Source organism: Variovorax sp. P5_A3, assembly GCF_056400665.1.
Genome location: NZ_JBFUKW010000028.1, coordinates 1 through 55885, shown reverse-complemented (window position 1 = coordinate 55885; position 55885 = coordinate 1). Strand labels below are relative to the sequence as shown.

The 55885-nt window shown below is 65.6% G+C and carries 52 protein-coding genes (1 of these 52 cut by a window edge); 26 read left to right on the top strand and 26 right to left on the bottom strand.

What is annotated here, in order from left to right; all coding sequences use genetic code 11:
• Window positions 1-230, bottom strand: partial view of a LysR family transcriptional regulator gene (locus AC1D3B_RS30500; protein ID WP_478194418.1) — the 5' end (the start) only. It extends 685 nt beyond the left edge of the window; the window shows 230 of its 915 coding nt (coding positions 1-230); it begins with the start codon at window positions 228-230; its stop codon lies beyond the left edge, outside the window.
• Between the two features lie 129 nt (window positions 231-359).
• Here AC1D3B_RS30500 and AC1D3B_RS30495 point away from each other — a divergent pair, with 129 nt between their 5' ends.
• From AC1D3B_RS30495 to AC1D3B_RS30470, 6 genes are all read left to right on the top strand, one after another.
• Window positions 360-1625, top strand: coding sequence for an aromatic ring-hydroxylating dioxygenase subunit alpha (locus AC1D3B_RS30495; RefSeq protein ID WP_478194417.1), 1266 nt, complete (start codon window positions 360-362; stop codon window positions 1623-1625).
• A gap of 1 nt (window position 1626) precedes the next feature.
• Window positions 1627-2097 carry an aromatic-ring-hydroxylating dioxygenase subunit beta gene (locus AC1D3B_RS30490; protein WP_478194416.1) on the top strand — a complete coding sequence of 157 codons (471 nt, stop codon included), beginning with the start codon at window positions 1627-1629 and terminating at the stop codon, window positions 2095-2097.
• Window positions 2098-2105: 8 nt separating this feature from the next.
• On the top strand, window positions 2106-2423 hold the full coding sequence (locus AC1D3B_RS30485; protein WP_478194415.1) for a non-heme iron oxygenase ferredoxin subunit: 318 nt from the start codon (window positions 2106-2108) through the stop codon (window positions 2421-2423).
• Window positions 2424-2547: 124 nt separating this feature from the next.
• Window positions 2548-3906, top strand: coding sequence for an MFS transporter (locus AC1D3B_RS30480; protein ID WP_478194414.1), 1359 nt, complete (start codon window positions 2548-2550; stop codon window positions 3904-3906).
• Window positions 3903-5120 (top strand): NAD(P)/FAD-dependent oxidoreductase, encoded by a 1218-nt coding sequence (locus AC1D3B_RS30475; RefSeq protein WP_478194413.1) that lies wholly within the window; start codon window positions 3903-3905, stop codon window positions 5118-5120. The genes AC1D3B_RS30480 and AC1D3B_RS30475 overlap by 4 nt, the downstream gene beginning before the upstream one ends.
• Before the next feature lie 46 nt (window positions 5121-5166).
• Window positions 5167-5868, top strand: coding sequence for a fumarylacetoacetate hydrolase family protein (locus AC1D3B_RS30470; protein WP_478194412.1), 702 nt, complete (start codon window positions 5167-5169; stop codon window positions 5866-5868).
• Between the two features lie 160 nt (window positions 5869-6028).
• On the opposite strand, the gene AC1D3B_RS30465 is transcribed toward AC1D3B_RS30470, so the two are convergent.
• From AC1D3B_RS30465 to AC1D3B_RS30420, 10 genes are read right to left on the bottom strand one after another with little or no spacing between them, the layout of a single operon-like run.
• On the bottom strand, window positions 6029-7174 hold the full coding sequence (locus AC1D3B_RS30465) for an acyl-CoA dehydrogenase family protein (RefSeq protein ID WP_478194431.1): 1146 nt from the start codon (window positions 7172-7174) through the stop codon (window positions 6029-6031).
• Window positions 7171-7716: a nuclear transport factor 2 family protein gene (locus tag AC1D3B_RS30460; protein ID WP_478194411.1), complete on the bottom strand. Its 546-nt coding sequence runs from the start codon at window positions 7714-7716 to the stop codon at window positions 7171-7173. The genes AC1D3B_RS30465 and AC1D3B_RS30460 overlap by 4 nt, the downstream gene beginning before the upstream one ends.
• Complete coding sequence (locus tag AC1D3B_RS30455) at window positions 7713-8093, bottom strand: VOC family protein (protein WP_478194410.1); 381 nt, start codon at window positions 8091-8093, stop codon at window positions 7713-7715. Before AC1D3B_RS30455 ends, AC1D3B_RS30460 begins: the two co-directional genes overlap by 4 nt.
• Window positions 8090-8848: an SDR family NAD(P)-dependent oxidoreductase gene (locus AC1D3B_RS30450; protein ID WP_478194409.1), complete on the bottom strand. Its 759-nt coding sequence runs from the start codon at window positions 8846-8848 to the stop codon at window positions 8090-8092. Before AC1D3B_RS30450 ends, AC1D3B_RS30455 begins: the two co-directional genes overlap by 4 nt.
• Window positions 8845-10974, bottom strand: coding sequence for an acetate--CoA ligase family protein (locus AC1D3B_RS30445; protein ID WP_478194408.1), 2130 nt, complete (start codon window positions 10972-10974; stop codon window positions 8845-8847). The genes AC1D3B_RS30450 and AC1D3B_RS30445 overlap by 4 nt, the downstream gene beginning before the upstream one ends.
• A 28-nt stretch (window positions 10975-11002) precedes the next feature.
• The gene (locus AC1D3B_RS30440) at window positions 11003-11764 is read right to left on the bottom strand and encodes an enoyl-CoA hydratase/isomerase family protein (protein WP_478194407.1); all 762 of its coding nucleotides are present in this window, start codon (window positions 11762-11764) and stop codon (window positions 11003-11005) included.
• The gene (locus AC1D3B_RS30435; protein WP_478194406.1) at window positions 11761-12870 is read right to left on the bottom strand and encodes an acyl-CoA dehydrogenase family protein; all 1110 of its coding nucleotides are present in this window, start codon (window positions 12868-12870) and stop codon (window positions 11761-11763) included. The genes AC1D3B_RS30440 and AC1D3B_RS30435 overlap by 4 nt, the downstream gene beginning before the upstream one ends.
• Window positions 12871-12875: 5 nt before the next feature.
• The gene (locus AC1D3B_RS30430) at window positions 12876-14036 is read right to left on the bottom strand and encodes an acyl-CoA dehydrogenase family protein (protein WP_478194405.1); all 1161 of its coding nucleotides are present in this window, start codon (window positions 14034-14036) and stop codon (window positions 12876-12878) included.
• 28 nt (window positions 14037-14064) lie between these two features.
• The gene (locus tag AC1D3B_RS30425) at window positions 14065-15000 is read right to left on the bottom strand and encodes a flavin reductase (protein ID WP_478194404.1); all 936 of its coding nucleotides are present in this window, start codon (window positions 14998-15000) and stop codon (window positions 14065-14067) included.
• A gap of 33 nt (window positions 15001-15033) precedes the next feature.
• Window positions 15034-16125, bottom strand: a complete 1092-nt coding sequence (locus tag AC1D3B_RS30420) for an LLM class flavin-dependent oxidoreductase (protein ID WP_478194403.1) — start codon at window positions 16123-16125, stop codon at window positions 15034-15036.
• Window positions 16126-16227: 102 nt separating this feature from the next.
• On the opposite strand from AC1D3B_RS30420, the gene AC1D3B_RS30415 reads away from it, so the two are divergent.
• Entirely contained in the window at window positions 16228-17139 is a 912-nt protein-coding gene (locus AC1D3B_RS30415) for a LysR family transcriptional regulator (protein ID WP_478194402.1), read from the top strand.
• Here the strand turns inward: AC1D3B_RS30415 and AC1D3B_RS30410 are convergent.
• Complete coding sequence (locus AC1D3B_RS30410; RefSeq protein ID WP_478194401.1) at window positions 17136-18017, bottom strand: SMP-30/gluconolactonase/LRE family protein; 882 nt, start codon at window positions 18015-18017, stop codon at window positions 17136-17138. The two genes, AC1D3B_RS30415 and AC1D3B_RS30410, sit on opposite strands and share 4 nt — an antisense overlap.
• Before the next feature lie 210 nt (window positions 18018-18227).
• Between AC1D3B_RS30410 and AC1D3B_RS30405 the strand changes: the two genes are divergently transcribed.
• Together AC1D3B_RS30405 and AC1D3B_RS30400 are read left to right on the top strand one after the other, a co-directional pair.
• Window positions 18228-19430: a CaiB/BaiF CoA transferase family protein gene (locus AC1D3B_RS30405; protein WP_478194400.1), complete on the top strand. Its 1203-nt coding sequence runs from the start codon at window positions 18228-18230 to the stop codon at window positions 19428-19430.
• A 130-nt stretch (window positions 19431-19560) separates the two neighbouring features.
• Window positions 19561-20520: a Bug family tripartite tricarboxylate transporter substrate binding protein gene (locus AC1D3B_RS30400; RefSeq protein ID WP_478194399.1), complete on the top strand. Its 960-nt coding sequence runs from the start codon at window positions 19561-19563 to the stop codon at window positions 20518-20520.
• Window positions 20521-20580: 60 nt separating this feature from the next.
• Here the strand turns inward: AC1D3B_RS30400 and AC1D3B_RS30395 are convergent, their stop codons facing one another.
• Entirely contained in the window at window positions 20581-21576 is a 996-nt protein-coding gene (locus AC1D3B_RS30395; protein ID WP_478194398.1) for an AraC family transcriptional regulator ligand-binding domain-containing protein, read from the bottom strand.
• A 130-nt stretch (window positions 21577-21706) separates the two neighbouring features.
• On the opposite strand from AC1D3B_RS30395, the gene AC1D3B_RS30390 reads away from it, so the two are divergent.
• The 8 genes from AC1D3B_RS30390 to AC1D3B_RS30355 all read left to right on the top strand — a co-directional run bounded on the left by AC1D3B_RS30390 (window position 21707) and on the right by AC1D3B_RS30355 (window position 30023).
• Window positions 21707-22762 (top strand): beta-keto acid cleavage family enzyme, encoded by a 1056-nt coding sequence (locus AC1D3B_RS30390; protein WP_478194397.1) that lies wholly within the window; start codon window positions 21707-21709, stop codon window positions 22760-22762.
• Window positions 22763-22777: 15 nt separating this feature from the next.
• Window positions 22778-23614 carry an SDR family NAD(P)-dependent oxidoreductase gene (locus AC1D3B_RS30385; protein ID WP_478194396.1) on the top strand — a complete coding sequence of 279 codons (837 nt, stop codon included), beginning with the start codon at window positions 22778-22780 and terminating at the stop codon, window positions 23612-23614.
• Window positions 23615-23640: 26 nt separating this feature from the next.
• Window positions 23641-24084 carry an aconitase X swivel domain-containing protein gene (locus tag AC1D3B_RS30380; protein ID WP_478194395.1) on the top strand — a complete coding sequence of 148 codons (444 nt, stop codon included), beginning with the start codon at window positions 23641-23643 and terminating at the stop codon, window positions 24082-24084.
• 39 nt (window positions 24085-24123) lie between these two features.
• Complete coding sequence (locus AC1D3B_RS30375) at window positions 24124-25467, top strand: aconitase X (RefSeq protein ID WP_478194394.1); 1344 nt, start codon at window positions 24124-24126, stop codon at window positions 25465-25467.
• A 12-nt stretch (window positions 25468-25479) separates the two neighbouring features.
• Entirely contained in the window at window positions 25480-27108 is a 1629-nt protein-coding gene (locus AC1D3B_RS30370) for a 3-(methylthio)propionyl-CoA ligase (protein ID WP_478194393.1), read from the top strand.
• A 14-nt stretch (window positions 27109-27122) separates the two neighbouring features.
• Window positions 27123-28136: a YeiH family protein gene (locus AC1D3B_RS30365; RefSeq protein ID WP_478194392.1), complete on the top strand. Its 1014-nt coding sequence runs from the start codon at window positions 27123-27125 to the stop codon at window positions 28134-28136.
• Window positions 28137-28176: 40 nt separating this feature from the next.
• Entirely contained in the window at window positions 28177-29520 is a 1344-nt protein-coding gene (locus AC1D3B_RS30360; RefSeq protein WP_478194391.1) for an MFS transporter, read from the top strand.
• 170 nt (window positions 29521-29690) lie between these two features.
• Window positions 29691-30023: a Rieske (2Fe-2S) protein gene (locus tag AC1D3B_RS30355; RefSeq protein ID WP_478194390.1), complete on the top strand. Its 333-nt coding sequence runs from the start codon at window positions 29691-29693 to the stop codon at window positions 30021-30023.
• A 107-nt stretch (window positions 30024-30130) separates the two neighbouring features.
• Here the strand turns inward: AC1D3B_RS30355 and AC1D3B_RS30350 are convergent, their stop codons facing one another.
• Together AC1D3B_RS30350 and AC1D3B_RS30345 are read right to left on the bottom strand one after the other, a co-directional pair.
• Window positions 30131-30484: a cupredoxin domain-containing protein gene (locus tag AC1D3B_RS30350; RefSeq protein ID WP_478194389.1), complete on the bottom strand. Its 354-nt coding sequence runs from the start codon at window positions 30482-30484 to the stop codon at window positions 30131-30133.
• 43 nt (window positions 30485-30527) lie between these two features.
• On the bottom strand, window positions 30528-31469 hold the full coding sequence (locus tag AC1D3B_RS30345; RefSeq protein ID WP_478194388.1) for a metallophosphoesterase family protein: 942 nt from the start codon (window positions 31467-31469) through the stop codon (window positions 30528-30530).
• 182 nt (window positions 31470-31651) lie between these two features.
• On the opposite strand from AC1D3B_RS30345, the gene AC1D3B_RS30340 reads away from it, so the two are divergent.
• Window positions 31652-32386 carry a hypothetical protein gene (locus AC1D3B_RS30340; protein WP_478194387.1) on the top strand — a complete coding sequence of 245 codons (735 nt, stop codon included), beginning with the start codon at window positions 31652-31654 and terminating at the stop codon, window positions 32384-32386.
• 73 nt (window positions 32387-32459) lie between these two features.
• On the opposite strand, the gene AC1D3B_RS30335 is transcribed toward AC1D3B_RS30340, so the two are convergent.
• On the bottom strand, window positions 32460-32717 hold the full coding sequence (locus tag AC1D3B_RS30335; protein WP_478194386.1) for a hypothetical protein: 258 nt from the start codon (window positions 32715-32717) through the stop codon (window positions 32460-32462).
• 166 nt (window positions 32718-32883) lie between these two features.
• Here AC1D3B_RS30335 and AC1D3B_RS30330 point away from each other — a divergent pair, with 166 nt between their 5' ends.
• Both AC1D3B_RS30330 and AC1D3B_RS30325 read left to right on the top strand, forming a co-directional pair.
• Window positions 32884-33483 (top strand): DUF4148 domain-containing protein, encoded by a 600-nt coding sequence (locus tag AC1D3B_RS30330; RefSeq protein ID WP_478194385.1) that lies wholly within the window; start codon window positions 32884-32886, stop codon window positions 33481-33483.
• 337 nt (window positions 33484-33820) lie between these two features.
• Window positions 33821-34099 (top strand): hypothetical protein, encoded by a 279-nt coding sequence (locus AC1D3B_RS30325; RefSeq protein WP_478194384.1) that lies wholly within the window; start codon window positions 33821-33823, stop codon window positions 34097-34099.
• Window positions 34100-34259: 160 nt separating this feature from the next.
• On the opposite strand, the gene AC1D3B_RS30320 is transcribed toward AC1D3B_RS30325, so the two are convergent.
• From AC1D3B_RS30320 to AC1D3B_RS30305, 4 genes are all read right to left on the bottom strand, one after another.
• Entirely contained in the window at window positions 34260-37355 is a 3096-nt protein-coding gene (locus tag AC1D3B_RS30320) for an efflux RND transporter permease subunit (protein ID WP_478194383.1), read from the bottom strand.
• A complete protein-coding gene (locus tag AC1D3B_RS30315) occupies window positions 37352-38485 on the bottom strand; it encodes an efflux RND transporter periplasmic adaptor subunit (protein WP_478194382.1) in 1134 nt (377 codons plus the stop codon). Before AC1D3B_RS30315 ends, AC1D3B_RS30320 begins: the two co-directional genes overlap by 4 nt.
• Window positions 38486-38513: 28 nt before the next feature.
• Window positions 38514-40034 (bottom strand): efflux transporter outer membrane subunit, encoded by a 1521-nt coding sequence (locus tag AC1D3B_RS30310; RefSeq protein WP_478194381.1) that lies wholly within the window; start codon window positions 40032-40034, stop codon window positions 38514-38516.
• A gap of 107 nt (window positions 40035-40141) precedes the next feature.
• Window positions 40142-40357, bottom strand: a complete 216-nt coding sequence (locus tag AC1D3B_RS30305) for a hypothetical protein (RefSeq protein WP_478194380.1) — start codon at window positions 40355-40357, stop codon at window positions 40142-40144.
• 207 nt (window positions 40358-40564) lie between these two features.
• Here AC1D3B_RS30305 and AC1D3B_RS30300 point away from each other — a divergent pair, with 207 nt between their 5' ends.
• Window positions 40565-41605, top strand: coding sequence for an AI-2E family transporter (locus tag AC1D3B_RS30300; RefSeq protein ID WP_478194379.1), 1041 nt, complete (start codon window positions 40565-40567; stop codon window positions 41603-41605).
• 30 nt (window positions 41606-41635) lie between these two features.
• Here the strand turns inward: AC1D3B_RS30300 and AC1D3B_RS30295 are convergent, their stop codons facing one another.
• Window positions 41636-44584 (bottom strand): ATP-binding protein, encoded by a 2949-nt coding sequence (locus tag AC1D3B_RS30295; RefSeq protein WP_478194378.1) that lies wholly within the window; start codon window positions 44582-44584, stop codon window positions 41636-41638.
• Window positions 44585-44616: 32 nt separating this feature from the next.
• Window positions 44617-45345: a TetR/AcrR family transcriptional regulator gene (locus tag AC1D3B_RS30290; RefSeq protein ID WP_478194377.1), complete on the bottom strand. Its 729-nt coding sequence runs from the start codon at window positions 45343-45345 to the stop codon at window positions 44617-44619.
• A gap of 164 nt (window positions 45346-45509) precedes the next feature.
• On the opposite strand from AC1D3B_RS30290, the gene AC1D3B_RS30285 reads away from it, so the two are divergent.
• From AC1D3B_RS30285 to AC1D3B_RS30270, 4 genes are read left to right on the top strand one after another with little or no spacing between them, the layout of a single operon-like run.
• On the top strand, window positions 45510-46652 hold the full coding sequence (locus AC1D3B_RS30285) for a VOC family protein (protein ID WP_478194376.1): 1143 nt from the start codon (window positions 45510-45512) through the stop codon (window positions 46650-46652).
• Window positions 46653-46680: 28 nt separating this feature from the next.
• The gene (locus tag AC1D3B_RS30280) at window positions 46681-47637 is read left to right on the top strand and encodes a fumarylacetoacetate hydrolase family protein (protein ID WP_478194375.1); all 957 of its coding nucleotides are present in this window, start codon (window positions 46681-46683) and stop codon (window positions 47635-47637) included.
• Window positions 47634-49316, top strand: a complete 1683-nt coding sequence (locus tag AC1D3B_RS30275) for a bifunctional 3-(3-hydroxy-phenyl)propionate/3-hydroxycinnamic acid hydroxylase (RefSeq protein ID WP_478194374.1) — start codon at window positions 47634-47636, stop codon at window positions 49314-49316. Before AC1D3B_RS30280 ends, AC1D3B_RS30275 begins: the two co-directional genes overlap by 4 nt.
• Before the next feature lie 5 nt (window positions 49317-49321).
• Window positions 49322-51226 (top strand): acyl-CoA synthetase, encoded by a 1905-nt coding sequence (locus tag AC1D3B_RS30270; RefSeq protein ID WP_478194373.1) that lies wholly within the window; start codon window positions 49322-49324, stop codon window positions 51224-51226.
• Between the two features lie 123 nt (window positions 51227-51349).
• Here the strand turns inward: AC1D3B_RS30270 and AC1D3B_RS30265 are convergent, their stop codons facing one another.
• From AC1D3B_RS30265 to AC1D3B_RS30250, 4 genes are all read right to left on the bottom strand, one after another.
• Window positions 51350-51847, bottom strand: coding sequence for a hypothetical protein (locus AC1D3B_RS30265; RefSeq protein WP_478194372.1), 498 nt, complete (start codon window positions 51845-51847; stop codon window positions 51350-51352).
• A 169-nt stretch (window positions 51848-52016) separates the two neighbouring features.
• Window positions 52017-52853: an SDR family oxidoreductase gene (locus AC1D3B_RS30260; RefSeq protein WP_478194371.1), complete on the bottom strand. Its 837-nt coding sequence runs from the start codon at window positions 52851-52853 to the stop codon at window positions 52017-52019.
• 35 nt (window positions 52854-52888) lie between these two features.
• Window positions 52889-53770: an NmrA family NAD(P)-binding protein gene (locus AC1D3B_RS30255; RefSeq protein WP_478194370.1), complete on the bottom strand. Its 882-nt coding sequence runs from the start codon at window positions 53768-53770 to the stop codon at window positions 52889-52891.
• 89 nt (window positions 53771-53859) lie between these two features.
• Window positions 53860-54501 (bottom strand): HD domain-containing protein, encoded by a 642-nt coding sequence (locus tag AC1D3B_RS30250; protein ID WP_478194369.1) that lies wholly within the window; start codon window positions 54499-54501, stop codon window positions 53860-53862.
• 119 nt (window positions 54502-54620) lie between these two features.
• Here AC1D3B_RS30250 and AC1D3B_RS30245 point away from each other — a divergent pair, with 119 nt between their 5' ends.
• The gene (locus AC1D3B_RS30245) at window positions 54621-55649 is read left to right on the top strand and encodes a GlxA family transcriptional regulator (RefSeq protein ID WP_478194368.1); all 1029 of its coding nucleotides are present in this window, start codon (window positions 54621-54623) and stop codon (window positions 55647-55649) included.
• Window positions 55650-55885: the final 236 nt, after the last annotated feature.

Below are 55885 nucleotides of genomic sequence, written 5' to 3'. Positions count from 1 at the left end.
AGCGCTTGCGCCGTAGGCTCGGCGAGTTGTTCCGCAAAGGGCGTTGGCTCCATGCCCTTGGGGGTCCTAAGAAACAACGGATCGCCAGTGAGCTTGCGCAGGCGCGCAAGGGCGTTGCTCACCCCGGGCTGCGACAGACCGAGGTTGGTCGCAACCCTTGAGACCCGTCGATCGACGAGCAACTGCTGGAAGACGACGAGCAGGTTGAGGTCGATGTCCTTCAGCTCCATACGCGCCTCACATTCGCGAAATCAATACGCACTATTGTGCATATTCTATTGAACGATGATGCACCAAGGGCGATCATTCAGGCACCGCACAGCGCGGGCCGCAAGACCCCCACGAGACAGGAGACAAGCATGGATGACGCAACAGCCGTCTTTCCCCAGAAAATCCACTGGGAAGACAAGGGCACAAGCCGGATACCCTTCATGGCCTACACGGATGCCGATCAGCATCGCCGTGAACTCGAGCGCCTTTTCTACCGCGGGCATTGGTGCTATGTCGGGCTCGAAGCCGAAATCCCGAACGCCGGTGACTTCAAGCGCACGGTGGTCGGTGAACGTTCCGTCATCATGGTCCGTGACCCGGAGGGGGGCATCAACGTCGTCGAGAACGTGTGCGCGCACCGTGGGATGCAGTTCTGCCGCGAGAGGCACGGAAACAAGAAGGACGGCGGATTCACCTGCCCCTACCACCAGTGGAACTACACGCTCAAGGGCGACCTGCAGGGGGTGCCGTTTCGCCGGGGCGTCAAGCAGGATGGCAAGGTCAACGGCGGGATGCCGGCAGACTTCAAGCCGGCGGACCACGGCCTCAATAAGCTGAAGGTTGCGACACGCGGTGGCGTGGTGTTCGCGTCGTTCGATCCCGAAGTCGAATCGCTCGAAGACTTCATGGGCCCGGAGATCCTCGGCTACTTCGACCGCCTGTTCAACGGCCGGAAACTCACGATCCTCGGGTACAACCGCCAGCGCATTCCGGGCAACTGGAAGCTGATGCAAGAGAACATCAAGGACCCCTATCACCCAGGCCTGCTGCACACTTGGTTCGTCACCTTCGGTCTCTGGCGCGCCGACAACAAGTCGGAGCTCAAGATGGATCAGCACCATCGCCACGCCGCCATGATCTCGACGCGCGGCACTGCCGGAAAGGCGGATCAGGTCACTCAGGTGTCGAGCTTCAAGGAGAGCATGCAGCTCAACGATGATCGCTTTCTCGACATCGTGCCGGAACCCTGGTGGGGCGGCCCGACGGCGGTGATGATGACGCTGTTCCCGAGCGTGATCTTCCAGCAGCAGGTCAACAGTGTTTCGACCAGGCACATCCAGCCGAGCGGCCCGGGGGCATTCGATTTCGTCTGGACGCATTTCGGATTCGAGGACGACGACGACGCCATGACGCAGCGACGCCTGCGCCAGGCCAATCTATTCGGTCCTGCGGGCTTTGTATCCGCGGATGATGGAGAGGTCATCGAGCTGTCCCAGAAGGGCTTCGAGCAAAAGCCCTTCCATCGAACGCTGGCCGAACTGGGCGGACGCGAGGTGGGCGACACCGATCACATGGTGACCGAAACCCTGATCCGCGGCATGTACGAGTACTGGCGCAAAGTGATGGAGGCCTGAGATGGACTTCAAGGATTACTTCGAACTCAGCCAGCTCTACGCCGACTACGCCAGTGCAGTCAGCTCTGGGCAATGGGAGCTCTGGCCGGACTTTTTCACCGATGACTGCATCTATCGTCTGCAGCCGCGCGAGAACTTCGAACGAGGATTCCCCCTCGCCACGCTCTCGTTCGAGAGCAAGGGCATGCTCAAGGATCGGGTCTACGGCATTCGAGAAACGCTGTTCCATGACCCCTACTACCAGCGCCACGTGGTAGGCGCCCCTGTCGTGCGAAAAGCGGAAGCTGATCGCATCGAGAGCGAGGCCAACTACGCGGTGTTCCGCACCAAGCTGTCCGAACTGTCCTCCGTTTTCAGCGTGGGGCGATACATCGATGTCGTCGTGCGGACGCCGGATGGTCTCAAGTTCGCGTCGCGTCAGGTCATCTACGACAGCGAATTGATCCCCAACTCCGTCATCTACCCGATTTGAGGCCAGTCATGAGCAATTCGCAATGGATCGATGCAGCAACCGTCGACGAGGTGCCGGCAGATGACGTGATCGCAGTGGTGGTCGGCGGCCACGACATCGCGCTGTACAGCGTGGAAGGTCAGATCTACGCGACCGACAACATCTGCACCCACGGGCATGCCCGTTTGTGCGAGGGCTTCCTGGAGGGACATGAGATCGAGTGTCCCCTTCATCAGGGCAAGTTCGATGTGCGCAACGGCCAGCCCACCTGCGCGCCCGTGACCGAAGCCATTCGGTCCTACCCGGTCCGGATTGAAGCTGGCCGAGTGTTCCTCGCGCTGGACTGATTCGCCCCCTCACCTTCTGCGCATCCTCGGAAGCGAGGGGCGTCGCCGCCGCATGCCCGGCGCGCCGAAGAGTCAAGCCCTGGCAATGCCCCCGGTTCCCACATCGACCTAAATGGAGACATCGATGAGACAAATAGACATTCATGCGCTCGCCGACAAGGCGCGCTTCAACCGCTTCCACGGCCTGGTGTTGTTCTGGAGCGCCTTGATCATCATCTTCGACGGCTATGACCTGGCAGTCGTCGGAATTGCGTTGCCTGCGATCATGAAAAGCATGAACGTCTCCGCCGCCAACGCCGGCATCATGGTCAGTGCGGCGTTGTTCGGCATGATGTTCGGCAACATCATTCTCGGGACCATCGCCGACCGCATCGGTCGGCGCCTGACGGTCGCGATCTGCGTCGCGCTGTTCAGCGTCTTCACTGCTGCTGCGGGCCTTACCAACGACCCGGTGATGTTCAGTATCTTCCGGTTCATCGCAGGCGTCGGCATCGGCGGCGTGATGCCGAACGTGGTCGCACAAATGACCGAGTACTCACCCCTGAAGATCCGCAGCATGATGGTCACGCTCATGTTCAGCGGCTACTCCGTCGGTGGCATGCTGGCTGCGCTGGTGGGCAAGGGGATGATCGAGTCATTGGGATGGCCATCCGTCTTCATCGTGGCCGGGCTGCCCGTCCTCCTGATCCCGCTCATTCTTCGGTCCTTTCCCGAGTCGATGCCCTTCCTGATCAGGAAAGGACGCTTCGATGAACTGCGAGCCATCGCCTCGCGCCTGGATCCGGGATACAAGGCTCAGGCCGGCGACCAGTTTGCCCTGCCGCGGGAAGACCGGGCGGACAGCAGGCCGATCGGACACCTCTTCCACGAGGGGCGTGGATTCAGCACCCTCATGTTCTGGCTCTCGTTCCTGATGTGCCTCTTCATGGTGTACGCACTCAGTTCGTGGCTCACCAAACTGATGGCCAGCGCAGGCTTCAGCCTCGGCTCGGCACTGACCTTTGTGCTGGTGCTCAACTTTGGCGCCATGATCGGCGCGATCGGCGGCGGGTGGCTGGCCGACCGGTTCCACATCAAGCACGTGCTCATCGCCATGTATGGACTGGCGGCCGTTTCCATCGCTCTACTGGGTCAAGGGCTACCGACGCCTGTGCTGTTCTTGATGGTCGGGCTTGCCGGGGCGTGCACGATCGGAACCCAGATCGTCAACCTCGCCTATGTCGGGCAGTTCTACCCCATGGCAGTGCGCAGTACGGGAATCGGTTGGGCGCTGGGCGTCGGAAGAATTGGTGCACTGCTGGGGCCGATCTTGATCGGCACACTGGTCGGGATGGCACTCCCACTCCAACTGAACTTCGTTGCGATCGCCATCCCGGCCGTGCTCGCTGCTGTGGCCACCCTGCTTATCCAACATGGTCGATCGGCATCCACGCACCACGCGGATGTCAGCGTAACGATCGGTGACCCGGTGCTCGCCAAATGAACACCGAGACCATCGTGATCGTGGGTGCCGGCCAGGCCGGCGGCTGGGCCGCACAGACGCTGCGGACCGAAGGCTTCAAGGGCCATGTGGTCCTGGTCGGTGATGAGTCCCATCGTCCTTACGAGCGCCCGCCGTTGTCCAAGGCTGTACTGTCGGGAGAAGCTCATGCGGACACCACTTACCTGGTCAAGCAGGAAGCCTTCGACCTTCTCGACATCGACTGGCGGCCGAACGTCAGTGCGACCCGGATCGACAAATCCACGCACCAACTCCATCTGACGCAAGGGGAGCCCGTCCCCTACGATAAGTTGATTCTGTGCAACGGAGGGCGAGCACGTCAGTTGAACGTCCCCGGCGCCGACCTGCCGGGTGTCTTCACCTTGCGCAGCATCGAGGATTCGATGGCGCTCGGGAAGGCAATGTCGCCGGACAAGCGGCTGCTCATCGTCGGTGGCGGCTGGATCGGGCTCGAAGTGGCGGCCACCGCCAGAAAGAAGGGCCTCGATGTGACGATCGTGGAGGCGATGGGACGATTGTGCGAACGCACAGTTCCGCCGGAGATCTCCGACTATCTGCTTCGGTTGCATGAGTCTCACGGGGTCAAGATCGAGCTCGGAACCGGCATCAACCGCCTGGCGCCAGCGCCGGAGGGCGAACTGACCGCCACACTCGCCGATGGTCGTGAGCTCACATGCGACGTGGTCCTTGTCGGCGTCGGCCTGGTCGCCAATGACGAGCTCGCTCGCGAGGCGGGGCTGGAATGCGATGGAGGCGTCCTGGTCGATTCGCAGTGCCGATCATCGGATCCGGACATTCTTGCCGCAGGTGACGTGGCGGCATGGCATTGCGAGTGGGCAGGGCGACGGATGCGGCTCGAATCCTGGCAGAACGCGCAGGAACAGGGCATCGCCGCCGCACGCGCCGCACTTGGCGTGACCGTGAACCATCAGCCGCTGCCTTGGTTCTGGTCCGATCAATACGACGTCAACCTGCAGATCTTCGGCATGCCTGCACCGACGCATCAGAGAGTCGTGCGGGGCGTCACGAGCTCAAGCAGCTTCGTCGTGTTCTTCCTCGACGCCGACAAGGTGGTCGCCGCATTGGGTCCCAATTCGGCGCGGGACCTGCGCTTTGCGCGGCGCCTGATCGAGCGCCGCACCAACGTCGATCCAAAGCAACTCGCTGACCTCGCGGTGCCTCTTTCCAAGCTTTGAATCCATCAGGCCATCACAGACTCCCAACCGTTCACCTCACGACATCATGACCACTTACCTCTGGACCCCCCCCGCCATTCAATCGCTGCCGGTGCGCGGCAAGGCTGAACGCCTCCCCGTCAACCGCCTGTTCTTCGTCGGCCGCAACTACCACGCCCATGCCGTCGAGATGGGCCGGCCCGTCGACAAGACGGTCGAGGTGCCCTTCTATTTCACCAAGAGCCCGTCGACGCTGGTCGAATCCGGCGCGACCGTGCCCTATCCCCCCGAGACCAAGAACTATCACCACGAGATGGAACTGGTGCTCGTGATCGGAGCCCCAGGGTTTCGGGTGAGCCAAGCTGACGCCGCCAAGTTGATCTACGGCTATGCATGCGGCCTGGACATGACGCGGCGCGACCTGCAGCTTGTGGCGAGGGACAAGGGCCGCCCCTGGGACCTTGGCAAGGACGTCGAGCAATCGTCGGTGGTGTCGGAAGTCGTCCCCATGTCCGGAACCGTGCTCGACCAAGGCGCACTGGTGCTGAGCGTGAACGGGCAGGAGCGTCAGCGCTCCGATCTTTCCAAGTTGATCTGGAACATCCCTGAGCTGATCGAGGACCTTTCGAAGTATTACCACTTGCAACCCGGCGACCTGATCTTCACAGGCACGCCTGAAGGGGTTGGCGCCCTGCAGCCGGGTGATCGCATCGATGGCAGCGTGGCCGGCGTGGGAGAGATCACACTGACGGTGGGCCCGGCAGAGTGATGCCGGTGACAGCGTAGTACGAAACCCCCGCGACAGCGCGCAACCAGGAACGCGATGCCGCGACGGCGACGCCCCCATCTTCGAGGCACTCCACGCGCACCGCTCAGAATCCGATCGTCCCGAGTGAAGTCTTCGAGCGGCGTTGCCGGGCGATACGGGACTATCCCGCGATGGTTCGCTTGGCAATGTTGATCAGGTGAATCTGGCTCGTGCCCTCGTAGAGACGGAAGAGCCTCACATCGCGGTAGAAGCGTTCGGCCACGTTGCCGGCGATGTAGCCGTTGCCGCCGAAGACCTGCACCGCGCGGTCCGCGACACGGCCGCACATCTCGGAGGCGAACAGCTTGCACATGGACGCCTCCATGGTGACGTCCGCGCCATCGTCGCGTTTACGAGCCGTCTCGAGCACCAGGGCACGCGCTGCGTGCACCTCCGTATTGCTCTCGGCAATCATCTGCTGCACCAGTTGGAAGTCGCCAATCGGCTGGCCGAACTGACAGCGTGTGCGCGCGTGCTTCGCCATTTCTTCGACAAGCCGAATGGCGGGACCGATGCACAGCGCCGCAAGGTTGATGCGCTGCTTGTTGAGGGTCTTCATGGCCGTGCGGAACCCCTGCCCTTCAATGCCACCCACGATCGCGGTGGCTGGAACCCTGACGCGCTCCAGAATGACCTCGCCGACCGGCGAGCCGTGTTGTCCCAGCTTGCGGTATGGCGCCGATGTCGACAGCCCGGGCGTGCCGCGCTCCACGAGGAACGCGGTGATCCCGTTGGCGCCCTTCGCATCCGGGTCCGTCCTGGCGAACACGGTGAACAGGTCCGCGATGGGTGCATTCGTGATGAAGCACTTCTTCCCGGTGATGATGAAGTCGTCACCTTCGCGCACCGCGACGGTCTTCTGCGCCGTCGCATCGGATCCGGCTTCCGGTTCGGTCAGCGCGAAGCAGCCCGTCAGTTTGCCGCTGGCGAGCCTGGGCAAGTAACGCGCCTTCTGGCCGGGCGTCCCGTCGACCACGATGGATTCCGATGCGATGCCCGTATTGCCACCGAAGCGCGCCCGGAATGTCGTCGCCACCTGCGAGACCTCAATGTTCACCAGCGACAGCTCTTCGGTGCTCAGCCCGGCGCCGCCGTGGGCTTCAGGAATACTGTGGCCGAACAGCCCGATTTCTCGCATGCGCTGCACCAGCGGCTCGGGAATTTCATCGTCGCGATCCACGGCCTCTTCAATGGGCAGGCACTCGGTACGGACGAACTGCCGAACTTCAGCGAGCAAGACGGAGAACCTCTCTGCGTTGCGGATCATTGAGCTGTCCCTTCGCTGCGGACTTCCCTCAGCAGGGCATACACCACGTCCCCGGGCGCCGCGCAACCCACTGGCTTTCGTGCGCCGAAAAGTGCCTCGTCCCCAAGTGCAAGCTCCGGGCGGTGTCGCTCTTCGATCCAGTCGTACACGACCGTTCTCGCTGCGATCCGCCATTCGCCGCGGCGGCGCTCGAATCGGTCGACGTAGCGACCGCAGAGGAAGGTCTGCTGTTCAGTCGTTCCGCCAGGGGCCTGCAATGCGAGGAAGCAACTCTCGACTGCCGCAACGTCATCGTGCAAGTCGATCGAGACATTGGAGATCTGGTGGACGCGGCGGCCGCCCGTGCGAAGGCGCTGCAAGGCCTGATCGATGAACCCGGTCGCGCTGCCGTTCCACACGCCGTGGCAGTCCGTCGCGTCTTCCCAGTAAGCCGAGCGCAAGGCCGACTCGTCCGCGCGGTCGATGCCGCGGCAATAGCGGTACAGACACGCGCGGATGGCCTCGCGATCAAGCAAGGCCTGCAGTTGAGCCGATGCGCTCATTGCGCAGACGCAGCAGCGCGCTTGAACAACTGCACGACATTCCCTTCCGGATCGCGCAACGACAGGACTGCACCATGAGAACCCATGTCGCGAATGCCGAGCACCTGACCCCCCGCGCCAACGATGCGCTCCTGCGCGCCGGCGAAGTCGTCCACCTCGAAGACCATCACGAGCCCGGACGTTGCCGGTGCCGCTTCCTCCTTGCATGCCACGGCCACACTGGCAGTGCCCACGGCGTACTGGATCCAACGGTCGTTGTCGCGGAACTTGACTTTCAGCCCCAAGGCCGATTCGTAGAAGGCGTGCAGTTCGGCCGGCCGCTCGGCGACCACGTAGACGTTCTGCAGGCGTTGAGGGGATGCGTCCGAAGCATTCACAGGGAGGTCTCCGATGCTCCGCCGTCGAGGCGCAGCACGTCCGCGTTGAAGAAACGCGCGCCGTCGCCCGCCAGGAAGCAGATCGCATCGGCAATGTCTTCCACCGAACCCAGCCGCCCCAGGGGCGTGCGCGCGATGCGCCGGGCATCGAGTTCCGCATCGCGATGCTTGGCAGTGCCCTCGGTGGGAACCGCACCCGGCGCGACAGCGTTGACGCGGATGTTGCGCGCACCCAGGTCTGCGGCGGCCGCGCGCGTGATGCCCAGCACCCCCGCCTTGATGCCGCTGTAGACCACCGAGCGCATCGGCGACTTGAATGCTGCGATCGAGGCGACGTTGACGATCGAGCCGCCGCGCTGCGGGTCCATCACTTCGGCCGCGGCCTGGATGCCCCAGATCACCGACTTGAAACCGATCTCCACCATGCGGTCCATCACCTCCGGCGTGATCTCGGCCAGCGGCTGGTAGCGCACCCACGCGGCGTTGTTGACCATGATGTCGAGCCCGCCCGTGTCGCGTGCGAAGTGCAGCACCGCTTCGCGCATGCCCTCGCGGTTGGAGATGTCGCGCGGCAGCGGGATCGCCTTGCCGCCCTCGGCGAGGATTTCGGTGACGACGTCGTCGACAAACTCCTGCTTGAGGTCGTTGATGCCGACCGTGGCACCCAGCCTTGCCATGGCTCGCGCCGTTGCGCGGCCGATGCCGTGCCCGGCCCCGCTGATGAAGGCGACGCGGCCTTCCAGTGATGCATTCATTGCTTGTCCTTCTGAGTCTGTTCGGGAACGAGCAGCGCGTCGAGCGCGAAGGCGCCTTTGGCTGCATCGAGTACCACCAACGGGTTGATGTCGATTTCGGCAACGCTGTCGGCATGCCGGACGGCAAAGCGCGACAGCGCAGCGACCGCCCGCGCCGCAGCCTGCACGTCGGCCTTCGCTCGGCCGCGCGCGCCGTCGAGCAAGGGGAAGGCCTTGAGCGATCGCAGCATCGCGAGCGCCTGCGATTCGTCCACCGGCGCGGGCTGCAACGCCACGTCCTTGAGGATCTCGGCAAAGATCCCGCCGAGCCCGACCATCACCATCGGCCCGAAGACCGGATCCTTCTTGGTGCCGAGGATCAGCTCGGTGCCGCCCTGCACCATCTGCGCCACCAGGACGCCGGTGATGCGCGCCTGCGGCGCCTTGAGCGCGACGCGTGCGAGCAGGCTCTCGTACTCGTCGACGAGTTGGCCTTCGGAACGGACTCCGATCACCACGCCCCCTACCTCGGTCTTGTGCGCGATGTCTGGCGACACGATCTTGAGCACCAGCGGGAAGCCGAGGCCGCGCGCCGCCGCGAGCGCGTGCTCGCGACTGGTCGCAATGACTTCCTTCAGGACCGGAAGCCCGGCAGCCGCCAGCGCCGCCTTGGCGCTCGCTTCGGTCGCGAAGGCTTCGGCGGGCAGCGGCTCAGGCGCCACGGCGGGCGCCGCGTGGGATGCCCCCTCGCGCGCGCCGAAGCGCACCAGCGCGGCGAGTGTCGCGCAGGCCGCGTCGATGCCCTCGACCGTCGGGAATCCCATGGCATTGAGCTGCGCGCGCACGTCCTGCGGCGCGCGGGCGCACAGCAGGATCAGGCGCGTCGGGTGGTCCCGCCGCACCTGCGCCAGGGCCGACAGGAACACCTCGCGCAGGCGCGGCACGTGGAAGGCATTGGCCGACTGCAGGATCAGCGCGTCGCACGTGTCGTCGTCGGCCACTGCGGCCAGTACCTGGGCCAGGACTTCCGGACGACTGGAAACCTGCGCCGTCATGTCCACCGGGTTCGACGGCGAAGCGAACGGCACCACCGACAGGATGCGTTGCTGCGTCGTCGCTGCCAGCTTCGGGAGCGCCAGGCCCTGCGCACTGGCGGCATCCGCCAGCAACACGCCGAAGCCGCCGGATGCGGTCAGCACCGCGACCTTGTTGCCCTTGGGCGAGCGCCCGAGGCCGACGACCGAGAGCGCATGGCCGACCTCGAGCAATTGCTCGATGCTTGGCACGCGAATCGCGCCGCCGTTGCGCAACACCACGTCGAACACCGCGTCCGAACATGCGAGTGCGCCGGTGTGGGAGGCCGCGGCTTCGCTGCCCGCTTCCGAGACGCCCACTTTCAGGACCACCAGCGGCTTGCCCGCCTCGCGTGCCATGGCCATCGCCTGCTGCAGCTTGGCGCCGTCGCGGCAGGTCTCCATGCAGCAGAGGATGACCGTGGTGCCCGGATCGGTCGCCAGCGAGGCAATCGCGTCAGCGATGTCGACGTCGCATTCGTTGCCGGTCGTCAGCATGCGGCTGATGCCCAGGCCGCGTTCGGCCGCCAGGCGCAAGGTATAGCTGCCGAGATTGCCGCTCTGCGAGACGATGCCCACCGGACCCGCCTCAGGGAAGGAAGCCTCCAGCGCGACCGAGAAGGTCGCGATGCTCTTGTCCGGCACGCCGATCGCGCCGAGGCAGTTGGGGCCGACGATGCGCATGCCGGTCGTCTTCGCAACCTGGCCGATCTCTGCCTGCAGCCTGCTGCCCGCCTCGCCCATCTCGGAAAAGCCGGCCGAGAGCACCACCGCCGCGCGCACGCCGCGCGCAGCGCAGTCCTTCACCGCGTCGAGCACGGCCTCGGGCGGCACCGCCACCACGGCCAGTTCGGGCGCCTCGGGCAAGGCCGCCACGCTCGCATAGGCCGGCACCGACTGCACCGTGCCCGCCTTGCGGTTGATCGGATAGATCGTGCCCGCATAGCCATACTTCAGAAGGAACTGCAGCGGCCGCCCACCGATCTTGGTGACATCGTCCGAGGCTCCCACGATCGCGATCGAGCGCGGGCTGAAAAGCGCATCGAGTCCGCGCCCCACTTCAATGGAATTCATGTCGATTGCTCCACAACGGCGTCAGCCATCACCTTCCCTTGTAGACGGGCTGGCGCTTCTCGAGGAAGGCCTTGCGGGCCTCCTGCGCATCCTCGGTCTTCGACAGCGCCATCGTGATGTTCTGCTCGAAGCGGTAGCCATCGCGCTGCGGCATCAGGTCCATCATGTTCGCGGCCTGCTTGGCATAGGCGATCGCGAGCGGCGCCTTGCCGGCGATCTCCTGCGCGATCTGCATCGCGAGCGGCAGCAGCTGCTCGGCGGGTACAACCTCGTCCAGCACGCCGCGCCGGTACAGCTCGGCGGCCGGCACGCGCATGCCAGTGAAGAACATGCGCCGCGTGAAGGAGCGGCCGACCATCGTGCGCAGCATCGAAACGCCGCCGGCCAGGCCGACGTTGATCTCCGGCATCGCGAAGCTCGCGTCCTCGGACGCCAGGAAGATGTCGCAGGCGGCCATGAGGCCGAAGCCGGCGCCGAGCGCCGGGCCGTTGACCGCGGCGATCACGGGCTTGGCGCACTCCCGGATCGCGTTGCCGGTCTCGCGCGTGAGGCGGTTGTGGCCGAGGAAATCACCCGCCTTGTCGGGGTCCGGCCGGTCCTTCAGGTCCGCGCCAGAGCAGAAGTACTTGCCGGTGCCGGTGAGGATCGCGACGCGGATATCGGTGCGTTCGGAGATCTCGTCGAAGACCTCGATGATGCGACGGCGGGTCTCGCGGTCGACCGCATTGACGGGCGGCTTGTCCAGGCGGACGACGGCGACGTATTCGGAAACTTCGAGGCTGACGCTCATCGCGCACTCCCGGTGAGGTTGGAAACGGAAAGGTGGTCGACGCTGTCACCCGCTGCCAGCAGATGCGCGGCATGCGTGAGGCGGTCGCCGTAGCGGAACTCGGAAGCGATGAGGCGCTGCGCGAGACGGGTGGCCAGCACCTCCTCGCTCACGCCCATGCCGCCGTGCATCTGGATCGCGGCCTCGGCACACGCGCGGGCCGACTCTGCGAGCGAGACCTTGGCGAGCCGCAGCGTGCGGCGCAGGTCGGCCGCGCCCTGCTCGTGTTCGCGGAAGCAGTGGATCACGAGGCCCTTGGCGCCGAGGTACTTGACGTACATGTCGGCGAGGCGGTGGCGCAGCACCTGGAAGCTGGAGAGGGTCACGCCGAACTGGCGGCGCTCCTTGAGGTGGTTGACCGTCTGCTGGATCAGCGCGGCCAGCGCGGCGACCGTGTCGGTCGCGCTCAGCAGCAGCGCCGCGTCGGTGGCCGAGGCCAGTGCGTCGCGGGCGGCGGCGCCGCGTGCCAGGCAGGCGGCTTCGGGCAGCGCGAGGCCGGACAACACGAAGTCGGCACCGCGACGGCCTTCCATGGTTCGATAGCGCGCCGAGGGTGCGATGCGCTCGGCATCGACGAGGAAGATCGCGGCCTCGCCGTCCGCGTCGGCTGGTACCAGGTAGTGCGTTGCGGGCAGCGAGACGTCGACGCCTTGCACGGTACCGCTCAGTTCGTGCCCGATGTCGAGGTGCCTGGCACGCACAGCGAGTTCGTCGGGCGTGGCCGACAGTGCGGTCAGCGGCGCGATCTGCACGCTGCCGTCGGCCACGGCCTCGATCCAGCGGATCGCGATGTCGGGTGCGGCTGCCCGCAGCATCAGCGGCACGACGGCGCAGGTCTCGATCACCGGCAGGTGCAGGCCGTGCGTCGCCAGGCCTTCGACGATCGAGCCCAGGTCGGACAGGCCGCCGCCGACGCCGCCCGCCTCCTCCGGCACGAGGGTCGCGGTCCAGCCGAGCTCGCGCACGGGGTCGCCCTGCAGGTCCTGCGCGGTGGCATGGTCCTGCGCGAAGCGGTCCGCGGCGTCGAGCAGCATGCCGGGAAAAAGTGAATGAAAGGAAGTGGTCATTTCGGTCAGGCTCCGAGCAGTTCGTTGGCGACCACGTTGCGTTGCACTTCGGAAGTGCCGCCGGCGATCGTGCGGGCGCGCGTGAACATGTAGTTCTGGATCCAGGTGGCTGCCGGCACGTCCTCGCCGGCATCGGCCAGGAAGCGGTGCGCGGCCTCGGGTCCGACCGCGTCGAGCGCGATCGTGGTCAGGCGCTGGGCCACGTCGGCGCAGGTCATCTTGATCGCCGAGGGCTGCACGCCCAGCGGTCGCTGATGGATCAGGTCGTCGGTGGCCTGGGCCATCATCACGCGCGCGCCCTTCACATCGGCCTCGCACAACAGCAGCTTATGGTGCAGGCCGCTGAAGTCGCGCCGGCCGGCCGCGGCGCTCGCGGCTTCTTCGACCAGGCGCGCGACCTGGCGGCGCACCAGGTCCAGGCGGGCCACGTTCGCCGGCGGCAGGCGCTCGCGCTCGAGCAAATACTTGGCACAGGTCCAGCCCTTGCCCTCCTCGCCGATCAGGTTGTCGGCACGGACGCGCACCTCGTCGAAGAACACCTCGTTGAGGTGGTGCCAGCCGTCGATGGTGCGGATCGGGCGCACGGTGATGCCCTTGGCGTCCATGGGCACCAGGAGCAGCGAGATGCCGTCCTGCTTCTTCGCCTCCTTCGATGTGCGCACCAGCATGTAGATCATGCTGGCCTCGTGTGCATGAGAGGTCCAGATCTTCTGGCCGTTGATGACCCATTCGTCGCCCTCGCGGCGCGCGTTCGTGGACAGCGAGGCCAGGTCGGAGCCCGAGCCCGGCTCGGAATAGCCTTGGCACCACCAGTCGGAGCCGTCGAGGATGCGCGGCAGGAAGCGCGCCTTCTGCTCGGGCGTGCCGAAGCGGATGATCACGGGGCCGATGTGGCCCAGACCGTGGTGATACAGCGGCGGGCAGTCGTTCTCGGCCATCACCTCCTCGAAGATGAGCCGCTGGCGAATGTCCCAGCCGGTGCCGCCGGCCTCGGTGGGCCAGCCCGGCGCGCCCCAGCCCTTGGCGTTCAGGATCTTCTGCCAGGCCTGGTACTCGCGCTTGGTGATCTTCTGGCCCGCGGCCACGACGGCGCGGATCTCGGAAGGACAGGACTTGCGGGCGAACTCTTCCAGTTCGCGCCGGAAGCCGGCGTAGTCGATGGTCATCTCGTTGTCTCCTCGGGGAATGTGTCTGTCAGCCCTTGCGGAGCTGCGTGATGAGCTCGTCCAGGGCGGCTGCCGCGCCGACCGCATCGCGCCGGCGCAGGCTGTGGGCGATGTTCCGGCGCAGCGGGTAGAGGTCGGGGCGCGGGCGTACCGGCAGCACGTGCGTCATGCGTTCGCGCAGCACGCTGGTCATGGTCTGCGCCATCAGGGTCAGGGCCCCGTTGTGGCCGGCCGCCGCGATCGCGGAAAAGAAGCCGCTGGCCGAGGCGATGCGCTCTTTCAGGGGGGCGTCGTCGGGATGGGCCTCGATCGCATCCACCGCCGCTTCCACGGCGTCGAGCTCGCTGTCGCTCGCGCGATCGCAGGCCAGTTGCAGCAGGGTGCCATACAGCGTGCGATAGGCCTCGTCGATGTCGGCGGTGCCCAGCTCGCCCTGCACGACCAGCTTGCGAAGCGATTCCGCCAGCATCATGTAAGCGCCCTTGTAGAACACGAGGGCCTGGTCGCCGGCACCGGCGCTCATGTGCCTGACCTCGCCGATGAAGATCGTGTGGTCGCCGGCCGCGTGGCACGCGAACACGCTGCACTCGAAGCTGGTCAGGCAGTCGTCGATCAGCGGCATGCCCAGCGGACCCGGCCGCCAGGCGACGCCGTCGAACTTGTCCTCGATCCTGCTCGAGGCAAAGCGGCCCGACAGTGCGTCCTGGTGCTCCGACAGGATGTTGATCGCGAAGCCCTCGGCCTGTTCGAAGGTGCCGAGCAGCTTGCTCGCATTGCGCAGGCTGAACAGCACCAGCGGCGGCTCCAGCGAGACCGAGCTGAAGGAATTGCAGGTCAGCCCCGCGGGCCGCCCGTCGGCTGCGCGCGTCGTGATGACGGCCACGCCGGTCGGAAAGCATCCCAGCAGCTGCCGAAGCAGCGAGGGTTCGATCGCGGGCAGGACGCGTTCTGCAAGCTCGGACATGGCGGCTCCTGGCAATTGCACGGGTTGGGCGCTTCAGGCGGCAGCGAGCTCGCGCGCCGGCTCGGCGCGGTGCGGCGGGTCGTTGGCGATCTCCTGCTGCACCGTCGGGATGATGACCTTGGCCCAGGTCTCCATCTGGCGCAGCATGGTGGGCTGGTCGAAGTCGCCCATCTGCGTCTGGAAGCAGTAGTGCACGGGCTTGAGGGTGCGGATCTCGTTGACCACGCGCTCGATCACGGTGTCGATGTTGCCCACAGGCAGCAGGGCTCGCATCTCGTCGAGGGAGGGCTCGCCCTCGACGATGCCCTCTTCCACCTGGTAGTCGTCGGCGATCTGCGCGGTGCGGCGCTTCAGGCTGACGGCGATGCGGCGCTGATAGCGCGCGCAGTCCAGATAGTGCTCGACCTCGTCCTTGTTGTTGCTCGCGTAGGCGGCGCGCAGCAGGCCCACCTCGACGCGGGCAGGGTCCTTGCCCTCGGCATGGGCAACCTTGTCGATCAGAGCGCGGGTGCCCTGCAGCTTCTCGAGGCCACCGTCGCCGCCCGAGACGAACACGTGATGCCCCGACTTCACGGCGCGCGAAACGAAGGCCGGGTCCACACTGGTGATCCAGGTCGAGGGCATCGGCTGCTGCACGGCGCGCTGGCTGATGGCGCTCATGGGCTGCTGGTAGAACTCGCCGTCATAGCTGAACTTGGGCTGCTTCAGGCCCATCTCCAGCATGTCCAGCATCTCGAAGGTGCGGGCCTTGGCGGTCTCCAGCGAGACACCGAACCGTTCGAACTCGAAGTGCTGGTAGCCGGAGCCGATGCCGAGGTTCAGGCGCCCATTCGAGAGCTGATCGACCATCGCCACGTCGGCGATCAGCCGGGCGGGCGTGTACAGCGGTGCGACGACAATGCCGGTTCCCAGCCGGATCTTGCGGGTGACCGCGGCGCAGTGGGCGATCATGGTCAGCGGCGACGAGCACATGCCATAGTTGCTGAAGTGGTGTTCCGCGTACCAGGCGGCACCGAAGCCCAGATCGTCCGCCACGCGTGTCTGTTCCACGGCATCGCGCAAGATCTGGTGGGAGGTCTTATGCTTGTTTCTCTGCTGCATCAGAATGAAGATTCCGAAATCCATTGCGATTGCTCCTGGTTGGCTGGTGTTGACGTGGGCCAATCGTAGGAACGCCAGGCCCTCGCGGATCGCCAACGTGCGCACAGCTTCTTTGCGGCTTTTGTAATGAAAGCCCTCGATTCGCTGCGCATCTTCGTCACGACCCAGCGCAAGGGCAGCCTTTCGGCCGCGGCGCGCAGCCTGAGCCTGTCGCCCGCAACGATCTCGCGGCGCATCAGCGCGCTCGAGGAGGAACTGGGCGTGCAGCTGGTGGACCGCACCAGCCGCAACCTCAAGATGACCGAGGCGGGCCAGGCCTTCATCGAACACGCCGAACTCGTGCTGGAAGCCATGGCCGAGGCGGAGCAGGCGGCGCGCATGTCGCGCCAGCGCCCCGAAGGGCGGCTGCGCGTGCACTCGCGCACGCACATCGGCCTGCGCGTGGTGGCCCCGCTGCTGCCGCGCTTTGCGCAGATGTATCCCGACATTCGGGTCGAGGTCGAGTTGTCGGAGCATCCGGTCAACCTCGTCGAACACGATTTCGACGTCGACATCCGAACCGGCGAGTCGACCGACTCGGGCTTCGTCATCAAACGGCTGCTGTCGAGCGACGAGGTGCTGGTCGCGAGCCCCGCCTACCTCAAGGTCTTCACGCGCATCAAGCACCCGACCGACCTGCCCCAGGTGCGCTGTCTCACCTATCAGCGCGAACACGAGGCCACGAGCTGGAAATACATCGACGAACAGGGCGAGCAGCAGGAGCTTGCGATCCAGGGCGTGCTCAGTGCCAACAACGGCGAACTGCTGCGCCTGGCCGCCCTCGGCGGCATGGGCATCGCATTGCTGTCGGAGCCCACGGTGCGCAGCGATCTTCAGGACGGGTCGTTGGTCCGGCTGCTGCCGGACTTCCGCTTCGCAGTTCGCGGCTTTTCCAACGGCATCTTCGCGGTGTTCCGCCAGAGCCGCACGCTGCCTCTGAAGGTGCGCGCCTTCGTCGACTTCATCGCCGAAGCGTTGCGCGACGAAAAGAGCCCCTAGCGGTCGGCGAAGCGGTGTGGCGGGCGGCCCGCCGCAGGCAGGCCCTCGATCAGGAAAAGTCCACCGTCTTGCGGCAGCGACCCCTCGAGCCGCGCACTGCGCGAGATCGTCGTGAGGTAGGCCTCCTCGAAGCGCGGTCCACCGAAGCAGAGGCTCGTGGGATAGCTGACCGGCAGGTCCAACAGGCGCTCCAGCGTGCCGTCGGGCGCGAAGCGGGCCAGCTGGGCAGCGCGCGGGAGCACCGACCAGAGGTAACCCTGCGCGTCCACGGTGGCGCCGTCGGGGCCGGCATCGAAGCGCCCGGTCGTCGCGAAGACGTGCTTGTTGCCCAGCGGCCCGCGCGGGTCGTAGTCGTAGGCCCAGATGGTGCGCTCAAGGCTGTCGGCCACATAGAGCGTGCGCCCGTCCAGGCTGAAGCAGGGGCCGTTGGCAAAGCCGTTGTCGTCGGCCAACTGCTCCACCTTGCCATCCGGCCGCAGCCGAAACAGGCCGCCCCGCACCCGCTCGCCCGCCTGGCGATTCATGTGCATCGTGCCCGCGAGGAAATTGCCCGCGGGGTCGCACTTGCCGTCGTTGAAGCGCACGTCGGGATGGTCGAACGGCATGATGGCCAGCACTTCCAACTCGCGCGACTCGAAGTCGTAGCGCGCGAAGCTGTTCCTCAGCGCCATCACGACCGCGTCGCTGCGGCACGGCGCGATGCAGCCGACGGGCGCGGGCACGGCATGCCGTTCGAGGGTCTCGCCGTCCGGGCGCCACCGCCACAGGACGCCCTCCAGCGCATCGATCCAGCACAATGCCTGCGCGTCCGCATCCCAGCAGGGGCTCTCGCCCAACCGGTCCTTCGTTTCCCCGATTCTCGTGATCGCGACGTCCATGAGGCGCAGTGTGCCGAGGCTTCGCGCGTGGCCGCACCGCGGCCTGCAAAGCAGCTTTTCACGCCCTGCACGATCGCCCCCGGGAAGCCCGCCTAGACTGAACCGACAGGGTGGGTGCCGCCCGACCAGGAGACATTGACATGCCATTTCGCAAGACCCTCGGCGGCCTGCTGCCCGGCCTCGCTGCCGACTGACCGCCAGCATCGATCCATGACTTCCATGCAGCCACTTTCCGGTCTTCGCGTCCTCGACCTGTCCAGGGTGATGGCGGGCCCCTTGTGCGCGATGGCCCTCGCCGACCTCGGGGCCGATGTGATCAAGGTCGAGCATCCCGAACGCGGCGACGACACCCGGGACTGGGGTTTGCGCATCGGGCGGCACAACACCTCCTACTTCAACAGCTGCAATCGCAACAAGCGATCGGTCTGCATCGACCTGCAGGAACCGGCCGGCGTCGAGCTCGCTCGGGATCTGGCGGCACGGTCGGACATCGTCATCCAGAACTTCAAGTTCGGCGGCGCGCAGAAGATGGGGCTGGGCTACGAGGACCTGAGCGCGGCCAACCCCGGGCTCATCTATTGCTCGATTTCCGGCTACTCGGTGCTTGGCGACGAGCGTGCCCGGCCCGGCTATGACCTGGTCGTGCAGGGCGAGAGCGGGCTCATGGCAACCAACGGCGAAGAGGGCCAGGGGCCGCTGAAGTTCGGTGTCGCCGCCGTCGACATGTTCACCGGCATGTACGCGGCCCAGGCCATCCTCGCGGTGCTGCACCAGCGCCATCGCACCGGCCAGGGCCGCCACATCCAGATGTCGCTCTACGACAGCGGCATGATGATCGGGTCCTACTACGGACTGACCGCGTGGGTGAACAAGCGCGACCCGGCGAAGTTCGGCAACTCGCACCCTTCGATCGTTCCCTACGGCGTGTTCGAAGCGGCGGACGGCCCGCTCGTGATCGCGGTGGGCAACAACGGCCAGTTCAGGAAGTTCTGCATCGAGGTCATCCGTCGACCGGAGCTCGCGAACGATCCGCGCTTCGACAGGAACACCGAGCGCGCGAAGCATCGCCACGAACTGCTGCCCCTGCTGGAGGGGTGCATCCGGGCGCACACGCGCGAGGAACTCCTGGGCCGCCTGCGCGCGGCCGGCATTCCGTGCGGCGAGGTGCTCGGCCTCTATGAAGCCATGCAGTCGGAGCGGACGACGCAGACGCAGGTGCTGCACCACTTCGAGGACCCGCAAGCCGGGGCACAGGCAATTCATGCGCCGCCCTATGTCATCGACGGCGCCCGGTGCGGCGTGCGCCACACGCCGCCGGACCTGGGTGAGCACACGGCCGAGGTCCTGCACGAGCTGCTGGGCGTGGATGCGGGCCGGCTGCACTCGCTCCGGGCGCAGAAGGTGATCCGTTGACGCCCGGGCAGGGTGCGGGCGTGCAGTACGCGGAAAGCACCTTTTCACGGCTTGCACGTGCGGTGTCGACGCCGCGAACTAGACTGGATTCAGTCCGTCCACCAGGGACCGGAACAAGGAGACAAACGAAGTGAACTACTACCGCAAATTCGTCCTCGGCCTCTTGATCGGAGGCTGTGCCATCGGTTCCGCACTGGCCCAGCAGGTCACCCGCATCGTCGTGCCCTTTGCGGCCGGCGGCGGCACCGATCAGTACTGCCGCATCCTCGCGCAGGAGCTTGGCAAGCACGGCATGAACGTCATCATCGAGAACAAGCCCGGCGCCAGCGGCATCATCGCGGCCGACTACGTAGCCCGGGCCAAGCCCGACGGACAGACGGTGCTGGTGTCTTCGCTCGGCACCCTTGCCAACAACAGCGTGCTGTACGAGAAGCTACCCTACGATCCGGCCAAGGATTTCGCACCGGTGACGCAGATTGCCTACCAGCCGGCCATCATCGTGGGCCGCGCCGACCTGCCCTACAAGAACATCAAGGAAATGGTCGAGTACGCGAAGAAGAATCCCGGCAAGATCAACCGCGGTTCGCCCGGCGCCGCGATCCTGACGAACCTCGCGCCGATGGTCTTCGAGAAGAACCTCGGCATCAGCACCACGCACATCCCGTTCAACGGGGACAGCCCGGCCGTGCAGGCGCTGCTCGGCGGACAGATCGACATCCACGGCACCTCCATCACCGGCTCGCTGCCGTACATCCAGGCGGGCAAGCTGCGCGTCCTGGGCGTCATGGACACGCAGCGTCTGCCGCAGGTGCCCGATGCGCCGACCTTCCAGGAGCAGGGCTTCGACATGGTGGCCACCTTGTGGTATTCGCTTTCTGTTCCGACCGGCACACCGAAGGAATCGATCGATCGCCTGAACAAGGCGGTGAACCAGGTGATCGCGGACCCGGCATTCGTTATCCGCGCGCGCGCCATTGGCATGGAGCCGCGCGGCGGCACTCCGCAAGAGTTGTCGAAGTTCGTCAAGGTGGAATCCGACCGATGGCTGCCGGTGCTGCAAAGCCTTAACCTGCCGAAGCAGGCGCACTGAACTCGGCTTCGATTGCCGGAATTCGGGGCGATGCCGCCCCAGCAGGGCGACTGCCCGAGACTACTTGCCGCTGCGCCTATCTGTCAGGGTGAACCCAAAGTGGCGCTTGTGCCATCGCGAGAAAGCGCTAGGTGCCGAGAACCCGAGCAGGTCCGCAACATCGGTGAGGCGGCCTTTGCCGCTCTCGAGGTAGCCTTCGGCAAGTTCGGCACGCACATCATCCACGAGGGACGAAAACGTTTCTCCACTGCGCGCAAGATGCCGGTGCACCGTCCGGCGATCGACGCCAAGGTGCTGCGCCACCTTGTCGACGCTGCAGCGGCCTAGCGGCAGCATATCGCGCACGAGCCAGCGGACCTTGTCCGCGAGCGTCATGTCCGGCCGCGAAATCATTGCGTCCAGGTATTGGCGCGCATAGCGCGCCATGACCGGGTCTGCGGACGGAAGTTGCCCGGCCAGGTCCTCCGCCGCGCAGGCGATGCCGTTGAACTCGGCGTCGAAGTCGACGATGCGCCCGAACATGGCGACATGCCGAGTCAGGCTCGCAGGCGCCGAGTGCATGAAGAGGACGCGCCGCGGCTGCCACGACGGCCCCAGCAACTCTTGCAGGATGCGAAACAGATAGCCCACGAAGAGTTCGATCGCCTGCCGCAGAGGCATCCGCCCACCCCCAACAATGTCCACCCGAAGGATCACGAGCTTGCCGGCATCCTCGATGCGGATGGAGAGCAGTTCGCTGTGCAACTGCAAATAGCGGCCGAGCGTTTCGATGGCGCGCCGTGCAGTGGTTTCCTCTCGCACCACCAGGCTGAACGGACCCAGGTTCGACAGGCGCCGCGCCGTGGAAAGCCGCAACCCGAAGTCTTCGACCCCGCTTTCTGCGGCTGAAGTCTCGAGCAGCTTTGCCACCGCTGTCGCATCAATGCGCGTGTCCGGATCCGAAAGGCACGAAGGATTCAGGCCGCACTTGCGCATCAGGCGGTTGGGATCGAGGCCGACCGAGCGTGCCAGCTCGATGTAGCCGCTCAGGGTCGCGCTGCGAATGGTGGATTGCATTTTGCCGGTAGCCGCGAGGGACTGTTTTGGATGTCCCGAATGGTCATCCAAATGTCCCATTGGGTCAATCGTCGGACGGCTGGAAAAAACATACTCAACCCGTCACTCAACGATCCCCTACGGAGACAACATGCAATTCCTCGACGACTCACTCCTCCCCGAAAACCAGCAACCCCTCGTGATCCAGGTCGCGCCTTACGGCCCGGAATGGATCCCCGCCGACTCCAGCGACATCCCCGTATCGATGGACGAGCAGGTCCAAAAGGCAGTCGACTGCTACAACGCGGGCGCCACGCTCCTGCACGTCCACGTCCGCGAAGCCGACGGCAAGGGCTCCAAGCGCCTTTCGATGTTCAACGAACTGCTGGCTCGTCTGCGCGATGCGGTTCCCGACATGATCTTGCAAGTTGGCGGCTCGATCTCGTTTGCGCCCGAGACCGACAGCGAGGCGGCCCAATGGCTGAGCGACGACACGCGCCACATGCTCGCGGAACTCTCGCCCAAGCCCGACCAGGTGACGATCGCGATCAACACCAACCAGATGAACATCTGCGAGCTGTTGACCGCGGACGATGTCGCCAACACGTCCCTTGCGAACCCGGCCTTTCAGCAGGCCTACCGCGAGATGACCATCCCCTCGGGACCCGGCTTCGTCGAGGAACACCTGCGCCGGCTGCAGGCCAACGGCATCCAGCCGCTGTTCATGCTCGGCGACGTGGGGCAGCTCGAGTCGGTCGAGCGACTGATCCGGCGCGGCATCTACACCGGCCCCCTGACCATGAACTGGGCGGCGATCGGCGGCGGCATGGACGGTCCGAACCCCTACAACATGATGGAGTTCATCCGCCGGGTCCCTGATGGCGCAGTCCTGACCATCGAAAGCATCATGCGCAGCGTGCTGCCCTTGAATGCAATGGCGATCGCCATGGGCCTGCACGTGCGCGTGGGCATCGAGGACAACCTCTGGGGCCGCAAGGGCGAGCGTATGACCTCGGTGCAGCAGGTCGAGCAGATGGTGCGGCTTGCGCGCGAAATGCACCGCGAAGTGGCGACCGGCAAGCAGGCCAAGGAGATCCACAAGATCGGCGAGCACTACAAGACCGTCGACGAAACCCTGGCGAAGATCGGCTACGCGCCGAACCGTCAGTCCGGCGAACGCGGCGCTCCGCTTCGTCGCGTGGCCTGAGACAGGGAGGACGTCATGGTGAAATCAACAAGACCTCTCGAAGGGCGCGTCGCGCTCGTCACGGGCGCAGGCCCGGGCCTGGGCCGCGCCTTGGCGCGCTCCCTGGCCGAAGCCGGCGCCAATCTCGTCGTCTGCGACATCAATGAAGCGAGCCTGGAGCAGGCGCGCGCCGCGGTCGAAGAGGCCGGCTCGGAATGCCTGACCGTGCGTTGCGACGTCTCTGACAGCGCCGCGGTGCAGCGCATGTTCGCCCAGGCGGCCGAACGCTTCGGCACCGTGCACATCCTGGTGAACAACGCGGCGCTGACGCCCAACCGGCCGGCCGACGACGTGCGGCGCAATCGCCACTACACGCACCTCACGACGCCCGTGCCGCGGGAGTCGCTGGCGTTCACCAGCAGCATCACCGATGAGGATTGGCACCGTTGGTGGGGCGTCAACGTGCACGGCACCTTCTACTGCACCCGCGAAGCGCTCAAGCTGATGGAGCCGCAGAAGTACGGCCGCATCATCAACGTCGCATCGCTGTCCGGCATGTCGGGCCTGTCCGCCCACAGCCCTCACTACAGCGCGACGAAGGGGGCGGTGATCGCCTTTTCCAAGTCGGTCGCCGCGGAGGTCGCCGGCAGCAACATCTACGTGAACGTGATGGCACCGGGCCTCGTCCACACGCAGGAGGTCGAAGCGGTCCTGCAGAAGATGGGCGAGGAAGCCCGCAATCGCTTCCTGCAGCTCGTGCCCTCCGGACGGATGGGCACCCCCGAAGAGTACGCCGCCACGGTCGTGCACCTGGCCGGCGAGCACTACCTGGTCGGACAAGTCATTTCGCCCAACGGCGGCATGTTGATCTGAGCATCCGGCAAAACATGGAGACAGAGATGGAACACGTGAAAGTCATGAAGGGCATCGCCCGCTCCAAGGGGCACGCCAGCGGCGAGGCTCTGGTCAGTGAGATGCGATTCGGCTGGGGCTACAACACGGTCACCAACGACGGCGGAATCATCGGTGCCTACGAGAACCCGCTGAACGGCCAGTGCGTGAAGGGCAGGATCATGGTGTACCCGACCGTGTCCGGCACGACGCTGGGCTCGGTGGGCCTTTACTACAAGTGCCAGGTGTCCAAGGTCGGCCCGACCGGCCTCGTCTGCCGCAACGTGCACGACATCGACATCGCCGGCGCCATTGCCGGCGAGATCCCCGCGGTGGACTGCCTCGACGGCGACCCCCTCCAGGAGATCCGCACGGGTGACTGGGTGGAGATCCGCGCTGACGAAGTCGGCAAGGAAGCCACCGTCACGATCACCCGCAAAGCATCGGCCTGATGCCTTGTCCAACCCCCATTTGAATTGCACGAGGAATATATGAAGCTCGATCGAAACCAGCAGGAAATGCTGGATGGAAAGTATGGCGAGGCACGGCGCTTCGCGCTGGAAAAGCTGGTGGACTTTGGCAAGGCAGTCGGCGCCGAGGAGATGGTGCCGCTGTCCTTTGTCCTGAACGTCTGTCCGATAGAGATGAAGGACCGGTCGCATCCCGACCTCTCGACCTTCGACATGGGTCACAGCCCGCTGTACGACAAATTCATCGAGATCAAGGACGCTCGCGTCGCCGACGAGAGCAAGACGATCTGCCTGAACGACCCGTATCTCGTCCAGATCGACAAGTACGAGGAAGAAGGCTACCCCTGGAACTTCTCGTGGGGCGACGGCAGCTACAAGCTTCCCAAGGACATTTACGACGGCTACGTGCGCGGCCATGACGCCCTGAAGGAGCACGGCTGGATCATGTCGCAGTCGTGCAATTCGCACCTCACGACCCGCACGCCGAGATACGGCGAGTTCTGCGCCTCTTCCGAGTCCAGCGTCGCCGCCTATCTGAACACCTTCGTCGGCGCTCGCAGCAACCGCGAGAGCACGGTCAACACCGTGTATGCCGGCTACACCGGCTACCTGCCCAAATACGGCATGCTGCTCGATGAAAACCGGCTCGCCAAGGTGATCGTCGAGCTGACCGACGAGGTCAAGGAGAAGATGACCGACCCGGCGGACTGGGCGGCCCTGGGCGCCGTCATTGCCGAGAAGGGCGGCAACCGCATCCCGGCCGTCGTCAACATGCCGCCGCTCTTGAGCCCGACGGCGGGCAAGTGCCTGTCGGGTTGCGTCTCCGCGGGAATGAACGACCCGATGCTGCACATCATCGGATCAGCCCTGCCCGAGTCGCGCACGCTGGAGGCCGCGTTCGGTGGTGCGGTTCCCGCGAACGTCGAGAAGCACATCGTGACACTGGACGACGTGCGGGAGTACTACCGCAAGCTCGACTCGGCCAAGAGCGACAAGGTGGACATCGTCGTCTTCGGCTGCCCGCACCTGACGTACCACGAGATTCGCCAGATCGCCGGCCTGATCAAGGGCCGCAAGGTGAGCCCGAACGTGCACATGTGGGTGCAGACCGACACGCCGTCGTACCACATGGCCAGAGACAACGGCGAGGCCAAGATCATCGAGGACGCCGGCGGAAAGATCTATCACTCCACGTGCATGGGCATGAACCCGGTGCGCACCTGGAGTCACGACCTCAACATCGCGACGAACAGCTTCAAGTACGTCAAGCTCGGCGGCGGCTTCGGACAGGGCTGGCACTTCGGTGCGGTTCCCGATCTCATCGACGCGGCCGTGACCGGCCGGTTCGTTTCCACCCGCTGGTAAGAGACAACCACCATGAACGCAAACATGATGCAGCAGCCGCTGCTGATTTCGACGCTCCTCAACCATGCGGAGCGTCATCACGGCGACCAGGAAATCGTCTCACGCCGCGTCGAAGGCGACCTGCATCGCCAGACTTACGGCGATCTCGCCCAGCGAGCGCGCCGCATGGCCAACGCGCTAGCCGCGAATGGCATCGACTTTGGCGATCGCGTCGCAACGCTCGCATGGAACGGCTACCGCCACATGGAGCTGTACTACGCGGTGTCGGGTTCCGGCGCCGTGCTGCACACGCTCAATCCTCGACTGCATCCCGACCAGGTCGTGTGGATCGCCGACCATGCCGAAGACCAGGTGCTGTTCTTCGATCTGACCTTTCTGCCGCTGGTCGAGGCGATCGCCTCGCGCGTGAAAACAGTCAAGGCATTCGTCGCCATGACCAGCCGGGACTTCATGCCGTTGGCCTCGATGATCCCCAACCTGCTCTGCTACGAGGACCTGATCGACGCGCATTCGCCGGAATTCACGTGGCCGGTGTTCGACGAAAACACGGCCTCGTCGCTGTGCTACACGTCGGGCACCACCGGCAACCCCAAGGGCGCGCTGTACAGCCACCGTTCCACGGTGTTGCACACCTACGCCAGCGCATTGCCGGACTCGCTCGACTGCTCGTCCTGCGACACGATCCTGCCGGTCGTGCCGATGTTCCACGTCAATGCCTGGGGCCTGCCCTATGTGGCTTGCATGGTGGGCGCCAAGCTCGTGTTCCCCGGCCCATGGATGGATGGCAAGTCGCTGCACGAGCTCTTCGAGACCGAAGGCGTGACCATGTCGGCAGGCGTGCCGACCGTGTGGCAAGGCTTGCTGACCCACGTCGAAGCCAACAACCTGAAGTTCAGCACCATGAAGCGCACCGTGATCGGCGGCTCGACCTGCCCGCCGGCGATGATGGACGCCTTCGAGGACAAGTACGGCGTCCAGGTGATCCATGCCTGGGGCATGACCGAGCTGAGCCCGATGGGTGCGCTGGGCAAACTCAAGGGAAAGCATGCGGGGCTTGACGCGGCACAGCGTCGGGCGCTGCAGGCGAAGCAGGGGCGCTCCCTGTGCGGCATCGACATGAAGATCGTCGACGAGCACGGCGGCGAACTCCCGCGCGACAGCCGGACTTCCGGCGAGCTGATGGTGCGTGGTCCCTGGGTCATTGCCAACTATTTCAAGGGCGATGGCGGTGATCCCCTGGTCGACGGCTGGTTCCCGACCGGCGACGTGGCGACGATCGATGCCGACGGATTCATGCAGATCACCGACCGCAGCAAGGATGTCATCAAGTCCGGCGGCGAGTGGATCGGATCGATCGACCTCGAAAACATCGCCATGGCCCATCCGGCGGTGGCGATGGCCGCCTGCATCGGTGTCGCGCACCCGAAGTGGGACGAGCGCCCGCTGCTGGTCGTGGCCAGGAAGCCCGGTGCCGAGGTGACACGCGAGGAGCTTCTCGACTTCTACGACGGCAGGATCGCCAAGTGGTGGACGCCGGACGACGTGGCATTCGTCGACAGCATTCCACTCGGCGCCACCGGGAAGATGCTGAAGAACCGGCTGCGCGAGACGTTCCGGGACTACCGGCTGCCCACAGCCTGAGTCCGGAGAGCGCCATGCCCACCATGACTTCCGCGGCCTTATGGTCGGAGCGCGGCCGCGCGCTGTTTCCCGGCGTGCTCGCCTGCGGTGTCGTCGCAGCCGCGGCCACCTTCCTGTCCCAGCACTACGGCGCGTCCGCCATGCTGCTGGCGCTCCTACTCGGGATGGCGATGAACTTCCTTGCCGCCGAGGGACCCTGTGCGCCGGGCATCGAGTTCACGGCGCGAAAGCTGTCGCGCGTCGGTATCGCGCTGTTAGGACTGCAGATCACCTTCGGTCAGATCATGGGACTCGGCTGGCCTCCGGTATTGCTCGCGCTGGTCGCCATCATCGCGACGATGACGGTATCGGTCCTTGCCGCGCGGGCGTTGGGCTTCACGCATCTGTTCGGGCTGTTGAGCGGCGGCGCGACCGCGATCTGCGGAGGCTCGGCAGCGTTGGCACTGGCGGCGGCCTTGCCCCCGCACCCGCAGAAGGAGCGCGCGCTGATGTTCACCATCGTGGGCATATCCGTGCTCTCGGCGCTCGCCATGGTGGTCTACCCGATGCTCGCGAAGGCCATCGGGCTGGACGCTCGACTGGCCGGCACCTTTCTCGGTGCCTCCATCCACGATGTTGCGCAGGTGGTTGGCGCCGGCTATGGCATGTCGAAGGAAACCGGCGACGTCGCCACCCTCGTCAAGCTGGCGCGCGTGGCGATGCTGATGCCAGTCATCCTGATCACCGTGCTGCTGACCCGCCCGCATGGCGCCGCGACTCAAGGGCAGCGGCCGCCGCTGCTGCCGGGGTTCATCGTCGCCTTCGTGGCGCTGGTCGCTATCAACAGCAGCGGCTTGCTGCCGCGCGGGCTGGCCGAATTCGGAGGCAACCTATCCCGCGCCTGCCTGGTGGCGGCAATCGCAGCGAGTGGCATGAAAACGCAGTGGCGCGAAATCATCAAGGTGGGACTGAAACCCGTTGTGCTGATGCTCGGCGAGACCATTTTCCTCGCGGCCCTCGTGCTTGCCATGGTCCGCTGGGGCGCATAGGCCGAGGCCAAAAAGAGATTCTTAAACAGGAGACAAGACCGTGAATATCCAGACTTCCAACCCGCGGCCGCACGACGGCTATCTGTATGGGCCCCGCCAAGCTTGGTTCGCCTTTGCGATGACCATTGGCCTGATGCTCTTCGACTACATCGATCGCCAGGTCATCGTCTCGCTGTTCCCCTACATGAAGGCGGACTGGGGCCTCTCGGACAAGCAGCTAGGCGCCCTCGTTTCGGCCCTCTCGATCGTCCTCGCCGCCTGCGCGCTTCCGGTGTCGCTCGTTGCCGACCGCGTGAGCCGCGTCAAGAGCATCGTGACGATGGCCACGGTGTGGAGCATCGCCTCGATCTCATGCATGTTCACACGCAACTACAGCACGCTCCTGGCGGCGCGCGCCGTGGTCGGCGTCGGAGAGGCCGGCTACGGTGCGGTCGGCGCCGCACTGATTGCGACCCACTTCCCAGACCGGATGCGCAGCGCGCTGATGGGCAGCTTCATGGCGGCCGCCTCCGTGGGCTCCGTGCTCGGCGTCGCGCTCGGTGGCGTCATCGCGGCGCGCTGGGGTTGGCAGGCGGCGTTCGGCGTGGTCGGCATTCCTGGCCTCGTGCTGAGTCTGGCCTACATCAAAGTGCGCGACTACCACACGGTCGATGTCGGCACGCAGGCCCAGGGAGCCACGCGCTCGGCGGTCGGTGTCTTCCGTGCGGCCTTCGGGGCACTGAAGCGGTCGCCGACGCTGCTGTGGGTGGGCTTCGGGAGTGCCGTGCAACTCATCGTGCTGTCGGCGATGTGGGCCTGGCTGCCAAGTTTCCTGAATCGTGTGCATGGGATCGCGCCTGCACAGGCAGGAGTGCACGCCGCGCTGGTCGTGCTGTGCGGTGCGGTGGGCAGCGTGGTCTGGGGAGTTGTGTGTGACATGGCCGGAAAGCGATACCCGCGCGCCCGGGTGCTTTCGATGGGCGTGTTGTGCCTGATCTCGACAGCCGTCCTTGGCGCCGCGTTCGCGTTGCCGTTGCTGGGTGTGCAGCTCTCCAACCAGGCGCAGTTTGCGTTGTTTGCCATCGGCGGCTTCTTTGCGACCTGTACCGCCGGTCCTTCCGCTGCCATTGTCATGAACGTCGTTCATCCCGGATTCCGCGCCACTGGCGCCTCGATCCTCGGGTTGCTCCAGAACCTGTTCGGCATGGCGATGGGCCCGCTCATTGGGGGCGTACTCTCCGACGCCTTCGGGCTGCAGACCGCATTGGCGGTGACACCGATATTCGGGATCGCTGCTGCCTGGATGCTGGTGATCGGCTCTCGCACCTACGAGCGCGATGCCGGACGGGCCGCAAGCCCGCTGGTCGATGAGCCAAGCCTGCCTGACGCGCAACTTGCAGTTTGAAGACGCCGAAGGCTATCGATCGCCGCATGGGCCATGCCTGGTGCCGGACCTGTGCGGGCTTCACTCTTATCGACCCGTGTCACGAAATGGCGGATCGATGTCCCGTTTGGTAAGCCAGATTGGACGCGATGTCGAACAAGCCATTCATCCGACAACACCTGAGCAACCGAATGACCGAAACGCCGTCCCTTGCCGCCGCCCCGATCCCGCTGATCGCACTGGACGCACTGCCGGAGGGCCGCGGCCGCCGAGTCTGCACGGCAGACTACGACTTGGCAGTGTTCAAAGTCGGCGATGCCGTTTACGCCATCGACGACAGTTGTCCGCATGCCGGCGCCTCGTTGAGCAGCGGCATCGTGCAGGGCAGGACTGTCGCCTGCCGCGCGCACGGCCTGAGGTTCGACATGACCCACGGGTGTCCGAACGACCCAGCGAAGCTCCAGGTGCGCACGCACGGGCTGCGCGTCACGGACGGCATGGTGATGCTCGACCCCGATGCGTGACTCGTGACTATCGACAACGAAACCGAGCTGAAAGGGCAACCGACGGTGTGCCTCCGGCCGCGGCGGCATGAATGCACCATCGTCAGCCGGGCCTCGGAATCGACGTTTTACTTGTGGACATGGACAACGCCGGTCATGAACGGATGCACCGTGCAGTAATAGGCGTAGTCGCCCTCCTTTGAAAAAGTGACGTCGTACCGATCGTCCGTATCCATCGCTTTCGAGGCCATGACCTTTTCCTGGCCCTGCGCGCTGGCAACCGTGTGTGGCACCTCGTCATGATTGATCCAGCGCACCGTGGATCCGGGCGCGACCGTGATCTCCTTGGGCCCGAAGGTGAACTTGCTGACGTCGACGGTCGTCGGCGCGCCGGCGGCAAAGCCCACCGACGGGCCCAGCGCGACGCAAGTGGCCAACGCAAACAGCGCGCTTCGATGATTTGCGAGAAATGGACGGAACATGGAGTAGCTCCTCGAAATGGATTTGAGTGAAGTGGCGATGGGTTCAGCCTTCGAGCGGCCGGTCGACCATGGCAAGCTCGGTCTTGCCGCGCACCACGCTGACTTGCCGCGTGCCGAGCAACTTACCCAGCTCACCGGCAGGCACCTTGACGGGGCCGGGCTCGCCGATCCCCTCCTGACCTGGCGTTGGCAACGGATAGGCGAGCGACATCGCGGTGTGCAACGCGACGCTCCCTTCGATCTTCTGCAGCACCTGGTGAATATGTCCGTTGAGCACGGTGACCGATCCGTACGGGCGCAGCAGCGCCATCGCCTGGGCAGAATCGGCCGTGCCCCAGCCCCAGGGCTCCCACACTGTCCAGAGCGGGATGTGCGCCATGATGACGATGGGCGTGGAGCGCGAGACTCCTGCGAGATCGCTCTTGAGCCACGCGAGTTGCTCGTCGCCCAATGCGGCCAGCGTGCCCGCCTTGAAATTCAGCACGTTGTTCAGTCCGACGAAATGCACACCGCCCTGATCGAAGCTGTACCAGGCGCGCCCCTTGCCGTCATGGTCGAAGAACCTCAGGTAGCCGGTGACGCCATCGTCGATCGTGTCGTGCTCGCCCGGAACGGTATGAACGCGGTCGACGCGAATGTCCTTGAGGATGTCCTTGGCACTGCCAAACTCTTCAGGCTTCGACAAGTGGCTGACGTCCCCCGTGTGCACGACGAATGCCGGAGCCCGCGGCAACGCATTGATGTCGGCGATGGCGTGGCGCAGGCTGCCAACGACATCGGGGTTGGCCTCCCTGTGGAACCCGATGTGGGTGTCGCTGATCTGGACGAAGGTCAGCGCATCGTGCGAAGTGCCGGGCGGCATGCCGCTACCGGTCGCACCGAGAGCGCGCGGTATTCCGCCGCTCACAGTCCAGACGACGGCGGCGCCGCCCCATGCGGATAGGCAACTGAGGGTCCGACGTCGGCCCGGATCGTGGGTGTTCATGAACTGCTCCTGTCGAAGGGTTGAAGATCGTTGCAGGAGGCAATACGAAGGCCAGCAGGGATTTATTCCCGCCGATGCGCAAATTCCGCAAATGCGCACTCGCGCACTCGGGTAGTGGCGCACGGAATAGATTCCGTCCAGCGGAGTCAACGCTTTGTGTGTGTCGACAACTGGACTTTCATATGCCCTTCACTGCCCGTCACTTGCGCCTGGCTTCCGGACTGGTGCTCATGAGCTACATCTCGCTGCACCTGTTCAACCACATGCTGGGCATCGTGTCTTTGCCGCTCGCGGAAGCAGGGCTGCGCTTGTCGATCCGGCTGTGGCAAAGCGCGCCGGGCACGGTAGCGCTTTACGGGGCGTTCGCGCTGCATTTCTCGCTCGCACTGCGCACGATCTACCTGCGCCGCGACTGGCAGTTGCCGGCCACGGAGTGGCTGCGTCTCTGGTCGGGCTTCAGCCTTCCCTTGCTGCTGATCGGCCATGCCGTGAACACGCGGCTGGCGACGTCCTTCTACGACTTCCAGCCCAGCTACGAAAAGATCATCGCCGGACTGATCAACGGCGGCTCTCAGGGTTGGCAGATCGCCCTGCTCGCGCCCGGCTGGGTGCATGGTTGCCTGGGCCTGTGGATCTCGGTGCGTCATCGCGTTGCGTCGCGCCGCACCCGGGTCGCACTGGCCGCGGTTCTCGTCGCGGTACCGCTGCTCTCGGCGACGGGCTTCGTGCGCATGAGCCGCAGCATCGAAGCGCGCGAGGCCATTCTCACGACCCACGCGGCAGAAGCACGCCCGCGTGCGGTGGCGCTGGCGTCATGGCGTCACGCGCTGCTGGGCACCTACCTGTTACTGCTTGCAGGGTCGTTCATTGCAGGCCGATGGCGCGATGCAAAGAGGTCCGATTCGGCGGCGCCATGACGCGGCTACCCGCCGTCAGGCGCTGCCATGTGTTTGCGTACCAGTCCGGGAAAGGTTTGCAATTCAGGAGCGTTCATGTCCGACCCGGCCCACGCCTGCATGCCGACGAGGCAACGTCCATCAGGTGAGCCCCCATCAGCGAACGCACATGGCTGTCCGTCACGGCTTCGCGCGTCACGTTCTGCGCGGGCACCACGAGCACGCTGAATGCAATGCCCCAGGCGGTCGCGGCACCGGCGCCGTAGACAGCCGCCGCCTCCAGCCAACGACGACGCGCGACAGTCTCGACATCACGGTGCCGATCGGGATGCTGGCGGGTACGGTCGGTCACGGTCCATGCATGACGGAAACCGTCGCCGAAATATTCCCGAGCCCGCACGACCCCACATGGAATGTTGAAGGCCAGGAATATTTCGCAAACGGGCGCCGTACTGCAACACGAGGCCGAGAGGCTCAACCGAGGCACAGGTGGTGCCATTCAAATCCAGGAGATCAGCATGCGTACATTCGAACCCACAATCGCCCCCCAGACGGGAAGCTCGCAAACGACGCGCCGCTGGAACTTTCCCCGCGCCACGTCCGCCTTGTTCCTTCTCGCCGCACTCGGTGCAGCCGCCCATGCCGACGGCGGCATGACACGTGCGCAGGTCAAGGCCGAACTGGCCGAGGCCATGCGAACCGGCAACATGCTCGCCGCCGGCGAAAGTGGCATGACCCTCAGGGAACTGAACCCGCAGCGCTATCCTGCGCCGGTGGTCGCGCTCGGCAAGTCACGCACTGAGGTCCGGACGGAACTGGCCGACGCCATCCGGACCGGCGACATCATGGCTAATGACGAGAGCGGCCTGAGGGTCAACGTGGAGTTTCCGCAGCGCTTCCCGGCGCAGGTCGTTGCAGCAGGAAAGTCACGCGCCGAAGTCAGGGCCGAGTTGGCCGAAGCGATCCGTACGGGCGACATGCTCGCGAACGATGAAAGCGGCCTGAGGCTTAACGAAGAGCTCCCGCGGCACTACGCCAAGGCAGGGGCGGCAGAGGCCGGATCGCCCCGGCTGATGACCGCCGAGGCGCCTTCGGCTGCAGGCCGCGCTGCGCAGTGATGCTCATGGCTTGATGCGGTCTGGATTCGTGATCAGACACTGGGAAGAAGACCACCCGACATGGCAGGTCACACCGCGACGCAGCGTCAGTCGCCCGGAGGGCAGAAGCCCGCTCGCGATACCCGCGCTTCCTGGGATCCGGTGATTCCCATCCGGCCATGCAGAAATCGGCCGCTGACAATGAGGAAAGTACCGCCTTGTGACCGCCAGCCGCAACCCCAGATGGTTCCCACAGGACCGTCCGATCAGCGCGAATGGAGGTCGACGGCACCCGCCCATGGGATGTCCTCGGCGACTGTCGCGCGAAGCGGGGGATGGCGCCTGGAAGGAGACAGCGATGCTCACGACAGACCAGAAGGAAGCGATCCTGCGAAGCGCAGGTGTGCCCGTACCCGACCGCCCGCCCGGTACCGCCAAGGCGGGCGGGACCGGGCCCGCGCAGCACGGCCACCGCGCACCCCCCACCCCTCGGCAGGCCGATGAGCCATGGGCCCGGACGATCGAGACGCTGTACGTGGAATACGTGGCCAGACGTGCCGCGAAGAGCCTGCGCGATGCGGAAGAAGCGCGTCAACTCGGCGCCCTGCGGCGCACCGATCGGCAGTCGCGCGCTTGACCCGGCAGCGCGCTGTCCCCCGGACCCGAGCAGGACGCCGGTGCGCCCGGGGAGCGGTGTCGACAGGGGAAATGAATGAGCCTGCTACCGGCCTCGAGATCGCCTGGCTGGCCGCAAGCTGTATCGCGGGACGATTCACCGCCGTTCCTCCTTTTGGAAATCAGTTCGTTGCCGGCACCACATGCCCCAGAGCCGGCTCGGTGCGCGCGACCGGCTGGCGGCCGACCTTGAACCACGCGGCGTACAGGGCGGGCACGAAGAAGATGGTCAGCACCGTGGCGACGGTGAGGCCGCCCATGATTGCGAGAGCCATCGGCCCCCAGAACACGCTGCGCGTGAGGGGGAGCATCGCGAGCACAGTGGCGGCGGCGGTCAGCACCACGGGGCGCGTCCGGTGCAGGGCGGCATCGACGATGGCATTCCAGGCGTCGCGGCCCTCCTCCATCTCGATGCGCACCTGGTCGATCAGGATCACCGAGTTGCGCATGATCATGCCGCCGAGCGCGATGATGCCCAGGATCGCCACGAAGCCGAGCGGGGCGCGGAACATCAGCAGGGCAGCGACCACGCCGATCAGGCCGAGTGGAGCGGTGAGGAACACCATCGCCATCTTCGAGAAGTCCTGCAGCTGAAGCATGAGGATCAGCAGGATGGTGAGCACCATCACCGGGGCCACGGCGGCGAGGGCCATGTTTGCTTTTTCGCTTTCTTCCACGGCGCCGCCCGTGTCGACGCGGTAGCCGGCGGGTAGCTTCGCCTCGATGTCCTTGAGCAGCGGCTCGATTTCCTTCGTCACCGACACGGGCTGCTCGCCGTCCTTGACGTCGGCACGCACCGTTATGGCCATGTCGCGGTTGCGCCGCCACAGCACGGGCTCTTCGAGCTCGTACTTCACCTTCGCCACTTCGGACAGCGGCACGACGGTGCCGGCGCGCGTGTAAATATTCACGTCCTTCAGTGTGTCCAGGTCGAGGCGTTCCTGCGGCACGGCGCGCGCGACGATGTCCACCAGGTTCTCGTGCTCACGCAACTGCGACAGCGTCGCGCCGTTCATCACGCTCTGGGTGACGAGATTGACGTCGGAGGGCGTGAGGCCCAGCGCACGCGCCTTGTCCTGGTCGAGTTCGACCTTCAGCGTGCGCACCGGGTCGTTCCAGTCGAACTGCACATCACGCACCTTCGGGCTCGAGGCCATGACGTGTTCAACCTCGCGGGCAATCTGGCGCACCTTCTGCGTGTCGGGACCCACCACGCGGAACTGAACCGGGTACCCCACCGCGGGGCCCATCTCCAGACGCGTGACACGAACCCAGGCTTGCGGGAATTCCTTGTCGACCGTGGCCATCAGCCGCAAACGCACGCGCTCGCGCGCCTCCATGTCCTTGGTCATCACGATGAATTGCGCGTAGCCAGGATTGGGCAGCTCGGGCGACAGCGCGAGGTAGAAGCGCGGGGAACCAGCGCCCGTGTAGGCGGTGAAGAACTTGACGTCCTCTTCTTTCTTCAGGATCGCCTCCATGCGCTTGACCTGTTCGGTGGTGGCCTCGAAGGACGAGCCTTCCTTCATGCGCATGTCCATGATCAGCTCGGGTCGCTCGCTGTTCGGGAAGAACTGCTGCGGGACGAACTTCATGCCGGCCAGCGCGAGCACCAGGGCGGCCCCTGTCACCGCGATGATCAACCAGCGCTTCTCCAGCGCGAAGTCGATCCAGCCGCGCAGCTTTCGGTAGAAGCGCGTGTCGTAGGGGTCCCCGTGGTGGCTCTTGCCGAGGTCCTTCGGCAGCATTTTCACCGCGAGGTACGGCACGATCATGCCCGAGCAAAGCCACGAGAACACCACGGCAATGCCCACGATCCAGAAGATGCCGCCCGCGTACTCGGCGGTGGTGGAGTGCGCGAAGCCGATCGGCATGAAGCCCGCCACCGTGATGAGGGCGCCCGACAGGCGGGGCATGGCGGTGGCGGAATAGGAGAAGGCGGCCGCCTTCACGCGGTCCCACCCTCCCTCCATCTTCACCACCGTCATCTCGATCGCGATGATCGCGTCGTCCACCAGCAGACCGAGCGCAATGATGAGGGACCCGAGCGATATGCGCTCCAGGTTCCAGCCCATCGCGAGCATCACCATGGCGACCACGCCGAGCACCAGCGGCACCGAGATGGCGACAATGAGGCCCGTGCGGAAGCCCAGGCTGAGCAGGCTCACCGCCATCACGATGACGAGCGCTTCCATCAGCGAGCGCTCGAATTCCCACACGGAGTCCTTCACGGTGGTGGGCTGGTCGGCGACGCGCTCCAGTTCCACGCCGTGCGGAAGTTCGGATTGCAACTTCGCGACGGCCTCTTCCACGGCCTTGCCGAGCTCGACGACGTTGCCGTCATCGGTCATCACGATGCCGACCATCAGCACGTCCTGGCCGTTGTGTCGGATGGTGTAGGTCGGCGGGTCCTGGAAGCCGCGCGTCACTGTCGCGATGTCGCCGAGCTTGATCGTCCGGCCCCCCGCGGAGACCGGCACGTTGCGGATGTCGTCCAGATTCGTGAACTGGCCGCTCACGCGCACGAACACGCGGTCGTCCTTCGTGTCGATCGAGCCGCCGGGCATCATGGCGTTCTGGCTCCTCAGGCTCTCGGCGATCGCGAGCGGCGTGATGCCGAGCGTGGCCAGGCGCCGGTTGGAGAACTCCACGTACACCTTCTGGTCCTGCTTGCCCAGGAGGTCGACCTTTTTCACGTAGGGCGCCTTGAGCAGGCGGCGCTTGACGTCCTCGGTGATGTCGGAGATCTCCGCGTGCCCGATGCCGTCACCCTTGACGGCATAGAGCAGAGAGTAGACGTCGCCAAATTCGTCGTTGAAGATCGGGCCGACGACACCGTCGGGCAGTTCGAGCTTGAGGTCGGAGAACTTCTTGCGCGCCTGGTACCAGGCTTCCTGCTGGTCCTTGTGCGAGGTGCCGCCCTTCACGGTGATCGTCATGCCGCCGTAGCCCTGGCGCGCAAAGGTGACGACCTTCTCGAAGTGGTCGAGCTGCTCGAATTTCTTCTCGATGCGGTTGAGCACCTCGTCCTGAATCTGCTGCGCGCTCGCGCCGGGCCAGATCACCGTTGCCGTCATCGACGGCACGGAGAACTTGGGGTCCTCGAGCTGGCCGAGCTTGGAGAAGCTGAAGACGCCCGCAATCGAGACCACGATGATCAGGAAAAGCACCACGGCGCGATGCCCGAGAGCCCATTCGGTGAGGTTGAAGTTGTTCATTGGGCGACCTGCTGCGTCGTGTCGACCGGCGTGAGCTTGGCTTCAGCGAGCGTCGGATCGGGCAGCGCGACCTTCAATCCGGGCGCCATCTTCTGCACCCCCGCGGTGACGACCTGCCCGCCGGCCGGCAGGCCAGAGACCAGCGCGAGATCGTTGCGGTAGCCGAGCACTGCCACAGGCATCAGGTCCACGCTGCCGATCGGCTCCTTGCCGGCGCGCTTGACCACCCACACCGCCGGATGGCCGTTCGCCTGGGTGAGCGCGGTAGCGGGAATCGCGGCCGCGTGCACGTCCGAGACCGCCCGGTCGGTCACCAGCGTGGCGGTCGCGCCCAGCGGCAATGGCCGCGCACCGACCGGCTTCAACCGGGCGCGGTAGGTGCGCGTCTGCGCGGCGGCCTGCGGCGAAATCTCGCGCAGCGAGACCTCGAAGAAGTCGGCGGGCGCGCTCGCCATCGACGCCTTGAAGCGCGCTGACTTGAATGCCGCCACTTGGTCCTCGGGGACGTCGATGACGATTTCCGGTGCGCCGGGATCGGCGATCGCGACCACCGGCAGTCCCTCGGCGAGCACCTGGCCCACTTCGAAGCGCACGGCCGTGACCACGCCGCTGCGCGAGGCACGCAACGTGGTGTACTTCAGACGGTTGCGCGCGAGCTCGAGTTGGCGCGCCTGCGCCTCCTCGGCCGCCTGCGCCGTCTGCGCTCCACTGTGGGCATGCTCGTCGTCGGCCACGCTGACGGAGCCGTCGGATTTCAGCGAGCCCAGGCGCTTGCGGTCCGATTCGGCCTGGCGGGCCTGCGTGACGGCAGCCGACCATTGCTGACGCGCAGCCTCCTCGGCCAATCGGTAGTCGCTGTCGTCCAGCACCGCGAGGATGTCGCCCTCGTGCACGAACTGGCCGACATCGACCTTGCGCTGCGCGACTTTGCCGGCGACGCGAAAGGCCTGGTCGACTTCGTAGCGCGACTGCACGGTACCTGCGTAACGGTTGACTTCGCGGGCGGCGTCATAGCGGACATCGGCAATGCGCACCGGCCGGGGCGCCTCGCTATGCGCCTTGTCATGGCTGCACGCGGAGAGCAATGCGGCGACGGCCAAAACGCCGGCCACGGAAAGTGAGTTCTTCAAGACAGTACCTCGTGGAAAGCGACGGGTTTCAGGAATGCGACGCCTGAGTGGCGCCGGCGGAAGTGGTTTGCGCTGTGGGTTGAGCGGCGGGCTCGAACACCTGCCACCCCCCACCCAGCGCCTTGTAGAGTTGCACGCTGTCGAGCAGCAGTTGGGTGTTGCTGTCGTTGGCGCTCAGACTCACCGCCAGGCGCGAGCGCTGCGCATCCAACAGCGGCAGCAGGTCGATCTGGCCGCGGTCGTAGAGCGATTGGGCGCGGCCGAGGGCCGATTCCGCGGAAGCAGCGGCGCTCTGCAGCGATTGCGAGCGCTGGCGTTCCGAGGAAAGCGCGACGAGGGCGTTCTCGACATCCTCCAGCGCGCGCACCATGCCATCCTCGGCGCGCAGCAGCGCTTCGCGCTGGCCGCTCTCGGCGATGTCGTTGATCGCGCGCGTGCGCCCCGCGTTGAAGAGCGGCATCGCCAGCAGACCCGCCACGTTGGTGTAGCGGGCGGCGCCCAGACCGATCCCGTTCAATTGCACATTCTGGCGGCCGAACGAGGCGTCGAGAAACAGCCGTGGAAACCATTCGGCAGCGGCCTGTTGGCGGCGTGCGTTGGCCGCATCGAGCTGCGCCATCAGGGCGAGCACGTCGGGCCGGCGTTGCAGCAGCGCGGCAGGCTGTCCCGGCTGGGCCTGGGGAACGACCACGTCGCCGCGCCACGGAGCGATGCGTGCAGCATCGAAGGCCTGCTCGCCGATCAGCACCGCGATGCGATGCCGCGACACGGCCTCGATCGTCTCCAGCGGAGGAATCTGTGCCCGCGCCGTCTCGGCCTCCGTCTGCGCGCGCTCGACGTCAAACGGGGTCGCCAGGCCGGCGCGCTGGCGCGCCTTCACCAGGCGCAAGGTCTCGTGCCGGGCGGCCGAGATCGCGCGGAGGGTGTCGAGCTGGCGCACCGCGCCCGCGAGCGTGAAGTAGTTGCTGGCGACATCGGTCATCACCAGCAGGCGCACGCCGCGCAAGCCGTCTTCCACCGCCAGCGCGTCCGCCGCGGCTGCGGCCGCGCCCGCACGCAGGCGGCCGCTCAAGTCGATCTCCCACGAGACGTCGAGGCCGGCGCTCCCGCTCCTGGTATCGGGCTGCAACTTCTTCACGGCGTCGCCGTAGCCGCTGCTGCGATCGCTCGCCGCGCCGACGGCGCTGACGCTCGGCATCAGGAAGGACCGGCTGACCGTCACGCCGGAACGCGCCGCCCGCAGGCGCTCGGCGGCGATCTTGACGTCACGGTTCTCGCGCTCAGCGCGCCGCACCAGGTCGGTCAATACCGGGTCCTGGAAACTTTCCCACCAAGCGGCTTCGGGCTCGACGTCGGAAACGGCGCTCGCGGCGAACTGGGCGGGCACGTCGACCGTTGGATGGACGGCTGGCGTGGAACAGCCGACCAACAGAAGGGTCATCGATGCGGCCAGTGCCGCCACGACGAAAAGACCCGCCGGCAGATCCGCCCGTTGGGGCGGCTTCTGCCTGGCCTGAGGAGATCGCGGAAATGCGGATGGAGGTGACATCGGAGTGGACTCGTCTGGATTCGAAGGGGGTGAGCGTAGGGCGCGATGCGTTCGAAGTCGTCAGCGTTGCGTCGGCGTTCGGTCGCCATGCACGCGGCCCGGCGCGCTCATGCGGGCGGGTCGTCGGCCGGGCGCTCTGCAGCCCCGGCAGCGAGTTCGCGGGCGATGGAACGCAGCAATTCGCGGGCGCTCGCAAATTCGAGTTGGCGCCCGGTGACAAGGTTTTCGAGGCGGCCTGCGAACGCCTCGGGGGTCGCGTCGCTGCGCAGCTTCAACACGTAGGCCCGACGGTTCGGGTACTTGGATTCGGGGTTCAGCACCATGGCAGCCTGTCGATGGGAGGAGTTCGGCGTCAGCGTAGGCCCATCCCCGCGTCGAGTCGTCAGCGAAAGGTCGACGAACGGTCGAGACTGCGCTTGCATGCAGAAGCGACGGAATGCCGACCTGTCGCTGACGACGCCTGCGGCTCGCGCCTCTAGCATCGGCGCCCATCACTACGAATACGGCCCGCCCCCCGCGGGGCCCGGCACATGAACCTCAAGCTCACACCCGGGCGGCTTCTCGCCGCCGCCATCGTCGTCCTATCCGTCTGGATCGTGCACGACTTCATCGAGGCCCTGCTGGCCGCCTGCGTGACCGCGATCGCGAGCTGGCCGCTCTATGCCGCATTCAGGGGCCGCTTGCCAAGCCGCATCGGCAAGAGCGTAGGCGCCGCACTATTCACCGGCGCGATCACGGTGTTCGTGCTGGCACCCATGCTCTTTGCCTGCTGGGCGCTGCTGAGCGAGGCGCACGCTTTGTTGCTGGGCCTCGCGGCCGCGGACGGTCGCGGGCTCGGCGTACCCGAATGGCTCGGGAACGCCCCCGTCATGGGGCCCTGGCTGGCGGCGCGCTGGCAAACCCACCTCGTCGATCCGGACGCGCTGCTGGTGCTGACGCAAAGGGCTGATCCCTTCGCTCTCTTCGGCTGGGCGCAGTCGCTCGGACAGTTCACGGCCCGGCATGCGCTGATCGTCGGGTTTGCGATCCTGCAGTTGGCTTTCCTCTACCAGGAGGGTGCGTCGCTCGAGCACGAGTTGACTCGCGGGCTGCGCGAGGCCGTTGGCGATCGCGCCGAACGGTATGTGGAGATCGCCACGCGCGCGGTGCGCGCTTCGGTGAACAGCATGCTGGTCGTCGCCTTGTTCGACGGCCTCGCGACTGCGCTCGCGTACAGCATCGCCGGTGCACCGCGCGCGCTTGTTTGGGCAGCCATCACGGGCTCGCTGGCCGCCGTGCCCTTCCTGGGTTACGCGGCAGTGGCCGCGATGGCGGTGCAACTGGCGCTGACGGGAGCGCCCACGACGGCCCTGACGTCGCTGCTGCTGGGTTGCGCGGTGCTGGTCACGGGCGACAAGCTGGTTCGGCCGATGGTTGCGAGCGGTGGAATGCAATTGCCCTTCGTCTGGGTCCTGATAGGCTGCATCGGCGGCTTGGGCGTGCTGGGCCTGACGGGGGTGGTGATCGGCCCCGTCGTGCTGACGCTGGCCTGGGAACTGTGGCAGCAGCGGGTACGAGATCCCCGGCGCTGAGCCGCTGAGGCGCTGGCGGCGGGCGCGTTGTCAGGCCGGCTTCCCGGCCTTCAAGATGTACCGGGCGCGCCGCACTGGCATGGTCTCGTGGGCTTCGGGCAGCTGGTCGACGAGCGCGGCGAGTGCACGGCGCTCCGGGATCGAAGCTTCGTGGTGCTCGCACAGGTCGACGAGCGCGAGCAATTCGAGCCAGGGCGCCTGCTGTGCCTGCGCCTCCTCGATCGCGCGTCGGACCGAGGCGGCACCGGCGCCGGCGCGGCCTTGTGCACGCGCGATGGCGGCCTCAAGCAGCCACAGTTGCGGCAGGTACACGCGTTCGACCAACTCATCTGCGACCTGCAGGGCTTCCTGCAGCTGGATTTGCGCAGCGTCCAAGTCGCCAGCCAGCAGCAGGGCCTGCGCCGCATAGCCCAACACCTCGGTGACGCCGGAACGCATGCCGAGGCGGGCGTTCCCTTCGCAGGCCTCCCTGATCAGGCGATAGCCCTCGCGCGGCGCCCCATTCAAGGCCTGCGCCCAGCCGCGGTACCCGCGGCACGCCGTCTGCCCTTGCGCCAAGGCGAACTCGTCGACCAGTGCCTGCATTCCCTCGGCAACGGCCGCAACCCGCTCGGCATTGCCCAGACGTACCTCGAGCAGCGCCTCATGCCAGGTGGCAACCAGCTGGGTCATCGGCTGGCGCAAGGCCCGCGCGCGCTCGTGCGAGCGTTGCATATGCCCCCGGGCCTGCTCGACCAGGCCACGGTGCACGAACTCGATGGCCAGCATCCCAAGCAGCGTCACCTGCGGATCGGCCACGAAGACCTCGCTGGCCGCGAGGTCGAGCCGTTCGACGGTGGCCAGGCCGCGCTCGATCCACGCGAGCGCCGCCTGCGGCCGGCCCTGCAACTGGTGCACCTCGCCATGAACGATGCACGCGGCCATCATCAGCACCGGATCATTCGACTCCGCCGCGAGCGCCTCGGCGCGCTGCGCCACCCCCAGTGCCTGTGCATACTCGCCGCGGAGGCTCAGCGCGTAGCCGAAGCCGTGCAGCAACCGACCGCGCATCGGATGCTCGGGCAGGCCCTGGAGTAACGCGTAGGCGCGTTCGAAAGCGTTTCTCGTCTCGCTGCCGACGCCAAGCGACTGGAAGGCGGCTACACCGTGCAGTGTGGCGATCACGAGCTCAAGCGCGTTGCGCTCTTCTCCCACCGGCGCCTGCTCCAGCAGGGCCGAGGCGCGCTCGGTGAGGCTGATGCAGGAGGCTGGGCTGAAGTGCAGCAGCGCGACCTCGGCGGCCTCGGCGTAGAAGCGCAGTGCGGTCATCGACTCTCGCCCGCGGTCGAAGTGCATGGCCAATTCGGCCGCGGCCACCGGCACGCGGGCCGCACGCTCCCGTTCGAGGGCCGCGCCGACCTTACGGTGCAGCTGCGTGCGGGCCGAGGGCGATGTGCGTTCATACAGGAGTTGACGGAACAACGCATGCCGGAACGCGTAGGGCGACTCCGCCATCTCGTCGCCCTCGCCTGCGCACTGCGCCGTGAGCCACACGTGCTCGCGCACCAACTCCTCGCAGGCATGGGCCACCGATGCGACGTCACGCTCCAAGGCGAGTGCCACCGTGTGAACTCGGAATTCCACCCCACACACGGCCGCCGCTGCGAGCAGGGCCCGCAGCTCGCTACCCAGCCTCGCGATGTGGTGGTCAATGATGGCCGCCAGGTTCTCGGGCACCGCCACGGACGCGAGGCGCGCTCCCACCGCTGCGTCGTCCGCGGCGCGATCCATCACATCGGCGGTGATCGACGCGACGAACAGCGGCACGCCATCGGTGCGCTCGTGCAGCGCGCGCACGAAGGCCTCGTCGCGCGCGAGCGCGGCCGAGCGTTGCGCGATGTAGTCGGCGACCTCGGTCTCCGAGAACGGATCGAGTACCACCTCCTGGCACAACCGGTGCTGACGCAACTCGTGACGCAGCGGGTTGAGCGGATGGTCCAGTGCGATCACCTCGGCCAGGCGGAAGCTTGACAGCCACATGAAGCGCGCGGGTGCGCGCCGGCGGGCGAGGTAGTCGATCATCTGGATGGTTGCCCGGTCGCTCCAGTGCAGGTCTTCCGTGACCAGCAACAGAGGACGCTGCTCGGCGTAGCGATCCAGCAACTCTGCAATCTCGCGCAGCATGCGGTCCGGGCCCACGCCGGCGAGTTCGCGACGCAGCGCATCGCGTTCCTCGGCCGTGCTCAACCACGGCAGCTGCAACAGCCAGGTCGGAGCCACGGTACGCAGCAGCGCCGGCAGCGTGCGATCGCTGCGACACAACTCGGCCAGCGCTTCGAGCACCGGCAGGTAGGGCTCGCCTGTGCCGTAGTGCTCCACGCACTGCCCACGCGCGCAGGCGATGCCGCCAAGACTGGTCACGAAGTGTTCAATCAGTGTGGTCTTGCCGATCCCCGGTTCGCCGGCGACCCAGACCACCGCGCGCTTCCCGCTGCAGGCTTGGTCCCACCCCTCCTGCAGCCGGACCATCGCCTCCGCGCGGCCGATGAACGACGGCGAGTTCCGCGGGCCCGGTGTGACCGTCGTCGCTGCGCGAGTCGGTGCCGGCGTCGCGGCGGCAGGCACCGCGATGAACCGGTAGCCGCGCCGTGACACGGTCTCGATGAAGCGCGGTGCGCGCGGGCTGTCGCCGAGCACCATGCGCAGGTCGCTGATCGCGGTCTTGAGCACTGATTCGCTGACGAACTGGTGGCCCCACACCGCATCGAGCAGCGCATCCTTCGTCAGCAGCGCGCCCGGATGGCGCGCCAGCGCGCACAGCAGGTTGAAGGGAGTGGGCGCGAGCGCGACGGCCGTGCCGTTGCGCAGCAGGCACGCATTCGCCTCATCCAGATCGAACTCCTCGAAGCTGATCCGAACGGGATCCGGGTTTGACAGCGAGTGCGCCACGTACGTCGTGCGAGAGGACGGGAACGAATTATCGATGGGCCAGTGATTCAAGTCATGTCGTTGCAGCCGCGCCAGCGAGCTTCTCAACTGACCTTTCGGCGCCCGACCACGCGGCGGGTCGCCTGCGCCACGGTTGGCGCCGTCCGGATCTCCGAGGTCTCGATGAGCAAACCCGCTGACAGGATCTCGACCGGCTTCAGTGGGCTGTGGGCGATGCGCTCGGCGCTCTTTGCATCCAGGCCCAGCCCACGCAATGCGGCGGCGGTGCTCTGCTCGGCGAAGTCGCTCTCGCAGTCCGGCTCGAGCATCCGATGCGTCGCGCCGAGCACGGCGCCCGTCACGATATTGAGGGCCAATGCGATCGGCATGCGTGCGAATCGACCCTGCCGAATTCCTTCGGTCAGGTCTCTCTTCACGAAGTCGAGCAGCATGTTCGGGCCTCGCGCGTCCGGCCATCCGAGGCGGATCAGGAATGCGGCCGCCAGCGGATGGTCGATGGCGAGTCTTGCCACCAGTCGTATGCCACTCGACACGCGTTCAGCCGGATCGTCGTAGCTGCGCACCACGGGCTCGGCCATCCGGATCAGCTCGTTGGCGATCTCGATGGCGAGTTCCCGGACCAACGCGTCGGGCGACGGAAAGTATTTGTAGAACGTGCCCCGCGACACCTCCGCGGCCGAGATCACATCGTCGATCGACGTCGCCGCCGGCCCCTTTTCCGCGACGAGTCTCATCGCACTGGCGAGCAGGCGTGCGCGCATGCGTTCGCGTCGCTCGGCGGCGACGCGGCGGCGGTGGTCTTCCGTTTGCATGGATCGATTGTGCCCAGTGGTTGAACGAGTATAAACGACAATGTTGTCATAATGACGTGTTTGTTATTATGATAACCGGTCGACGCCGTTTCCATTCGCTCGACGAGCAAGGTCCAGACGTTCCTGCTCGGCTACCACTACACCTTCTGAAGGGGGACATACCTGTGAAAGGCTTCACCGCAGTGCTTCGGCAGCCCGAGTCGACCCCCGAAGGGCGGCTGCCCGCCAATGTCCAACGACTGTCACGGCCGCCCGCTCTTGGTCGCGCGATCGAGCTGGCCTTCCTGCGCTGGGAAAAGCGCCGGCTGGCGCCGACCGAACGCTTCTGGCGCGACTTCGGCTTTGAGATCGTCAGTTCCACTCCGCAACGTCTTGTGGCGCGGGGTGCGGGGACCGCGCCCTGCATCGCGATCGCTGAAGGCGGTCGGCAGGATCGTTTCATCGGCCCCGCGTTCCTCATGTCGGCCGATACCGATCTGCACCGCTACGTAGACCAGATGGGCGCCCGCTGGCTGCCCGTCTGCCGCCTGCCAACGGGCGGCCGAGGCGTGGAACTGCGCGACCCGAGCGGCCGCAGTGTCTGGCTGCTGCAGGATCAGCGGCGTGTAGAGCCGCGGCCGCTGCGCGACGCTGTCACGCCGAGCGCGAACACGGCACAAGACAGGCCCCGCGTGAATCGGACGGTGCGCACGCCCATCGAGCCGGCGCGCGTCGTGCGGCTCGGGCACGTGGTCCTGCAGACCATTGACTTCACGCGCATGGCCGAGTGGTACCTGCGCGTGCTCGGACTGATTCCCACCGACGTGCAATACCTCGCCGACGGCAGTCCCAGTCTCGCGTTCTGCCGCCTCGACCTGGGCGGTCAGCCGGCCGACCACCACACGCTGGTGATCGTTGGCGGCATCGAGGAGAAGATCGAGCACAGTGCCTACGAGGTTCTGGACCTGGATGCGCTCGGACAGGGCCAACAGGTGCTGCGCGCCGAGGGCCACCGGCACATGTGGGGCATCGGTCGCCACCTTCTCGGCAGTCAGCTTTTCGACTACTGGTCCGATCCCGACGGCTTCGAGTACGAGCACTACACAGATGGCGACGTCTTCACCGCGGACTTCGAGACCGCCTACTCGCCGCTCGAATTCGGCGGCATCTGGGCCTGGGGCGCCGACGCGCCCGCCTCGATGAAGCCGAGGAAGAACCTTCAGACCCTTGTGCACGTGCTGAAGCTCCTGCGTCGCAAGGCCATCACGCCGCAGCGACTGAACCTCATGAGCGCGGCGCTCGATGCGCCCGCGCGCCCTTGGCTCTAACTTCCCCCAACCTCCCCCGACCAAACCCATGTCACGCACAATCATTCACTATGCCGAAGGCGGTACGCCCCGTTGGGGTGTTCAATTCGGGCGCCTCATCGCCCCCCTGCCAGTCAATGTGCCCAGCACCGGCGAGCTGCTCTCCGGCCACTGGGAGTTGCTGTGGGCCATCGAGGCCACACAAGCCGTGCTGCCGCTCGAGCGCGTCCAGTTGCTGCCGCCGGTGACTCGTCACCAGCAGTTCATCTGCCAGGGCGTCAACTATCACAGCCACATCGCCGAATCGGGCCTGCGCGTCGAAGACTTCCCCTTCAACACGATCTTCACGAAGGCGCCTTCCAGCATCACGGCGGCCGATGTGCCAGTGGTCCGCCCCGCGCATGTGCAGCTGCTCGACTATGAGATCGAGCTCGGCCTGGTGTTGCGTGCGCCAGTGCCGGCCGGCACACAGGTCGGCCCTCACGACTTACCGCAGTGGCTGGCCGGGGTGACCATCGTGAATGACCTTTCGGCACGTGACGTTCAATTGCCGCAAGGCCAGTTCTACAAGGGCAAGAGCTATCGAGGCTTCGGCCCGGTCGGACCCGGACTGGTGCTGTTGACGCCGCAGGAATGGGCGCGCTGGCCCGAGCTGCACATGCGCCTGACGGTCAATGGCCAGACGCGGCAGGACGCCTATTGCACCGAGATGATCCATGGGCCCGCGGCCACGGTCACCGAACTTGCGGCGCTGCAGGACCTGCTGCCCGGCGACCTGATCGGCACCGGCACACCGGCAGGCTGCGCGGCGCGCGCCCCCGGCAAGGCCGCGATGTTCGTTGCCAGGCATCTGCTCAGCGACGCCGGCAAGTGGCAGATGTTCATCCGCAAGGGGCGGGCCAACCCTGCCTACCTGCGCCCGGGCGACCGCATCAGCGCATCGATCCGCACCGACGACGGCGCCATCGACCTCGGCGAACAGACGACCTCCATCACCGCGCCATGAACGCGACATCCTCCCGTCGTACGGTGCCGCAACTCGACACCGACATCCTGCTCGTTGGCCTCGGCCCTGTCGGCGCGACGCTGGCCAATCTGCTCGGCCACTATGGCGTGCGCGTGCTGGCCATCGACAAGGCGACCGCCATCTTCGAGAAGCCACGCGCGATCGCGCTCGACAACGAGGCGCTGCGCATCCTCCAACTGGCGGGTGTGCGCGACGGCGAGTTCGAGACCGTCGCCATCCCGCAGGTGCAATATCGGTCCCCGCTGTTCGGCCGCTTCGCCCGCATGAACACCGCCGGCATCATCGACGGCCACCCGGCGCTCGTCACCTTCTACCAGCCGGAGCTCGAGCGCCTGCTGCGCGAGAAGCTCGCGCGATATCCAGACGTCGAGGTCCGGCTCGGCCGGGCACTCGCGGCCTTCGTGGACGACGGCCGCTTCGTCCAGGCGCGGCTGGAGGACGCGGCCGGCAACGAGACCTATGTGCGGGCGCGCTACCTCGTCGGCACCGACGGCGCAAGTTCACTGGTACGGCGCACTCTGGGTCTGGACTTCGAAGGCCGCAGCTTCCACCAGGACTGGCTGATCGTCGATGCGCTCGACGTGCCTGATCCGATCGACCACGTCGAGTTCACCTGCGACCCGCGGCGCCCGACGCCGCGCATGGTGGCTCCCGGTGGACGGCAGCGTTGGGAGTTCATGCTTCGCCCCGGCGAGCGGCCGGAAGAGATGGAGCGACCGGAGTCGGTGCGGCGGCTGCTCGCGCCATGGTGCGACAGCCAGCGCATCCGGATCGAACGCACGGCGGTCTACCGCTTCCATGCGCGCGAGGCGAAGCGATTCTCCAAAGGCCGCTGCTTCATCGCCGGCGATGCTGCACACATCACGCCGCCTTTCGCGGGCCAGGGCCTGGTCGCCGGACTGCGCGACGCGGCCAATCTGGCCTGGAAACTCGCCTGGGTCGTGCAGGGACGCGCGAACGAGCACGTGCTCGACAGCTACGACATCGAGCGACGACCCCATGCCAGGAAGATCATCCGCCTGGCACGCATGCTCGGCGCAATCGTCATGCCGCAACACCGCGGCGCCGCGTTCGCGGTGCACGGGTTGATGAGCCTGCTGCGCCTGCTGCCGGCGGGCCGCGCGCTGTTCGAGGAGATGAAGGTCAAGCCGCAGAACACCTTCGACCAAGGCCTGTTCTGGCGCGCGCGCGGCAGCGAGCGACTGCGTGCCGGGGGCATGCTGCCGCAAGGCTGGGTTCGACCAGCCGCTGGCGGTGGGCCGATCCTCAGCGACGACGCGCTGGGACCGCAATGGGCACTGATCGGCTTTGGCGTGGACCTGTCGAGCAGGCTGCCGCCTGAGCTGCTGCAGTGCTGGCAAGCGGCCGGCGGTCGGGTGTGGCAGTGGTGCCAGCGATCGCAAGCGCAGCATCTCGCACCGCCCTCGCTGCGGCTGGAGGCGCTGGACGAGGCCCTGCTGCCACACCGGGCTCCCATCGGCTGGGTCGCGATCGTCAGGCCTGACCGTTGCGTGCTGGCGGAAGGGCCGGCATCGGCGGCCGAGGCGTTGCTGCGGCGGGCGCTCGAGCTCGTCGCGCCATCCCCATCGTCCGCTGCGGCGCCACGGCCAAACCGGCCAAGCGGTCCTCCTGCCGTGACGGCAATGTCAATTCGGTGAAAAGCATGAACAGATTCGCCTCTATCGCTGACGTGGACGCTCTCGAAAGTGAGCACGACGGCCTCCTTCCGAACAGCACCTACGAAATGATCGGCGCCGCTGCGCGCGCCCACCCCGACGCGCCGGCGCTATCGTTTTTCTCTCGCGTCGAAGATCATCAGCGGCCAGAAGTCTGGAACTACGAGACGCTGTTCGCTCGCATTACGGCCACCGCCAACTTCCTCCACGAGTTGGGCGTCGGCGCCGACGATGTCGTCGCCTTCGCGTTGCCCAATCTGCCGCAGACTCATCTTGCGGTCTGGGGCGGCCAGGCGTCCGGCATCACGTTCGCGATCAATCCCATGCTGGAGCCTTCAGCGATTGTCGAGCTCCTCGCCGCTGGCGAAGCAAAGGTGCTGATCACACTGGCACCCGTTCCCGGCATGGACCTGTGGTCAAGGCTGCAGCCGCTGCTCGCCGGTGTCCGCTGCCTCGAACATGTCGTGCTGGTCGATCTGGCCGGGAAGGTCGACGGGGTCGCGGGCGCGGCTCCAAGCGAGACAAAGGGTCGCTTCACCTTGCACGACTTCGAGCAAGGGCTGCGCCGACAGCCGGTGGACCGCCTCGTGAGCGGGCGCGTGATCCACCCCGGCGACCGATCCTCCTATTTCTGCACCGGCGGCACCACTGGCGCGCCCAAGATCGCGATGCGCATCCATGCGAACGAGGTCGCCAACGCCTGGAGCATCGGACAGTTCCTCGGCGACGGCATTGCAGTGGGAAAGACGCTCTTTTGCGGACTACCTCTGTTCCACGTCAACGGCGTCCTCGTGACCGGCCTGTTGCCTTTTTCTCGCGGCGCCCACGTGATACTTGGCACGCCTGCGGGCTACCGCGGAGATGGTGTCATCCAGCACTTCTGGGAGTTGGTCGAGCACCACCGGATCAACTTCTTCAGTGGTGTTCCGACAGTCTTTGCGGCGCTGATGCAACAGCCGACACAAGGTCGCGACCTCAGTTCGCTGGAATACGGGCTCTGCGGCGCCGCGCCGATGCCGCTCGAACTGATGCGCGCCTTCCAGCAACTGACGGGGCTGCAGATCCTCGAGGGCTACGGGCTGACCGAGGGAACATGCGTCAGCACATGCAATCCACCGCTCGGCGAGCGGCGCACCGGGTCGATCGGTCTGCGTGTGCCCCTGCAGGCCATGAAAGCCGTCATGCTGGACGACGCAGGGGTGTACGTGCGCGACTGCGCGGTCGGCGAGGCAGGCGTGCTCGCGATCAGCGGTCCCAATGTGTTTGCCGGCTATCGCGATCCCGAGCAGGACAAAGGACTCTGGCTGGACTTGGGCGACAGCCGGCGCTGGATGAACACCGGCGATCTCGGCCGACAGGACGAAGATGGCTACTTCTACCTGACTGGCCGGAAGAAGGAACTCATCATCCGGGGCGGCCACAACATCGACCCTGCCAGCATCGAAGAATCCCTGCACCGGCATCCGGCCGTGCAACTTGCGGCCGCAGTCGGACGCCCCGACGTGCACGCGGGCGAACTGCCTGTCGCCTATGTCCAACTCAAGCCCGGCGCCTGCGCGACCCAAGACGAGTTGATGGCCTTCGCCAGGGAACGGATCACCGAACGCGTCGCGATACCGAAGGCGATCAGGTTGGTGGCGGCCATGCCCCTGACGGGAGTCGGCAAGATCTTCAAGCCCGAACTCAGGCATCGCGAGATCGCAGATGCGCTGCGCACGGCGCTGCATGATGCCGGCGCACCGATTTCTCGGCTCGAAGTCATCAATGACCCGCGCCTCGGAATTCAGATTGAAGTCACGGTGGCGCGCATAGCGACTGCCGGCATCGTCCGCAAAATTCTCGGCCAATATCCGTTCCGCTTCGAGGTGTCTCTGATAGGCCACGATCAATGATCGTGCTCGAACGAAGACCGAATTCGGGTCGTCGCTATGGAGCATGGGTGTACACCCGGTTTAGGCCCCGAACGCCAGTTCGCAACGCGTCGATGCAAACGTGAAGGGAACCATGGCCAGGCCTCAAGCTTGTGTTCCGTACTTCGGCCCGACCCAGAGTCGCGCCAGTATGAGAGCGTGGCCGACCATCAGTGGCGGGACCACAACCATCGGGATGTAGTAAGTGGCGCCGAAGTCGCCAGGCGCCGCGAACGTCAGGCCGCGGGCGAAGGCGTTGAGAAAGTCAACAATCCCCACCACGCTAAAAATCCATACAAGCGGGATCGCAACACGCGTGTTGGCCTTCAGCGCAGCAATCGAGACCAATGCGAGAACCGCAGTCAGCAGGTCGCCATAGGCGGTCGGGAACGAGAAGCGAGGGTCCATCGGCACGGTCGTGACGCCGTGAATCAGAAACGAGAGACCCAGGTATCGAAAGACATGCGGGAAGATGAGGATCATCAGCGCGTCACGCGCCGGCATGGCACGAATGCGCGGCCAGACATACCAGAGGCCGATGAGCCCGGATGCCAGTAGACCGATAGTCACGCTGAGCGGCAGGATGAGTTCGAGGGGAATCATGATGGTCAACTCTGAAATGTTTGAAGTGGGAATGGGCCTCCTCCCCGAATGTCTTTGACTCTGGACGATCCGAGGAGAAGGTCCGCATACAGGGACGCCAATGCAGACCTGTTTCATCGTTGGCATGCGCAAAGATGGATACAGCTTTCGACGCCGTATCCATCAGTGCTTAAGTATCGAAATCGGTCGAGTGCGCCAGTTCCTTCTGCGCCTCTAGGGCGGCGAGCCTCGCGGTCAATGCGTTGTGGACGAACGCGTAGGCGTCGCTGCCCAGAGTGAGACGTCTCGGCGCTGGACTTTGAGCAGTCGAATCGATGATGGCCTGCGCCACCTTGCGTGGGTCACCCCGAAACATGCTGGGCCCAGCGGACGCGGTCATGCGCCTGAATTCGCCGGCCGCCGTGTTCTCGTACACGTCCATGGGTAGGCCAAATGCGGCGCTCGAAGTTCCAAAGTTCGTTCGTGACGCGCCGGGCTCAACCAGGGTCACTTCGATGCCAAAGCTGGCGATCTCGGGAATCGTGCCCTCGTAGAAGCCCTCGATGCCCCACTTGCTCGCGGCATAGACGCCCATGGTGGGATAAGAGCCCTGCCCGACCATCGAGGAAATCTGAATGATGCGGCCCCCGTCTTGCTTACGCAGCTGCGGAATGACCGCCCGTGCCACATGGATGGAGCCGAGCAAGTTGGTGTCGAACTGGCGCTCGATCTGCGCGTCGTCGACTTCCTCCGCCGCGCCAAGCAGCGCGTAGCCGGCGTTGCTGACCACAACATCGATGCGCCCCAGATCCGCGAATGCGCTATCGACGACACGGCGCACCGCGGCGCCATCGACCACATCGAGAATGCCGACCCATAGGCGGTCACCGTATTTCTCTGCCAAAGCGGAGAGCGCGTCTGCCTTGCGGACCGTCGCTGCGACGCGGTCACCGCGCGCGAGCAGTACCTCGGTCAATTGGCGGCCAAAGCCGCTGCTGGCGCCAGTGATGAACCAGGTCTTCAACATATCGAACCTCGCTTCCTGCAGTTTTGTGATGGGGCTCAGGCGAATGCCGACCGGTTCTGGGCGATGAACGCCGGAATCGACAGCGGTGGCTTGCCGGTGAGTTTCTCGACGACATCGTTGGTGCCGGCAAACACGCCGTTTTGATAGTCCTGAGCGACTTCGCAGAGGTGTTGAATGAGGAATGGGTTGAACTTGTAGGTCTGCTCCATCCGCTGGCGGAACGCCTCAATTGACAGCGGCGCGTATGAAATCCTGGCGCCCAGCACGTCGCTCATGGCCGCCGCAATCTCGTCGTGGTCCATCTCGCGCGGCCCATGCAACCGATAGATTTTTCCGCCGTGGCGCTCGGGTTCGGCCAGGAGCTGCGCGATGACGCGGCCTTGGTCGTCGGTGCTGATGGGCGCATGCCGACCGTTGCCGAAGGGAAAAACAATCTGTTTGCTCGCCCAGATTTCCTTCGCGAAATGCGGATAGACCAGCCAGTCGGCGAAGAAGGTCGGACGCAGGTGTGTGGTCGGCACGCCTGACCAATCGAAGACCCGCTCGGACATCCAGTGATCACGGGCGGCATGACTCTTCGAATCGCGGCGCGCGGAGATTTGCGACATGTTGACGATGGCGCCCACCCCCGCTTCCTTCGCCGCCTGGGCGAAGAACGCGCTGGCCTGAACGATGCCCGGGATGAAAGGGTGCAGGAAGTAAGCCGAGCGGATGCCCTGCATCGCGGCCTGAATGGCGTCGATGTCGGTGAAGTCGCCCAGCGCGATTTCCACCCCCTTCTTCCGAAGCGCCGCTGCTTCGTCGCCGTCCCTGCGAACGTAAGCGCGAACGCGTTGCCCCATCTTCAAAAGGTTGTCGATGGCGACGCCACCGGTTCGGCCGGTGGCACCGCTGATCAGAATTTCTGCTTTGCTCATGATGTTTTTTCTCCGATGAATGGGGCGTGGCTTCTGCCGAAGCAGATTCGCTCCCGTGACTGACACAGATGGCCGAATCAATTTCTGATTCAGCTCTCGAAAGGGGCGTGGTCGAGGAGGTCGCACACGTCTGGAATCTCGAAGCCATGCACGTGGCGGTGCCCGATGTCGGCGAGTCCGGTACCCACGGCGGTATGAGGCTTCTTGCGAGCGACCTCTGCCAAGGCACTTTGGAAAGCGGCCTTGAAGCCGAGGCGCGGGTAGAGGGCCAGCGTGTCGTCGATGAGGGATGGGGTGATCTCATCCATCCAGAGGCCCATCACATCGACATGGGCGCCCATGTGGACCAGCGCGACCTCGGGCTCCCTGCGGTCGGCGATGCCGGCGCTGGAGTGCAGGGCAATGGCGTCCCAAACCAGTCGAGCTTTTGCCTCGGGGTATCCATTCGCGACGAGAATCTTGCTCGCTGCGTCAGCGCCGTCGACCTCGAAGCGATGCTCTGCCGCGTAGTCGTTGGTGAGGCCCAGGTCGTGCAGCAACGAGGCCAAATAGACAGCTTCACGGTCGTACTTCAGGCCGCGCTTCCGACCCAAGAACTCGGAGAACCACCAGGTCCGGTGGACGTGGTTTCTCATGGCGGGCGAATGCACGCTTTGCACAACGTAGGCTGCCTTGTGAGCCAGTTCGGTGTTCGGGGCGCTGATGCCACCGATGAGGATCGGTTTTTCCATGAGGCTCACTCCTTGGGGATGTCGATTGCGAGGCCTCAACTGTAGGATTCGGGGGTCAGGCATAAATGACTGTTTACGGATGATTTGTGCCAGAATGGGTGAAATCATCCGAGGCCGCCATGACTGAAAGAAGGAGATCAAGGACGAGAGTGCCGCTCGTGCCGGTGGCACGAAAGCGCGTTGTCATCCTGGGGCTGCCACCCGTCGACGCGCTGGACGTCATCGGACCTGCGGAGGTGTTCACTCTTGCGAACCGACTCCATAGCGGAGGGACGGCTCCCTACCTGTTGGAATTGGTCTGTCCGGGGCCTGACCTCGACCTGGAGAGCGAAACCGGCATCGGGCTCAAGGCTCACCGAACCGTCGAACAGGAACGACGCTCAAGCAAGCCGATTGACACGCTGGTGGTCGCCTCGGGGTTCAATCCAGAACAGCAGTTGGACAGGGCCGTCATTCAATGGATTCGAAACCGTTCGCGGTCCGTCCGGCGCATCTGCTCGATATGTGTTGGCGCGTTTGCGCTAGCTGACGCCGGCTTGTTGGACGGTCGCCGGGCGACCACGCATTGGGGCATGGCAAAGCGCTTGGCCGAGCTGTATCCCGCTGTGGTGGTGGACCCGAACCCCATTTGGGTGAAGGACGGGAATGTCTACACATCAGCGGGCATCTCGGCGGGGATTGATCTTGCGCTGGCCCTCGTCGGTGAAGACCTGGGCGACGACCTGGCGCTCGAAGTCGCCAAGAATCTTGTGCTTTTTCTGCGCCGTCCTGGCGGCCAAGCGCAGTTCAGTGTTTCGCTTCAGGCCCAACATGGACTCAGTTCCAAGTTGGAAGGCCTACGCACCTGGATAAGCGAGAACCTGCACCTGGCACTCACAGTCGATGTCTTGGCGGACAAGCTCGCGATGAGCGTCCGAACTCTCATCCGAACGTTCGAGAGAGAACTGCACACCACGCCGGCGAAATACGTCGAGGACGTTCGGCTGGAGGCAGTGCGTCGAGCGCTGGAGCTGGGAGGCTCGATAGAGGAGATTGCGCGTCGATGCGGCTACCGGAGCGTTGACGTTCTCAGAAAGGCATTTGTGCGTCGCGTGGGGGTCAGTCCCAGAGAGTACGCACAAAGGTTCGCCCAAGCGGCGGTGAGCTGAAGATCGAAATCGAATCTTCACTTCAGTCGATGAGTTCAGCATGGCGCGCTGCGGCAGGCAAGTGAGTCAGCGACGCCCTTCTGCTTTGGGCCGAGGGTGTGTGGAAACTCCATTGATGGTCGCCTATATTGAGCCAACCCGTCTGAACGAGGTGGTGGCCCATGAAGCGATTCATCGAAGGCGAGGACCGTCAGCAGGTCACTCTGCTGCCCGAGTGCCTTGACGACTACATCGGC

What these genes read in the sequence shown, in the direction of transcription:
- AC1D3B_RS30495 (WP_478194417.1), top strand. Translation starts at nt 360, where the DNA reads ATGGATGACGCAACAGCCGTCTTTCCCCAGAAAATCCACTGGGAAGAC.
- AC1D3B_RS30490 (WP_478194416.1), top strand. Translation starts at nt 1,627, where the DNA reads ATGGACTTCAAGGATTACTTCGAACTCAGCCAGCTCTACGCCGACTAC.
- AC1D3B_RS30485 (WP_478194415.1), top strand. Translation starts at nt 2,106, where the DNA reads ATGAGCAATTCGCAATGGATCGATGCAGCAACCGTCGACGAGGTGCCG.
- AC1D3B_RS30480 (WP_478194414.1), top strand. Translation starts at nt 2,548, where the DNA reads ATGAGACAAATAGACATTCATGCGCTCGCCGACAAGGCGCGCTTCAAC.
- AC1D3B_RS30475 (WP_478194413.1), top strand. Translation starts at nt 3,903, where the DNA reads ATGAACACCGAGACCATCGTGATCGTGGGTGCCGGCCAGGCCGGCGGC.
- AC1D3B_RS30470 (WP_478194412.1), top strand. Translation starts at nt 5,167, where the DNA reads ATGACCACTTACCTCTGGACCCCCCCCGCCATTCAATCGCTGCCGGTG.
- AC1D3B_RS30465 (WP_478194431.1), bottom strand. Translation starts at nt 7,174, where the DNA reads ATGATCCGCAACGCAGAGAGGTTCTCCGTCTTGCTCGCTGAAGTTCGG.
- AC1D3B_RS30460 (WP_478194411.1), bottom strand. Translation starts at nt 7,716, where the DNA reads ATGAGCGCATCGGCTCAACTGCAGGCCTTGCTTGATCGCGAGGCCATC.
- AC1D3B_RS30450 (WP_478194409.1), bottom strand. Translation starts at nt 8,848, where the DNA reads ATGAATGCATCACTGGAAGGCCGCGTCGCCTTCATCAGCGGGGCCGGG.
- AC1D3B_RS30445 (WP_478194408.1), bottom strand. Translation starts at nt 10,974, where the DNA reads ATGAATTCCATTGAAGTGGGGCGCGGACTCGATGCGCTTTTCAGCCCG.
- AC1D3B_RS30440 (WP_478194407.1), bottom strand. Translation starts at nt 11,764, where the DNA reads ATGAGCGTCAGCCTCGAAGTTTCCGAATACGTCGCCGTCGTCCGCCTG.
- AC1D3B_RS30435 (WP_478194406.1), bottom strand. Translation starts at nt 12,870, where the DNA reads ATGACCACTTCCTTTCATTCACTTTTTCCCGGCATGCTGCTCGACGCC.
- AC1D3B_RS30430 (WP_478194405.1), bottom strand. Translation starts at nt 14,036, where the DNA reads ATGACCATCGACTACGCCGGCTTCCGGCGCGAACTGGAAGAGTTCGCC.
- AC1D3B_RS30425 (WP_478194404.1), bottom strand. Translation starts at nt 15,000, where the DNA reads ATGTCCGAGCTTGCAGAACGCGTCCTGCCCGCGATCGAACCCTCGCTG.
- AC1D3B_RS30420 (WP_478194403.1), bottom strand. Translation starts at nt 16,125, where the DNA reads ATGGATTTCGGAATCTTCATTCTGATGCAGCAGAGAAACAAGCATAAG.
- AC1D3B_RS30415 (WP_478194402.1), top strand. Translation starts at nt 16,228, where the DNA reads ATGAAAGCCCTCGATTCGCTGCGCATCTTCGTCACGACCCAGCGCAAG.
- AC1D3B_RS30410 (WP_478194401.1), bottom strand. Translation starts at nt 18,017, where the DNA reads ATGGACGTCGCGATCACGAGAATCGGGGAAACGAAGGACCGGTTGGGC.
- AC1D3B_RS30405 (WP_478194400.1), top strand. Translation starts at nt 18,228, where the DNA reads ATGACTTCCATGCAGCCACTTTCCGGTCTTCGCGTCCTCGACCTGTCC.
- AC1D3B_RS30395 (WP_478194398.1), bottom strand. Translation starts at nt 21,576, where the DNA reads ATGCAATCCACCATTCGCAGCGCGACCCTGAGCGGCTACATCGAGCTG.
- AC1D3B_RS30390 (WP_478194397.1), top strand. Translation starts at nt 21,707, where the DNA reads ATGCAATTCCTCGACGACTCACTCCTCCCCGAAAACCAGCAACCCCTC.
- AC1D3B_RS30385 (WP_478194396.1), top strand. Translation starts at nt 22,778, where the DNA reads ATGGTGAAATCAACAAGACCTCTCGAAGGGCGCGTCGCGCTCGTCACG.
- AC1D3B_RS30380 (WP_478194395.1), top strand. Translation starts at nt 23,641, where the DNA reads ATGGAACACGTGAAAGTCATGAAGGGCATCGCCCGCTCCAAGGGGCAC.
- AC1D3B_RS30375 (WP_478194394.1), top strand. Translation starts at nt 24,124, where the DNA reads ATGAAGCTCGATCGAAACCAGCAGGAAATGCTGGATGGAAAGTATGGC.
- AC1D3B_RS30370 (WP_478194393.1), top strand. Translation starts at nt 25,480, where the DNA reads ATGAACGCAAACATGATGCAGCAGCCGCTGCTGATTTCGACGCTCCTC.
- AC1D3B_RS30365 (WP_478194392.1), top strand. Translation starts at nt 27,123, where the DNA reads ATGCCCACCATGACTTCCGCGGCCTTATGGTCGGAGCGCGGCCGCGCG.
- AC1D3B_RS30355 (WP_478194390.1), top strand. Translation starts at nt 29,691, where the DNA reads ATGACCGAAACGCCGTCCCTTGCCGCCGCCCCGATCCCGCTGATCGCA.
- AC1D3B_RS30350 (WP_478194389.1), bottom strand. Translation starts at nt 30,484, where the DNA reads ATGTTCCGTCCATTTCTCGCAAATCATCGAAGCGCGCTGTTTGCGTTG.
- AC1D3B_RS30345 (WP_478194388.1), bottom strand. Translation starts at nt 31,469, where the DNA reads ATGAACACCCACGATCCGGGCCGACGTCGGACCCTCAGTTGCCTATCC.
- AC1D3B_RS30340 (WP_478194387.1), top strand. Translation starts at nt 31,652, where the DNA reads ATGCCCTTCACTGCCCGTCACTTGCGCCTGGCTTCCGGACTGGTGCTC.
- AC1D3B_RS30330 (WP_478194385.1), top strand. Translation starts at nt 32,884, where the DNA reads ATGCGTACATTCGAACCCACAATCGCCCCCCAGACGGGAAGCTCGCAA.
- AC1D3B_RS30325 (WP_478194384.1), top strand. Translation starts at nt 33,821, where the DNA reads ATGCTCACGACAGACCAGAAGGAAGCGATCCTGCGAAGCGCAGGTGTG.
- AC1D3B_RS30320 (WP_478194383.1), bottom strand. Translation starts at nt 37,355, where the DNA reads ATGAACAACTTCAACCTCACCGAATGGGCTCTCGGGCATCGCGCCGTG.
- AC1D3B_RS30310 (WP_478194381.1), bottom strand. Translation starts at nt 40,034, where the DNA reads ATGTCACCTCCATCCGCATTTCCGCGATCTCCTCAGGCCAGGCAGAAG.
- AC1D3B_RS30305 (WP_478194380.1), bottom strand. Translation starts at nt 40,357, where the DNA reads ATGGTGCTGAACCCCGAATCCAAGTACCCGAACCGTCGGGCCTACGTG.
- AC1D3B_RS30300 (WP_478194379.1), top strand. Translation starts at nt 40,565, where the DNA reads ATGAACCTCAAGCTCACACCCGGGCGGCTTCTCGCCGCCGCCATCGTC.
- AC1D3B_RS30290 (WP_478194377.1), bottom strand. Translation starts at nt 45,345, where the DNA reads ATGCAAACGGAAGACCACCGCCGCCGCGTCGCCGCCGAGCGACGCGAA.
- AC1D3B_RS30280 (WP_478194375.1), top strand. Translation starts at nt 46,681, where the DNA reads ATGTCACGCACAATCATTCACTATGCCGAAGGCGGTACGCCCCGTTGG.
- AC1D3B_RS30275 (WP_478194374.1), top strand. Translation starts at nt 47,634, where the DNA reads ATGAACGCGACATCCTCCCGTCGTACGGTGCCGCAACTCGACACCGAC.
- AC1D3B_RS30270 (WP_478194373.1), top strand. Translation starts at nt 49,322, where the DNA reads ATGAACAGATTCGCCTCTATCGCTGACGTGGACGCTCTCGAAAGTGAG.
- AC1D3B_RS30265 (WP_478194372.1), bottom strand. Translation starts at nt 51,847, where the DNA reads ATGATTCCCCTCGAACTCATCCTGCCGCTCAGCGTGACTATCGGTCTA.
- AC1D3B_RS30260 (WP_478194371.1), bottom strand. Translation starts at nt 52,853, where the DNA reads ATGTTGAAGACCTGGTTCATCACTGGCGCCAGCAGCGGCTTTGGCCGC.
- AC1D3B_RS30255 (WP_478194370.1), bottom strand. Translation starts at nt 53,770, where the DNA reads ATGAGCAAAGCAGAAATTCTGATCAGCGGTGCCACCGGCCGAACCGGT.
- AC1D3B_RS30250 (WP_478194369.1), bottom strand. Translation starts at nt 54,501, where the DNA reads ATGGAAAAACCGATCCTCATCGGTGGCATCAGCGCCCCGAACACCGAA.
- AC1D3B_RS30245 (WP_478194368.1), top strand. Translation starts at nt 54,621, where the DNA reads ATGACTGAAAGAAGGAGATCAAGGACGAGAGTGCCGCTCGTGCCGGTG.